The 57,671-nt window shown below is 39.6% G+C and carries 53 protein-coding genes and 3 pseudogenes (2 of these 56 cut by a window edge); 18 read left to right on the forward strand and 38 right to left on the reverse strand.

From position 1 onward, the window contains the following. Positions 1-28, forward strand: the 3' end of a protein-coding gene (locus tag V1500_RS15355; RefSeq protein WP_409300533.1) for a hypothetical protein. The gene continues 554 nt to the left of window position 1, outside the view; the window shows 28 of its 582 coding nt (coding positions 555-582); its start codon lies beyond the left edge, outside the window; it ends in the stop codon at positions 26-28. Positions 29-713: 685 nt separating this feature from the next. Here the strand turns inward: V1500_RS15355 and V1500_RS15360 are convergent. The 4 genes and pseudogenes from V1500_RS15360 to V1500_RS15375 all read right to left on the reverse strand — a co-directional run bounded on the left by V1500_RS15360 (position 714) and on the right by V1500_RS15375 (position 4,268). Next, positions 714-1,919, reverse strand: a pseudogene (locus V1500_RS15360) (IS110 family transposase). Positions 1,920-2,404: 485 nt separating this feature from the next. Further along, on the reverse strand, positions 2,405-3,409 hold the full coding sequence (locus V1500_RS15365; RefSeq protein ID WP_409300535.1) for a DUF3231 family protein: 1,005 nt from the start codon (positions 3,407-3,409) through the stop codon (positions 2,405-2,407). A 299-nt stretch (positions 3,410-3,708) separates the two neighbouring features. After that, positions 3,709-4,159: pseudogene (locus tag V1500_RS15370) on the reverse strand (hypothetical protein). Next, positions 4,137-4,268 (reverse strand): DUF3231 family protein, encoded by a 132-nt coding sequence (locus V1500_RS15375; RefSeq protein ID WP_409300537.1) that lies wholly within the window; start codon positions 4,266-4,268, stop codon positions 4,137-4,139. Before V1500_RS15375 ends, V1500_RS15370 begins: the two are co-directional and overlap by 23 nt. 569 nt (positions 4,269-4,837) lie before the next feature. On the opposite strand from V1500_RS15375, the gene V1500_RS15380 reads away from it, so the two are divergent. The 4 genes from V1500_RS15380 (at position 4,838) to V1500_RS15395 (ending at position 7,333) form a co-directional block, all read left to right on the forward strand. Beyond that, complete coding sequence (locus V1500_RS15380; RefSeq protein WP_409300539.1) at positions 4,838-5,620, forward strand: hypothetical protein; 783 nt, start codon at positions 4,838-4,840, stop codon at positions 5,618-5,620. Continuing rightward, positions 5,621-6,091: a hypothetical protein gene (locus tag V1500_RS15385; protein WP_409300540.1), complete on the forward strand. Its 471-nt coding sequence runs from the start codon at positions 5,621-5,623 to the stop codon at positions 6,089-6,091. Positions 6,092-6,130: 39 nt separating this feature from the next. Further along, the gene (locus V1500_RS15390) at positions 6,131-6,694 is read left to right on the forward strand and encodes a CBO0543 family protein (RefSeq protein ID WP_409300541.1); all 564 of its coding nucleotides are present in this window, start codon (positions 6,131-6,133) and stop codon (positions 6,692-6,694) included. Between the two features lie 156 nt (positions 6,695-6,850). Further along, positions 6,851-7,333: a CBO0543 family protein gene (locus V1500_RS15395; protein WP_409300543.1), complete on the forward strand. Its 483-nt coding sequence runs from the start codon at positions 6,851-6,853 to the stop codon at positions 7,331-7,333. Positions 7,334-7,733: 400 nt separating this feature from the next. Here V1500_RS15395 and V1500_RS15400 read toward each other — a convergent pair whose 3' ends face one another. The 13 genes and pseudogenes from V1500_RS15400 to V1500_RS15460 all read right to left on the reverse strand — a co-directional run bounded on the left by V1500_RS15400 (position 7,734) and on the right by V1500_RS15460 (position 19,124). Next, complete coding sequence (locus V1500_RS15400; RefSeq protein ID WP_409300544.1) at positions 7,734-7,871, reverse strand: DnaA N-terminal domain-containing protein; 138 nt, start codon at positions 7,869-7,871, stop codon at positions 7,734-7,736. A 131-nt stretch (positions 7,872-8,002) separates the two neighbouring features. Further along, complete coding sequence (locus V1500_RS15405) at positions 8,003-8,257, reverse strand: hypothetical protein (RefSeq protein ID WP_409300546.1); 255 nt, start codon at positions 8,255-8,257, stop codon at positions 8,003-8,005. A gap of 17 nt (positions 8,258-8,274) precedes the next feature. Then, positions 8,275-9,165: an acyl-ACP desaturase gene (locus V1500_RS15410; protein ID WP_409300548.1), complete on the reverse strand. Its 891-nt coding sequence runs from the start codon at positions 9,163-9,165 to the stop codon at positions 8,275-8,277. A 598-nt stretch (positions 9,166-9,763) separates the two neighbouring features. Next, positions 9,764-10,468 (reverse strand): SAM-dependent methyltransferase, encoded by a 705-nt coding sequence (locus tag V1500_RS15415; RefSeq protein WP_409300550.1) that lies wholly within the window; start codon positions 10,466-10,468, stop codon positions 9,764-9,766. 254 nt (positions 10,469-10,722) lie between these two features. Further along, on the reverse strand, positions 10,723-11,235 hold the full coding sequence (locus tag V1500_RS15420; RefSeq protein WP_409306010.1) for a YfiT family bacillithiol transferase: 513 nt from the start codon (positions 11,233-11,235) through the stop codon (positions 10,723-10,725). Between the two features lie 156 nt (positions 11,236-11,391). Then, positions 11,392-12,408 carry a GNAT family N-acetyltransferase gene (locus V1500_RS15425; protein ID WP_409300552.1) on the reverse strand — a complete coding sequence of 339 codons (1,017 nt, stop codon included), beginning with the start codon at positions 12,406-12,408 and terminating at the stop codon, positions 11,392-11,394. A gap of 506 nt (positions 12,409-12,914) precedes the next feature. Then, a pseudogene (locus tag V1500_RS15430) lies at positions 12,915-13,049 on the reverse strand (ZIP family metal transporter); the annotation flags it as partial. A gap of 389 nt (positions 13,050-13,438) precedes the next feature. Continuing rightward, entirely contained in the window at positions 13,439-13,576 is a 138-nt protein-coding gene (locus V1500_RS15435; RefSeq protein ID WP_409300554.1) for a hypothetical protein, read from the reverse strand. A gap of 292 nt (positions 13,577-13,868) precedes the next feature. Further along, positions 13,869-14,258: a VOC family protein gene (locus V1500_RS15440; RefSeq protein WP_409300556.1), complete on the reverse strand. Its 390-nt coding sequence runs from the start codon at positions 14,256-14,258 to the stop codon at positions 13,869-13,871. 656 nt (positions 14,259-14,914) lie between these two features. Next, positions 14,915-15,310, reverse strand: a complete 396-nt coding sequence (locus V1500_RS15445) for a nuclear transport factor 2 family protein (protein WP_409300557.1) — start codon at positions 15,308-15,310, stop codon at positions 14,915-14,917. A 389-nt stretch (positions 15,311-15,699) separates the two neighbouring features. Next, positions 15,700-16,803, reverse strand: a complete 1,104-nt coding sequence (locus V1500_RS15450; protein WP_409300559.1) for a 5-methyltetrahydropteroyltriglutamate--homocysteine S-methyltransferase — start codon at positions 16,801-16,803, stop codon at positions 15,700-15,702. 160 nt (positions 16,804-16,963) lie between these two features. Then, entirely contained in the window at positions 16,964-17,881 is a 918-nt protein-coding gene (locus V1500_RS15455; RefSeq protein ID WP_409300561.1) for a LysR family transcriptional regulator, read from the reverse strand. Positions 17,882-18,830: 949 nt separating this feature from the next. Beyond that, complete coding sequence (locus tag V1500_RS15460) at positions 18,831-19,124, reverse strand: hypothetical protein (protein ID WP_409300563.1); 294 nt, start codon at positions 19,122-19,124, stop codon at positions 18,831-18,833. Positions 19,125-19,569: 445 nt separating this feature from the next. Here V1500_RS15460 and V1500_RS15465 point away from each other — a divergent pair, with 445 nt between their 5' ends. From V1500_RS15465 to V1500_RS15480, 4 genes are all read left to right on the forward strand, one after another. Next, positions 19,570-20,028 carry a hypothetical protein gene (locus V1500_RS15465; protein WP_409300565.1) on the forward strand — a complete coding sequence of 153 codons (459 nt, stop codon included), beginning with the start codon at positions 19,570-19,572 and terminating at the stop codon, positions 20,026-20,028. A 330-nt stretch (positions 20,029-20,358) separates the two neighbouring features. Then, positions 20,359-21,069 (forward strand): PdaC/SigV domain-containing protein, encoded by a 711-nt coding sequence (locus V1500_RS15470; protein ID WP_409300566.1) that lies wholly within the window; start codon positions 20,359-20,361, stop codon positions 21,067-21,069. A gap of 573 nt (positions 21,070-21,642) precedes the next feature. Further along, the gene (locus tag V1500_RS15475) at positions 21,643-21,921 is read left to right on the forward strand and encodes a hypothetical protein (RefSeq protein WP_409300568.1); all 279 of its coding nucleotides are present in this window, start codon (positions 21,643-21,645) and stop codon (positions 21,919-21,921) included. A 542-nt stretch (positions 21,922-22,463) separates the two neighbouring features. Then, positions 22,464-22,607 carry a hypothetical protein gene (locus V1500_RS15480; protein WP_409300570.1) on the forward strand — a complete coding sequence of 48 codons (144 nt, stop codon included), beginning with the start codon at positions 22,464-22,466 and terminating at the stop codon, positions 22,605-22,607. 713 nt (positions 22,608-23,320) lie between these two features. Here V1500_RS15480 and V1500_RS15485 read toward each other — a convergent pair. The 8 genes from V1500_RS15485 to hxlA (V1500_RS15520) form a co-directional block, all read right to left on the reverse strand. Continuing rightward, the gene (locus tag V1500_RS15485; protein ID WP_409300572.1) at positions 23,321-23,794 is read right to left on the reverse strand and encodes a FixH family protein; all 474 of its coding nucleotides are present in this window, start codon (positions 23,792-23,794) and stop codon (positions 23,321-23,323) included. A 168-nt stretch (positions 23,795-23,962) separates the two neighbouring features. Next, positions 23,963-24,760 carry a hypothetical protein gene (locus tag V1500_RS15490; RefSeq protein WP_409300573.1) on the reverse strand — a complete coding sequence of 266 codons (798 nt, stop codon included), beginning with the start codon at positions 24,758-24,760 and terminating at the stop codon, positions 23,963-23,965. Positions 24,761-24,994: 234 nt separating this feature from the next. Beyond that, the gene (gene rpe / locus V1500_RS15495; protein WP_409306011.1) at positions 24,995-25,660 is read right to left on the reverse strand and encodes a ribulose-phosphate 3-epimerase; all 666 of its coding nucleotides are present in this window, start codon (positions 25,658-25,660) and stop codon (positions 24,995-24,997) included. Positions 25,661-25,723: 63 nt separating this feature from the next. Then, a complete protein-coding gene (gene eat / locus V1500_RS15500; protein WP_409300575.1) occupies positions 25,724-27,139 on the reverse strand; it encodes an ethanolamine permease in 1,416 nt (471 codons plus the stop codon). Positions 27,140-27,514: 375 nt separating this feature from the next. Continuing rightward, complete coding sequence (locus V1500_RS15505) at positions 27,515-28,096, reverse strand: hypothetical protein (protein WP_409300577.1); 582 nt, start codon at positions 28,094-28,096, stop codon at positions 27,515-27,517. 89 nt (positions 28,097-28,185) lie between these two features. Then, positions 28,186-30,120, reverse strand: coding sequence for a primary-amine oxidase (locus V1500_RS15510; protein ID WP_409300579.1), 1,935 nt, complete (start codon positions 30,118-30,120; stop codon positions 28,186-28,188). A 308-nt stretch (positions 30,121-30,428) separates the two neighbouring features. Then, entirely contained in the window at positions 30,429-30,986 is a 558-nt protein-coding gene (gene hxlB, locus V1500_RS15515) for a 6-phospho-3-hexuloisomerase (protein WP_409300581.1), read from the reverse strand. Positions 30,987-30,992: 6 nt separating this feature from the next. Continuing rightward, the gene (gene hxlA / locus V1500_RS15520; protein ID WP_409300582.1) at positions 30,993-31,640 is read right to left on the reverse strand and encodes a 3-hexulose-6-phosphate synthase; all 648 of its coding nucleotides are present in this window, start codon (positions 31,638-31,640) and stop codon (positions 30,993-30,995) included. Between the two features lie 506 nt (positions 31,641-32,146). Here hxlA (V1500_RS15520) and V1500_RS15525 point away from each other — a divergent pair. From V1500_RS15525 to V1500_RS15535, 3 genes are all read left to right on the forward strand, one after another. Beyond that, positions 32,147-33,019 (forward strand): carbon-nitrogen hydrolase family protein, encoded by an 873-nt coding sequence (locus V1500_RS15525; RefSeq protein ID WP_409300584.1) that lies wholly within the window; start codon positions 32,147-32,149, stop codon positions 33,017-33,019. A gap of 12 nt (positions 33,020-33,031) precedes the next feature. Then, positions 33,032-33,694, forward strand: coding sequence for a GNAT family N-acetyltransferase (locus tag V1500_RS15530; protein WP_409300586.1), 663 nt, complete (start codon positions 33,032-33,034; stop codon positions 33,692-33,694). Positions 33,695-33,793: 99 nt separating this feature from the next. Beyond that, positions 33,794-34,471: a GNAT family N-acetyltransferase gene (locus V1500_RS15535; protein ID WP_409300588.1), complete on the forward strand. Its 678-nt coding sequence runs from the start codon at positions 33,794-33,796 to the stop codon at positions 34,469-34,471. Positions 34,472-35,237: 766 nt separating this feature from the next. Here the strand turns inward: V1500_RS15535 and V1500_RS15540 are convergent. Further along, positions 35,238-35,996 carry a phosphoglycolate phosphatase gene (locus tag V1500_RS15540; protein ID WP_409300589.1) on the reverse strand — a complete coding sequence of 253 codons (759 nt, stop codon included), beginning with the start codon at positions 35,994-35,996 and terminating at the stop codon, positions 35,238-35,240. 236 nt (positions 35,997-36,232) lie between these two features. Between V1500_RS15540 and V1500_RS15545 the strand changes: the two genes are divergently transcribed. After that, complete coding sequence (locus tag V1500_RS15545; protein WP_409300591.1) at positions 36,233-36,409, forward strand: hypothetical protein; 177 nt, start codon at positions 36,233-36,235, stop codon at positions 36,407-36,409. A gap of 598 nt (positions 36,410-37,007) precedes the next feature. On the opposite strand, the gene rpiB is transcribed toward V1500_RS15545, so the two are convergent. From rpiB to glpX, 5 genes are all read right to left on the reverse strand, one after another. After that, a complete protein-coding gene (gene rpiB / locus V1500_RS15550) occupies positions 37,008-37,466 on the reverse strand; it encodes a ribose 5-phosphate isomerase B (RefSeq protein WP_409300592.1) in 459 nt (152 codons plus the stop codon). A gap of 112 nt (positions 37,467-37,578) precedes the next feature. Continuing rightward, complete coding sequence (gene pfkA, locus V1500_RS15555) at positions 37,579-38,538, reverse strand: 6-phosphofructokinase (protein ID WP_409300594.1); 960 nt, start codon at positions 38,536-38,538, stop codon at positions 37,579-37,581. A gap of 357 nt (positions 38,539-38,895) precedes the next feature. Next, positions 38,896-40,902 (reverse strand): transketolase, encoded by a 2,007-nt coding sequence (gene tkt / locus V1500_RS15560; RefSeq protein WP_409300596.1) that lies wholly within the window; start codon positions 40,900-40,902, stop codon positions 38,896-38,898. Positions 40,903-40,929: 27 nt separating this feature from the next. Next, on the reverse strand, positions 40,930-41,814 hold the full coding sequence (fba, locus tag V1500_RS15565) for a class II fructose-1,6-bisphosphate aldolase (RefSeq protein ID WP_409300597.1): 885 nt from the start codon (positions 41,812-41,814) through the stop codon (positions 40,930-40,932). A gap of 60 nt (positions 41,815-41,874) precedes the next feature. Continuing rightward, positions 41,875-42,846 carry a class II fructose-bisphosphatase gene (glpX, locus tag V1500_RS15570; RefSeq protein ID WP_409300598.1) on the reverse strand — a complete coding sequence of 324 codons (972 nt, stop codon included), beginning with the start codon at positions 42,844-42,846 and terminating at the stop codon, positions 41,875-41,877. 161 nt (positions 42,847-43,007) lie between these two features. Between glpX and V1500_RS15575 the strand changes: the two genes are divergently transcribed. Continuing rightward, positions 43,008-43,355, forward strand: a complete 348-nt coding sequence (locus V1500_RS15575) for a winged helix-turn-helix transcriptional regulator (RefSeq protein ID WP_409300600.1) — start codon at positions 43,008-43,010, stop codon at positions 43,353-43,355. A 279-nt stretch (positions 43,356-43,634) separates the two neighbouring features. Here the strand turns inward: V1500_RS15575 and V1500_RS15580 are convergent, their stop codons facing one another. The 3 genes from V1500_RS15580 to zwf form a co-directional block, all read right to left on the reverse strand. Continuing rightward, entirely contained in the window at positions 43,635-44,666 is a 1,032-nt protein-coding gene (locus tag V1500_RS15580; protein ID WP_409300601.1) for a glyceraldehyde-3-phosphate dehydrogenase, read from the reverse strand. Between the two features lie 114 nt (positions 44,667-44,780). Then, on the reverse strand, positions 44,781-45,680 hold the full coding sequence (gnd, locus tag V1500_RS15585; RefSeq protein ID WP_409300603.1) for a phosphogluconate dehydrogenase (NAD(+)-dependent, decarboxylating): 900 nt from the start codon (positions 45,678-45,680) through the stop codon (positions 44,781-44,783). Between the two features lie 76 nt (positions 45,681-45,756). Beyond that, positions 45,757-47,286, reverse strand: a complete 1,530-nt coding sequence (gene zwf / locus V1500_RS15590) for a glucose-6-phosphate dehydrogenase (RefSeq protein ID WP_409300605.1) — start codon at positions 47,284-47,286, stop codon at positions 45,757-45,759. Between the two features lie 206 nt (positions 47,287-47,492). On the opposite strand from zwf, the gene V1500_RS15595 reads away from it, so the two are divergent. The 4 genes from V1500_RS15595 (at position 47,493) to V1500_RS15610 (ending at position 49,770) form a co-directional block, all read left to right on the forward strand. Continuing rightward, positions 47,493-47,855, forward strand: coding sequence for a winged helix-turn-helix transcriptional regulator (locus tag V1500_RS15595; RefSeq protein ID WP_409300607.1), 363 nt, complete (start codon positions 47,493-47,495; stop codon positions 47,853-47,855). A 240-nt stretch (positions 47,856-48,095) separates the two neighbouring features. Further along, complete coding sequence (hxlA, locus tag V1500_RS15600; protein WP_409300582.1) at positions 48,096-48,743, forward strand: 3-hexulose-6-phosphate synthase; 648 nt, start codon at positions 48,096-48,098, stop codon at positions 48,741-48,743. A 6-nt stretch (positions 48,744-48,749) separates the two neighbouring features. Then, positions 48,750-49,307, forward strand: a complete 558-nt coding sequence (gene hxlB, locus V1500_RS15605) for a 6-phospho-3-hexuloisomerase (RefSeq protein WP_409300581.1) — start codon at positions 48,750-48,752, stop codon at positions 49,305-49,307. A gap of 352 nt (positions 49,308-49,659) precedes the next feature. After that, positions 49,660-49,770 carry a GapA-binding peptide SR1P gene (locus V1500_RS15610; protein ID WP_409306012.1) on the forward strand — a complete coding sequence of 37 codons (111 nt, stop codon included), beginning with the start codon at positions 49,660-49,662 and terminating at the stop codon, positions 49,768-49,770. Between the two features lie 1,339 nt (positions 49,771-51,109). Here the strand turns inward: V1500_RS15610 and V1500_RS15615 are convergent. The 4 genes from V1500_RS15615 to gltB form a co-directional block, all read right to left on the reverse strand. Further along, a complete protein-coding gene (locus V1500_RS15615) occupies positions 51,110-52,279 on the reverse strand; it encodes an MFS transporter (protein WP_409300608.1) in 1,170 nt (389 codons plus the stop codon). Between the two features lie 529 nt (positions 52,280-52,808). Then, complete coding sequence (locus V1500_RS15620; protein ID WP_409300610.1) at positions 52,809-53,099, reverse strand: hypothetical protein; 291 nt, start codon at positions 53,097-53,099, stop codon at positions 52,809-52,811. Between the two features lie 239 nt (positions 53,100-53,338). After that, positions 53,339-54,820 carry a glutamate synthase small subunit gene (gltD, locus tag V1500_RS15625; protein WP_409300612.1) on the reverse strand — a complete coding sequence of 494 codons (1,482 nt, stop codon included), beginning with the start codon at positions 54,818-54,820 and terminating at the stop codon, positions 53,339-53,341. A 19-nt stretch (positions 54,821-54,839) separates the two neighbouring features. Continuing rightward, positions 54,840-57,671: the 3' portion of a glutamate synthase large subunit gene (gene gltB, locus V1500_RS15630; RefSeq protein ID WP_409300613.1), read on the reverse strand. It continues 1,719 nt past the right edge of the window; only the last 2,832 of its 4,551 coding nucleotides appear in the window; its start codon lies off the right edge, out of view; its stop codon occupies positions 54,840-54,842.

Below are 57,671 nucleotides of genomic sequence, written 5' to 3' on the forward strand. Positions count from 1 at the left end.
CCCGGACTTGGGGCCTTTGAAAAAATAAGGGATAGAAATGAAGTAGAAAAATAGGAAACAAGCGTGCAGCGTCGTGAATCGGTATCAAGAGGACGTGAAGAAACTAAAATGACAGCCCGGCAAACACAAAGTCTTCGATTTATAGAACCCATGAGTAAGAGGGGGCGTCCGTGGAGCTCCTTCTTTTTCTAGTGGCTTTAGCGTATACGGAGGCATATACACTTTTATTTGGACCTTATCAAGATTCTCCATTTCACCCCCTATAATCCTATGTACTTTGTTTGCGTTTCTTCTTGTTCCAGGCGGTGTAAAAATCATTAATAATTCTTCGATGGCGATTTCTTTTGTATAAAGGTGATTGTCATTACGTTGGTTAATGACACGAAGGACCATTAGTTTTAATTAAGTAAGGATTTCCTTATAGAGCAAAGTATCGAATGATTCCAATAAAACCTCCTTATTTTTATCATGGGATAAGGAGGTCAGATATATCTAGCTACTTATTTGCCTGTTTTTCCGATTGTCTGCATCTATTGCCTTGCAACTTCCGCTTCCTTAAAAAGGAAAAGTAATTTTATCGCTAAACCAGCTAATAGGTTGTCAATATCTTTCTCTCAAACATTAATTTTTATATGCTATACTATTGTCGGCATACCAAATAACCCTCCAGATCATATATGGAAGGTTTTTCTTTATGTGGTTAAAAAGTATTTTTAGGCTATATCCAGGAAATGTTCTTTCCTTTTTAATAAAGCATAAATCCAATGAAGAAGTTTATTGATACAAGCGACAATCGCCACTTTCGAGGGTTTTCCTTCTACTCGTTTCTTGTCGTAGAACTCTTTGAGCCTTTTATTTCTGGAACTTCTTATTCCATATAAAACATCTAGATATAGACTGTGCCTTAGCCTGCTGGAACCTCGTTTAGTTATGCGATTCGCCGTAGCTATAAACTTTCCAGATGAATGGACACTGTGGGATCTATTCCAGCGTAGGCAACTAATTTTTTAGGGTGATTAAACCTATCAATTTCACCGATTTCGGAAATAATCGTGGCAGCGATTTTTTCACCAATCCCAGGGATTGATTGGATAATCTTATATTCTTCTATTTCATTTGCCAGGGAGACCATTTGGCTCTCTAAATCAGAAAGGTGTCCTTGGTAGTGGAAATAGGATGTCTATATACATATTAAGATTGATAAGATGACTTTGATACATCACTTTTTGATAAGGATTATGAGAAGCTGAATGTATCAATTTCCTTGCTTTCTCTCTTGCCCACTGAATAGAACGAGTTGGACAATAACCTTTTATTCGTTCTGCCAGTTCCTCTTCATCAGTCTCTAGAATCTTCTCCGAAGCTGGATATTCTCTTAATATCGATAAAGACACTTTCGAAAAAAGATTTCCAAATACCTTTCTGTAATCAGGAAAAGTCTGATCTAAAATCGTATGAAATTGCAGTTTTGCTTCCACATACATCTTCGTCATAATTTCCTGTTGTCTAGATAGATTACGAAGGTTCAACAGCTGTATCCCCCTCAATTTATAAGGTTCAAAGTCCTCTTTGTAATAAAGGACACATAACTGATAGGCATCCAAAGCATCTGTTTTTACTTTTCTTAAACTGGATTTCTTTGCTTGATGAGAAATGATTGGATTCAACAGAATATAAAGTAAATCGCTCTCTTCTAAGCATTGAATAATGGGAGTATGATAATGTCCCGTTGATTCCAATATGACCACTGGCATCTGACCTATCAGTGATTTAATTTCCCCTAAGAAACTTACAAACCCATCTAATTCTTCACGATTATGCTTAATTGAAAAATTCTTTCCATAAGGCTTTCCTTTATCTAAAAAAGCCTGAATTTCACTCTCTCCTTTGGCTACATCTATACCCACAACTGGGTTCATTCTTTCTCCTCCTCTAGTCTATTCACCAGTAACCCCTAGTATCTACAAGTAGTATTATAGCTTCGCTTGTTATACGAGATCGAAGTCCCAACCAGCCTCAAACATATTTCTACAAGTAGGGGGTGAACAGTTTAGTTGACGGGATTCTCTCCCACGCACCCGTACGTTCTACCCTGGCTACTGATAGATTAAATTCAAATAAAAAAAGTTCAACCAGAAAGTTCTGGCTGAACTATATAATACGAAAGCACAAGTTAGTTTATAACACCTCATATCCATCCTATTGTTATAACACCATCATGACAAAATTCAATAACGTATTTCAGAACCGGAACATAAATCCATTGGACTGGACCCATAAACATAACAGCCTCAATGTTCTCCAGTATGCCTGAGAAGCAGTTACCTCCAGTCACACACGGTGCAGATTAGTGAAAAATGATTTGCTGTTAAAATGCCTGACCTATATGGAAGGGCATTTATAATTATATCTGTTTTGCAATTTCAGACCTATTAGGTGCAAGTGGTGGTTGTTCTAACCATCTATTTTTGACCATAATATCAAACCATTCTTTTGTAACCTTAAGATTTTGTAAAATGGTTGACTCATATGTGGTCACAAGATCTGTTCTCATGGATGAAGCAAGACCGGCCCCATGATAATTTTGTGCAGCTTGAAACAAAAACCCCATATGATACATCATTAATTTATCAGAAAATGGAGAGTCAGTTGACATTGAAACTTCCGTTTCTAAAGATTTCGGAACTGGGAGGTTATCCGCTTGCATTATCTTTGCTAAAGCTTTTATTTGTCCATCAGCAGTTTTCCCGGAGTCGGTTAAAAATTTTCTAACTTCCTTCGATTGTGCCACCTGACTGAATGCAATAGAAAGGGTTTTTGCCATAATACTTTTTCTCAGGTTTAAAGAAATACTAATGATTTCTGTCGCTGAAAGTGTTCGGCCCTTACCAAAATAGCCGTCTTTAAAATCTTGGCTTGTAATGAATTGAGGCTGTTCATATGCATAATATAACGGGTCTCTTTGGAAAAGTCCTTTTTCAAGTAATAACTCAGTAGTTTGATGATACATTTTTTTTGCATCACTAACGCATGAGTCAAAAAAATCTCGTAAGTCTTTTCTAACAGAAATGCTTAATGATGTACTATGCCCTAATAATCCATGTATAGTCATTATGTTTAAATAATTCAGGCAGAATGCATCTGTAAACAATCTCTGTTTTCCTAAAAACAGGTCGGTTTCATTAAAACCAATTGGAACTGGAAATCCTTCATTCTCCATAAAAGTCTTAATTTGTTGCTTCTGATTTTCGAATGTCTGTATAGCATCCTTAAAAACGGCTTTTATTGCTTCATCTTCAATAATTGAGAACATATATCTATTTACTACATCTGTGGCAGTCCCATTAACATACTCACCCCACAAAGAACCAATTTCAGAAGATGTAAGTTTCAATTTTTCCGTATTCATAATATCTTCACCTCCCCGAGTATTATTGCCACTTTAAGGAGATAGTATTAAATCCTTTAAAGTTGAATTAGACTTTTGGTGATTAATATAATTTAATTTCAAAAGGTAAACTTGGCAATAGATTAAGAAGATCTCTCAATGATGTCATTCCCTTTTATATTTTTAATTATTATGTAAAGATCGGGCGTTAAATATGCCTCGTATCCAAGATATATGAGGGTGGAACAAAATTCTTTTTTCTTGAACTAACACCTCTATAGAGAACTGCTTTACATTTTCAAGTTAATTTAGTTTCTTGACTATTTAACTGGCAATATTCTTTTTAGAAATAACCCTAATCCTACTCCAGGAATAACACATAACATCGGGAACCACACAATCCCCAATAACATTCCAAACATTTCAATTCTTTCAGAAAACATAATTCCTACGGTTACAAAGTAAGCGGATAATACGAAAGGAAGGTAGGAGTAAGGTGCTCTACCTCCTCCAGAATCCTTGAATGCATCCCATATTGCATATACAAGGGTAGAACATGAGCCATTGATAATTAGCTACGTGAATAGATTTTTCTATTTCACCATTAAAACTATAATAAATGACCTCATTAAAATTAGACATGACATTGATGATTACTTCTAATAGAATAAAAACAATCCCCTTAAGGTATTTGCCATTAAGTAATTGCCCAAAGCCAGGTAGAGCGACGCTCCACATTAATCTTTCTTTAGCTTCCACACAAATCCACATGTTGAAGAAAATATAGAAATACACATATATGCATACTATCAGCTTGTTTTAAACCCCATAGATATGCTATTTCAGAGGATGTTAGATGAGGGGCATGCTGTATATCCATAAATATTCACCCTTTCATCTTGTAATATTGTTATAATAACCGGAATCATAGCAAATTATTTTGTCATGTTAATATCTCTTTTTTGATTTGTACATGACGCAAAAAGGCGGCAACAGCCACCAATGGTTCATATGACGCACCCCATTAAGTAAAATTCATCCCAAGTTAAGGATTGTTAAATGATATAACTACCTCTGAACTTATGCACCTGTTATTAGTGCAAGCTTCTTCAACTAAACCGCCCCTTTAGTAGAACAGCAAAAGCTGTCTTAATGACGCTCCGTTCAAACTCAAGCACCCGTAAATCATAAAGATATCTTTGTGTTACCGAGTGAAATAAGTGTAAAAAAATCTGTTTCGCAGATCCGTTCATCATGGGTTTCTTGAAAAGGAGTGCGGTTCTTTGGTTTTGACTGCTTGGAAGAAATCACCGCTTTTTTTGCAATCACATCCTTAATTTACATAGCAAGTTTGATTTTGGGAAACATGTACCTATATAGGCCTTTTTAATTCCTCCATCCAGCGAGCTACATCAATTCTTAGGTCAAAGTTAATAACGGGGTGATCCCATGGCAGTGAGAAACACAAGTACACGACTTCCCCGAAACTATTTGGGGCTTCTTGATACGCCTGTGCTACATTTAAGAAATCCGTATCTGATCGCTTGGTGGTCAGTGGCATTCCCAGGTTTTGGACACCTACTCTTAGGAAAGTATTTTCACGGTCTTGTCTTAGTTATGTGGGAATTTTTCATCAATCAATATTCGAAAGTGAATGCAGGCATGGTTTATTCATTCATGGGAGATATAGAGGCAGCAAAAGAAGTGATTAATGTAAAACTATTGCTTCTTTATATGCCCGTATATTTCTTTGGGATCTGGGACAGTTACCGTACAGCTGTAGATTTGAATGATGAATTCAAACTGAGCGAACGGGAGAATTCTCCAATCAGGAAATATACAATAGAGTCCATTGGGATCAATTATCTGGATAAACGCAGCCCTGTCCTCGCCCTTCTATGGTCACTGGGTGTTCCTAGTTTAGGCCAGATTTATCAGCACAGGCTATTACAAGGTTTTTTTACACTAAGCTGGACCATCGTCGTGGTCTACTATTCGCATTTCATGGAAGCGTTCGTCTATTTGATACAGGGCGATATAAGAAGGTCTACCAACGTATTGGATATGCAGTGGCTGCTCTTCCTCCCTTCTTTCTATTTCTATACGGTGTATGATGCGTACATCAACACTGTTGAAATGAATAAATTGTTTGACAAAGAGCAGAGCACCTTTCTTACGAAAAACTTTCAGGATCCCGACTTCAAAATGTTAAAAGGGAAGGTGGTGGAGTAAGTGCAGATCTATGCCACATTCGAACATTCCCGAAAGCTCGAACTTGGAATTGCGAAATTACAGAGCAATGGGATTAGCGATATCTTTGCGGTGCCTCTAAAACGTATAAAAGATGGACCTAAGATCATCGATTCCATCGATCATTCAGATGGCCGTTCCTTATTGGACAAGGGATTTGTACTGGCCACCGTTTTTTCAACGATCTTGGCAAGCAAGGGTTTTGAATGGGATTTGGGTCCTATATACTGGGGATTGATTGGAGGGGCAAGTGGCATCATTCTCGGTCTCCTCATTGAACTAGTTGAGTACAGATGGCAAAACAAAGATAAACTCGTTAACGTTTTGAAAAACAACAAATACTCTGAGGTCATCCTCATTGTGACTTGCGAAAAAAATCAGGCTGAAACGGTATCAAATATACTGAAAGAACATCTGGCATTATCTTTGGCCAAAGTAGAATGTAATCCTTGAGGACTTGCAGCAGCAGACGTCACAATCATGAGGTATTTCATGGTATATAACATAGTCCCTTACGAACATGTACAACGTGCCAGGGAAATGTATGCCCGCATGTCTCAGGAGCACTGGCATCAAGATGACCTTTTTAGTCCACAGTGGTGGTTTTTATTAACCACTACCATCGCCCTTTTGTTTGTTTGGTGGAAATTGGTTGATAAAGAGCGTAACCATTTCTTGGAAATATTCAGCTATGGCTTGTTATGCAGTGTAGCCGCGTGCGTACTTGATACAGCGGGGGTGGAATTCAGCCTTTGGGCGTATCCAGACAAACTGGTTAACATGATTCCTCCCCTGATACCAGCAGATGTCATAGTCATACCGATTTCCGCCATGCTTCTATACCAATACTTCAAAACCCCCATTTCGTTTATACTTGGTTCAATAGCTCTGGCAGCCATTTTTGCTTATGTAGTAGAGCCTTTATTCGATAAGTTTGAACTTTTTGAGTTGGATCATTGGAAACATACATATTCGGTTGGAGGATTCATCGCATTCTTTTTAGGGATTCGATTACTCTTGAGGAACATTCTTCACAGTCTTTACATTCAAAAGTGAACCGAGACTATATAGTGAATTCATCCCATACCTAGCCATAGCATGATGGAGTTATGGCATGCGGCGTTGGTCAAACCATTTCTTTTGCCCACGCTTGATCTTATTACAGGGGTGTTTAAAAGGCAGAGCGAAAACTACTAATAGGGGAGATGCAGGATGAACGTCCATAATCAAGTGATAACCGCATGGTCGTTTGCCGTTATTTGCGTCGTCCTGGTTGTAGTCATCATCTTTATGCCGAAACGAATCAGTTACGGTGAGATGTATGTCACCTCCTATTTTGCGACCTTCCTCGCCGCGATGGCCGATATGTATTTGGATTTAAAGTGGGATTTGTACGGCTTTTTTTTCAAAGGAGTGGATCTTTGGTATATCCCTGTGTTTATAGTCGTCTACCCTGCCGCAAACATTCTGTACTTGAATTTTTTTCCACATGTTAGATCAAAACGGAAGCAGGCTCTATACATACTGTTCTGTTCTGGACTATGTTTATTGTTTGAATGGATGGTGAGAAAAACGATATTGTTCTATTATCATGGCTGGAAACTGCAATATTCTGCCATCGCCTATCCCATCCTTTTTTTCTTGCTTGTATTGAATCTCTGGGTAATCCGGAAGTTGCCCGCAAACCCAAAGTAAGAATTGGTTCCTAATAAGGTTTGAACGCATTTTGATATTGCCTTTTTACACATCTTTCAACTAGCATTCTTCAACTATCCTGCCCCTTTAGTGCAACAAGAAAATTGCAAAAAACTGGTCTGAAGCCTTACACTTTTACACCCGTTAGAGGCGATTAACTTATTGTTTAACCTATTAGAAATTCTTTTTTTGCCGGAAGAATCTGCTTGCTCGTTTCAGACTTTGTAAAGTCAAGATTGCCCTTTTGAAAATGGGTAATAATTTTATGCTCCGAAGAATGGGTTTGCAGGTTACCTTCTTCTTGATCTTGGCGAGGCGTCGCTTTTGCCTGCTGCTTCACTGCATTTTGGGGCCATAAGGAATTTCACGCAAAGTCCTTCCCGGTCAAATCGAACAAGACTCAGGAAATCTGAGTAGAGAACCTTTCTTGCAACAAGTCTCGGGCGAACTCATTTGGAGCCGTGACCGTAAATATAACTCTTTGAAGCCTATGAACTTTAGTATTTTTTAACCAGGTTTCGAAGCTCGGCTTGCTCATTTTTTTTCCATGATATCTAAAGTGCGTTTCCACAAGGAATGGCTGACGGAAGAAATAGAATAATACGTCAAAAAGGCAGCATTCGGAATTATCTACAGATAATCGTCGTGCTGCCTTTTCTTACGTCTTTATTATTTATCCAAGTCGAGAATGGCCTCGATTTCTTCCTGGATTTCTTTTTTCACCAGCATGGAGCGTTTTTTTCTCAATTCAAGGTCCATATCTTGGTCAATGAATTGATTGGTATGCGTGTCAAAACAATCGAAACAAACATTGTAAAAATCTTGTTTCCCTGCCTGCACAAATTCAAATTCCCACGCTTCCAGCTCCAGGTAACTGACCCTGTCCTTTGTTCCCTTCCCGCATAATACACATGTCGTTTCCATTGATCCATCCATTCCTTTTATTTTTTTGCCAGCTGGCGTTCCTTGATTCTTTTCAGACGCCCGTGATATTTCAAGATATTCGCCTGTGATTCTTTCGCTTCTTCACTTGTAGGCTTCAAGTTGGCAATATCCCAATACGTCACAATTACATCGAGGACCTGGTCGAAATATTGCAGCGGCCCGTAATTGGCGTCAATGGCAATGGTCTTCATCCGTTCGTTGAAGTCTGGCATCACGGCACCCGGCATGGAGAAATGGAGGATGACGTCTTCGAAAAACACGATGAAATTCGGATCAAGCTCCAGGTGTGCCTTTACAGTGTCCCGGTAGAACGCATAATGGAGGGCTTCGTCCTTTGCCAGTCTCCTCAGCAATGTCGCCAGGTCCTTGTCATGAGGACTCGCGACCCTCGCCACATTGTTGTAGAATACGAGCGTGGCCAGTTCTTGCAAGGTCGTATACGCCATGGTAGCCAGCGGATTCGTGAAATCCGGGAACCAGCCGTTCTCCACGATCCGCTTACGGAGCTGGTGTAACCTGATCGGGTCGACATTCCTCGTTACAAGCAAGTATGTTTCAAGCAGATTGGAGTGTTGGTCTTCCTCCGCTGTCCACGTGCGTACGAAGTCATTGATCACTTCCATGGAATTTTTGAACGTATAATCCAGATGCGACGTATACCAAGGCAGGTTCACTTCTGTCAGCAATGCCGTCTCAATCGCTACAATGACTCCTTCCGGAAGGGTGACCTGGCTTTTATCCCAGGGAACCCGCTTAAATGACATGGCCTTGTCCCACGGAATGAATTCGTGATAGCTCCAGTCAATATTGGCAGAGCGTTCCTTATGTAATCGATATAATTCCTTAATACGTGGCTCTAAGCGTATATCCAAATCTGAATTCAGCATAGTATGTTCTCCTTAGGGTTATGTACTGTTGCACATTAGATTCTCTTTACAAGTATAATGGATGGCATAACAGAAATACAGAAAACTCATATATGTTCACTGAATTTTCATGAAAGATCGATAATTTTTGAATCTGGCTAAAACGCTGTCTTGACAAACTCAAATCCCTTGCAAACTAGATGGGATTTTTTTGCAACATTAGATACAAAAAGCACCCTTACTTATGTCTAAAGATACGAGGGTGCGATTCCTCAAAGGCACACCTTTTTTTGAGTCCTATGGAGGTGGTTCATCTACTCTGAATTCGTCTGTATCCACTAGTAATGATGGACTTTTTTATCTTTGGCAGAGGACAGGGGAAGAAAGGTGGTCTTAATTATGGGATAAAAAAATACGTTATCCCTTCGGTTAGTTTTCTCTTAATCCCTTTCCGTACCTATCTGCAAAGTGCTAATTCGCTTCTTCCACTAATCTGCCCCCGTTTGTTAAATGAGAGGAATTCAATAAAAAAGGCCGTAAATCCTTCTTGGATCAACGATCTCTTTAGTTCACCAAGGAAAAAACAAGGGGCAACGCCTCCACGTTGTCCCTCTCTTTATTACCCTTTTTTTATTTTTAACATCGAGTTAGCATTTGTTTGAAATTCATAAGGTACTTTAACTTCTTCGACTGTACAACCATTAACAGCAATATCACTTATTATTTTATCTAAATGCTCATATCGCTTTCCTTCTAAATCAACTAAAGGAAAGATACGAATTTCTTCTTTTGTAACCCTTAATAACTCATTTATCGTTTCTATGTGGAATTGATAATCTAATCTATCGGAATACGTGAATAGAAAATGTGCAGAAAGAAGAAGATCAAATTCTGCAGTCTTAAATGGCAAAGAAGGCAAAGTAACAGGAATGTATCGTTCACTTGAGTTCTTCATATCATTGGCACACTCTTGTAAGGCACTTAAACGATGTTTTCTAAGACCTTCTATATCATTAAAATAATCCCATTCAAAATTGTTTTTCGCATTTTCCATACGCTCCATCGTGTGTTCAATATCTTGAAGACCTTTATTTTTTAGATCTTCACCGGAATGAAAGTATGCAATATCACAAGCTGTTATACCTAAACCTAATTTGTTACCGACAGCAGTAAACGAACAAGCTCCTGCTGGGCAATCGAGTATTTTTTTTCCCTCTAATTCTTCTTTTGAAAGTAAGAACATATCCAAATATTCTTCATAGGTTCTCCCAATAAAAATAATACGTTCTAAATCTAACTTTGTACTCTGCTCACCTTTACTCATCTATGCTCACCTCTTCTATATTGGTAACATTTTTTTGATTACCTTATTCAAGTAACCTGCCCCTCTAGTTGAACAATAAAATCAACAATACCATTTAACCGAGCGAATAGATAAATAAAATAGATTAGATTACACACTAAGCAACGCCAACAGGAGCGTTTCTTAGTGTGTTTGCACTATTTTATTGCACATTTTGTTTTTAGGTCGTAATGTCTAGGTTCGCCTTATCCGCTTTTTCAATAAAAGAATTTACCTTACCATCCCTTACGGTTACACAAAGATGTAATATGCGCAAGATGATGCCGGCCATGCCAAGCGTATATTCCTATATTTTTATCTACTGAAACTTCACCTGAATCCGGATGTACGAATGTCTTTTTCATCTCAACGGGAGCCAGGCTTCGCAACAGGTTAGTCCAGCGTTTATGCAATGCTTCTAGCAGTGATAGTGAAATATCAATTGGGAGTTCATAATCAGGAAGCTCCGCCCACCTCTCTTCGTAATATGGCTTAATTACAGGTTTTTCTTCCGTAAGAGCCAATTTAAAGCGAACATAGGCATTCATATGACTATCTGCAAGATGATGTACTACTTGTCGGACAGTCCACCCTCCCTCACGATAGGGTGTATCTAGCTGTTCATGATGTAAGTCTTTTACAGCATCACGTACTAATCTTGGTAAGTCTTCGATTTCATTTATCCAATCATTTGTAACACTGTCAGTAATCTCACCATGAATTTGAAATTGACCTATTGGATATTTCATTTCCACCCTGGGTTCCTCCTATTTCTCTTTAAATTCTTAAGTAATATTGCAAACCAGCCTGCACAGGTGAAGTAATAAGAAAGTCCGCCTAAAGACGACTCTACTCACAACATTCGCTCTCTTAGGTTCCTTAAAATACGCAGAAACGTGTTATGGTCACATTTTTAATTGTTTGACGATTCGGTAGTGACCTTGTCCGGGAATATAACCGAAACTTCTATTAATATATTGCATAGGAGCGTTACTTTCTTCCGAATCAGTAGTCATGGTATGTGCCCCTTCATTTATTGCTGCCTCGATCGAGATTGATTTTAATGCCTTCGCGATTCCATGGCCTCGATATTCTTTATCTACGCCTGTATAGTTCGTATAAAGCACACCGGCATCTTCAGTGCTGAATAATTGTGTAACCCCGACGAAACGCTCACCGTCGACAGCGATGAAAACCCAGTCATTTCGTGAAGAGTTTTCTGGGAAAAAATCTTTTCGCCATTGTGCAAAAGGAGGAAGACTATCATACTGACCAGGATTATCTTCTGATGTTTCTACACACAATTCATATAATTTACGTTCTGACTCCTCTCCTGGCATGTCAGCTAAAGTAATAAACTTTATACCTAACTTTGATGCCTGGGCTGCCGTATCCACATATTCTGCAGGGTCAAATAGATTGAGATCTAATACTAAATCAAATATGTGGGCATCCAACAAAAAGCCACGCTTTTGAGCAAAAGGAAGTGAGGCATCAATCCAATCCATTAGGATAGATGATAATACAGACGCTTGATGCTCGTTAGCCCAATTTTCAATATGAAATAAAATCATTTCCCCTACTCCTTTCCCGCGAAAATGAGGGTGAACACAGAAGATACTTGCGAGCTGGCCAGGATTCACCCAGGGAGCACGATAAGAGGCACCATAACCAATTATTTGCCCTTCTTCATTCTCAGCTATGATTCGTGTTCTCCCAAAACCGACCAAGAGACCATCTTCATTTCTTTTCAGATTAGATGTGGCAGGCATTTGCTTATCTTCTGCTTCAAGCGATTGAGCTGTTGCGGAACCAGGCTCAATCATGTTAAAGAGATCAGCAATATGCTCATAATCTTCGGGTATTTTAATATCTCGAAGTCTTGCTTTCCAACAAGTTTTATAAGATTTACTCAAGGACATATGTATACTTACCTCCAATTCACGTACGAATAAAGGATCTGCTAAATACAAAACACTTATATTTTTCAACTATTTACCACAAAAATCCTTCTTTTCATAATAGGCTAGCAAATAGAAAAATCAAAAATAGCAAGTTATGAAATAGTATTTACATTGATGGTTTCCAATGCAAAAGATGAGCAGCTAATTGGAACTAAGCTGACTATTAAGATAATATTCTTCCGGGAAGCTAACCTAAACCTTTGGTTGTGTATAGAAAAAGGCTGCCAAAAAGCCGTCCCGTATCCTTAGAGATGGTAAATGTAAATTGTGAACATTACTTGTTATGGTAATAACCGATATTTTCTTAGTCCCAAGTCATTTTTGTTCTAAAATTTTTAATTTGCTTTGATATATATCCAAATGACATATTTTTATTTCAATGTAAATTCGTTTATTCAAATGAACGAAGTCGTTTAAAAAAAGCGACCATTATTTCAATGGTCGCTAAATTAAATATATAACCCTTAATGCCACATCCAGAATCCAACTATCAAACTAATGGTGGCTAAATCCTTATGACCATTTTCTTGTGAGTCAGTGATGATTTCTTCTGCTGCCACAAACATCATGGCTCCAGCTGCAAAACTTAAGGCATAAGGCTAACGTGCCGTTGGGATGCTGAAGGCATATAACCTTATTAACACTCAATAAAAATAGATCGTAAAAAAAATCCAAAGGCCGTCAAACACCATGCTTCAATATGACCATCCGACATTTCAATCGTCGGTGACAGCAAGGCCCAATAACTGGCTGCAATCATGACACCGCCGGCAAAGGTCAACCTACTGTCCAACATTCGCAAATTGGCTATTTGAAAGAAATCAGGACCATAAGACACCTGCGAAGCTTATTCTGGTAGCAACAGAGCTGTTTCCGAACAGTTTTTCGTGCCTCGTCAGTCCTAAACTTCCCCGTTAAAGAAAAACCCTTCCTGGATAAAAACCCATAATACTTCCTTTAGTAAAACAATATCAGGGAATAGTTTTGGTTATTTCTTCAGCTTGGACATCTTCTTAGTGATTTCAGTGATTTCTTTCTCGACCTCATATAGATTCTTCTGTATCCGATCCCTGCGAGCTGTAAGTACACTAAGCTGTTGCTTAAGTTCTTCTTTCATTGCAGTCATTAGATTCTCTCCTCCATTGTCGTTTATCTCAGGTCCCATACTTCTCGGAACCAATACCATCGTATTCTCTCTCGAAGGGGGTGTTATTATAAAAAATACAGTCTTCCTTTTTCCGGGAAATTCTTTTTATGTTGGACATTTTTTCATTACCCAATACTTACAAGGACCCAGTTCGCTTGATTAAAACAACCTAGTGGTTAAATACATAACATTTCGCTTATATTAAGCTCCTCAGTATGTTTTTTATATATAAGAAAAGCCGCCAGTAATGGCAGCCTATATTTTCACTTACTTAAAGATCTCCTTGATCAACATTCAATTCAATCAAGTTACCATCTGGGTCGGCACAGAAAATTTGAGCGAATCCGCTTTTTCCGTATGGTTTTTCAAGGATTTCCACTTCATTTTCCTTTAACCATTCAAGAGTGTCATAGTAGCTCTCGACTCTAAGAGCAAAGTGGCCTTCCCTGCTGGATAACCTTTTATCCTTGCGAATCGTCTGTGAAGAGGGATCCACTAGCAAATGAAGTTGGCGTCCCTCTATTTCATACCAGGCACCAGGAAAATCAAAATCGGGACGCTGTATTTCTTTTAAGCATAGAATTTCACCATAAAATTCCTTCGCTCTTTCCAAATCTGTAACATTAAGACTTACATGATGGAGGCATTTATATTTAATCAAAAACCAACACTTCTTTCATTCTTGATAATTTCTACTTTATCTTATCACTTCTTCCATCTATCAGTAATACATTCAAAGTCTCCTCATAAAACTTTTTCCTAGGGTCAAACTTAATCCCTGATATTTTTTTCTTCATAAAATAAAGATTATCAAATAAGTGGCTTCGGTCGTCCGCCTAGTGAAACGGCTTCTCTTTTATTTCTTTTAATAACTCAACGATCTTCTGGTTTGATCTATTTAGTTTCTTTAATTCTTTTCCTATTGATAAAAAAGAAAAAATGATGAACAGAATAAATAGCATTATAACCAATCCAATAATGATCTCCATATAACACTCTCCATTTACCTTAAACATTAGTATCTGAATGTAATAAGAAAAAGCTGCCGATTGGCAACTCTTGTTATTTCATCTTATTTTTCTGTCATTAACTATTCAGAAAGTTATTCTCCTCTTGTGATTTGATCATAATAATCTTGGAAATTTGAATTATTATTCCGTATGAAAAAGTGCCTTTTTGTTTAAACATGCGTACAGTTTCAATAATAAGAAAGACGTGTTCCAGCAAGAAGAATGCTGCCCGTTAAACTTCCATAAATCGGTGTCTCGATTTAAAAAAACCCTGCGTTGTTTGTGTCATCCATTTAATTATTGTTCATTAAAACATGCCATTCTGATTGGGAGAATCCTCTTGAATGGGTTGACCTAAATCCCATAACTCAATAATCTGTTCATCTTGGAATCGGAAGATATGGACAACAGCCGCTCCAAGATCCTCAGGATTTTGTTTCACATAAGAGTGTACGGCCACTATATCGTTCTCTTCAATAGCCAGTTTCACCTCAAATATCTTAAGGGGATTCTTGGCTGCATTCTCTTCCATTGCGAGCATGAGCGAATCCGCATCGCCAGGGAAAAAGGGATTGTGATGGCTAAATCCCTCACCTATGTATTTTACATATGCTTCACGAACTTTCCCCGATGCTACGAGTTGTAAAAATGATACTGCTTTCTCTTTTAAAGAGAAAGCGTTGATTTGTTGTTCAGTATTCATCTCCATGTCCTTTCATTATGAAGTATTTTAAAATCTGGCTGTATTAAGCTTGGTTGTTAATTCCCGCTATAGGCCTTCGCCTTTCTCGGGCGGTACAGGGAGCCTCCTCGCCGCTAAAGGCGCCTCCCCTATCCCGTACTCCCGGATGAGTCTTCGTACCTTGTCGCTCCAATCAACTGGTTTTCAAACAATCAATATAAACCATTAGCATCTACTAAAAATTTAAGAGAATTTTAAAATATATGTGAATCTAAGTCAATGGTTATTTATAATCTACGCTCAGTTCTCCTTTACGGCCATTAATAGGCGTTATTTGCCCTCCATTAAGTAAGCGGATTGTTTGATTGAAAAAAGCGAACAAGCCCTTAAAAGGTGTTCGCTTAAACAATTTATCCCCAAATCTCTTTAGAAATATCTACAATATATTTTAGCTTCGCCCATTGCTCTTCCTCGGTTAAAATATTTCCATGATGAGTAGAAGCAAATCCGCACTGAGGACTGATACATAATTGTTCCAATGGTACATATTTGGTCGCTTCTTCTACGCGTGCTTTGATATTTTCCTTATCTTCCAATTTTCCATGTTTCGATGTGAATACACCCAGCACTACTTGCGGGCCGCCATTTGGTATGTATTCCAATGGTTCGAAATCACCAGAACGGTCATCATCATATTCGAGGAAAAATCCGTTTACTTTTTCCTTTGCAAATAAAGTTGGAGCAATTTTGGCGTAACTGCCTTCAAACGCCCATTTAGACCTGTAGTTACCGCGGCATAGATGAGTGGTGATGATTAGATCTTCCGGTTTATCTTCTAATACGCCGTTAACAACACGCAATGCCAAATCAATTAATTCTTCACGGGAATAACCACTATCATTAAATGGAATTTCAGGCGCATTGAGGCCGGCAATATATACGTCATCAAGCTGTAGATAACGGCAGCCTGCTTCATAAAAAGCTTTTATTGCTTCACGGTATGTTTTAATAATATCATTTGTATATTCCTCAATGTCCGGATAGATTTCTTTGTTGCGGATGCCAGCGTTAAATAGTTGATTTGGACTTGGGATCGTTTGCTTAGCAACGGCACGGTCCCCAACAATTTCTTTAAATTCAATAAACTCTTTTATATGCGGGTGATCCGGGTTAAACGAGATTTTCCCGATAACACGCACATCATATCTTTCTGTTTCCTCTCCTTTAAATGCAAATCCATGATCCGGAATGTACCCTTCCACACCATTTAAATGCTCGAGAAAATCTGTGTGCCAAAACCTTCGGCGAAATTCTCCATCTGTGACAGCTTGAAGTCCGACTTCGATTTGCTTGTCAACAATCTTTTTAATTTCATCTGTTTCAATTACATGCAGTTCTTTTGCTGTAATACTGCCATTCTGGAAATTGCTTCTGGCCTGATGAATTCTATCCGGCCGCAATAAACTGCCTACATGATCCGCTTTAAATGGAGCTTGAATGAGTGTCTTTGTCATAACTGATACCTTCCTTCTTTATAATTAATAAATCTCTCATTTAACTTAATTGAGGGTGTTTAAGAAACTGGAACTCTATTCATTTGATGTAAGGTTAGTGTAGCATAACAAAATTATTATAGCGTAACACAAAAAAGCTATTCCTTGTTATAGCTTTAAACTATACCTGCTGTAATTCTTCTTCAATTGTTTCTTTTAAATATTGTATATAAATATTGGCCAAAGTACTGTTTGTTATGTTTTTATGGGTGATATATCCAACATTAATTCGTTCTTCCACCTTTAAAGGAACGGCAATAATGTCTTTACCATTCAATTTTTGACTAATTACACCTGTTGAGATTGTATAGCCATTTAATCCAATAAGTAAGTTAAATAAAGTCGCCCGATCAGTGACCCGAATATTTTTCGGCCTGGAAAGAGTGCTAAGAATCTCCTCCGAAAAATAGAAGGAATTATAATCTCCTTGCTCGTAAGAAAGATATGGATAAGGATACAAATCAGACAATGTCACATATTCCTTTTCCGCCAATGGATTAGTTGAGCTGATAAAGATATGGGGCTTTGCTTCAAACAAGTGATGAAACTTTAAATTGCCTTCCCTCAGAAACTTATGGATCACTTTTTCATTAAAATCATTAACATATAAAATCCCAATTTCACTGCGCAGGTTTTTTACATCATCAATGATTTCAAATGTTTTCGTTTCTCGTAAAGTGAACTCGTATTCCTCTCGTTCATACTCCTGCAAAAGCCTGACAAAGGCACTTACCGCAAATGCATAGTGCTGGGCAGATACCGAGAAATTTTGCTGCGGCAATCGTGTTTTGTTATAACGATTTTCAAGTAGTTCTGCCTGTTCAACTACCTGCCTTGCGTAACCTAGAAACTCCGATCCTTCAGGAGTAATCATTATTCCCTTATTGGTTCGCGCAAAGATCGTAATCCCTATTTCCTCCTCCAGCTCTTTTAGCGCATTTGAAAGGCTTGGCTGGCTAATAAACAACCTCTGGGCCGCTTTATTAATCGACCGGCTTCTTGCTACTTCAATCACATATTTTAGTTGTTGTAAAGTCATCTTAAATCCCATTTCCTTATATAATTTACTATTCTGAATTATACACGTCTTATATTAGTTCGTCCTTATGAACAGAAAAAAATAATCAACGAATTGAATATACCTTTTTATCCTGTTTAGCCCCTTATTGGTTTAGCACTGGAGAGTAAGCTGAGAGATAGGCGATAAAAGCCTGATTATACAAAAAGAATGAAATGCGGAAGCTGCGTCCGAATCGATCATTGGCTCGGCAATATTAGCTTTATTAATACCGAGACGATACATTATTTGTCGCAAGGCCCTTCACTGTTATTGTTTATCAACAAAAACTTTAATCAGCGGTAAACTCACTACGGAACCATGGTTGGGGTATAAAGCGCGAATTATTACTAAAAGCCTTAAGCAATAAGAACTCACAACAGAAAACTAGCACGATGTAGGGATAAAACTAAGTGAATAATAGGTTGAAAACGTTTCGTGCAAATCTAACACTAATGGCCAAACATGAGCATGTCTTTTTTTGTGCTGACTGAAGAACGGCTGCACTACTTATGATCCCCAGCAACTTTCTCTACTTTTTGACTGATAATTTTTGAAGTGGTTCCACTGTTAAAAAATGTTCATTGCAAGAGAAGGCTTTAATGAAATAACCATTATAGTAAACTAAAAATTGTGCAGCCTTTCCACTTATGTTACCAAATGATCGCCCTTCCTGTTTTTACTCACAAGAAACCAATTGTATAACGCCGTGAAAAGGAACAAAAATCCATACGAAATGTTTTAATACTGCTTTCTTTCCCCATTCGGTTATGTATACAGTGATCGTCTGATGGGACCACAAGTGTGTTTTAACAGATTCGTCTGTAAATCCATTCTTCTATCCAAAAGCACGTTCTCTGACCTGAAAGTATATGTCCGACCGTAAAATAGACCTTCCCCACAAAGCCTGGCAATCTACCATTCTAAGAATTCATTGGCTGTTTATTGCATTATGTGCTAGTTGCATATCTTCCCGCTGAACATAGATGTCGTATTGAGTCATGTCTTTCTGGAAGAAATCATTCTGCTGCCGATTTAAAGTTATTGGGGTCTTGGTCCGGTATTGTACCCCTTCCCTGCTAAGTGCCGCGGAAATCTTAAAATAGGCGTCATACCCGAACACTGTGTACACCCTTCTCCATTTGCGATTCATTGTTACCTTCCATGCGATCAGGATTGAAATAGCTGTTGCTATTAAACATCCTATGATTATACGATTCCCCATTTTGTCCCCCCTGCTAAATCGTATTGACGGCTCCCTCTATCCATTATATCCCATGTATCACCACATGAACCAATCAAGCAGTAACGCTTTGAATCCGGCTCGATTACAATGTTGCGAACAATCCTTATTTTTGAAGGGGTATTCTCAGTTGGCGCAGTTTGAAGCGCTTGTGAAAAACTGCTGCGGACACAACCTCAAGAAGCTATGTATGTACATTAACGCACGGAAAACATTATATTCACAAAAACAAATTCAGCTGGTAAAATCATTTTATAAATGTTCTTTTTTAAGAACAAAGGAAGGAGGCTGATACTTGATACGTGGCCCATAACCTTGCGAATCTAACAGTTACATGAACCCTCCTCCACAAAAGAGATAAACAGAAAAGAAAAGGGGAATACCCAATGGGATAAAAAGTTTATCCGTCTTGTTTATCAGGTTCACTTTGCTGTTAGTGATCATAGTTTCCCCCTTTGGCAACTCAGCACATGCAGCAAGTGTGGCAAACGGAAGCCAGACGCTTACCCTATCATACGGAACCCATGGTATTACAAATGAGTTTAATGCCGGTGATCTACGCTTGGGCGATGCCGGAATGAGATTGACCACCTATGTTACACTGAGCGCAAAAGGTGCCACCATCACGAAGCTGCTGCAAGAGAATTATGAGAAATACCCATATTCTGTGGATAATAAAGGAACCAGCATCGTCACAAAAACTTCACCAAACAATTCAACCCTTGCTCATTCAGTAGGAAAATTTTATGTCGCATGGAAACCGCTCACCAGTATCCCGATTGGTACCGATAAAACATGGGAGTTACACACCTATATCAGAGTCACAGATATTAATGAAACGAAAAAAACGGTCACGATCACAGTAGGAAAAACAGGGGAGTATTAACTCTCCAAACTGACAAGCCGCATTTGGAATCTTGTTTGATTCTGAGCGGTTTGTTTTGTTTATAATACGATTGGTAACTAATCTCTCCTGCCCCCGCCATCCCCTTAGACTTTGAATAACTATGTCACCACCCAATCCTTTGAACTTTTCTTCTAATTCATACACATGCCCTAAGAAAAATACTGTAACTTCCTTTTCTTTATTGCGTCTACATATGTAGAGGCTTGAAATGGAGTAAAACTAAGACAAATAACAAGAAGATAAAGTTTCAGCATAAAGAATATCTTTACAAATAGGGTTCAGAAATCCATAGGCCGGAGAGGGTTTCAAATGAAAAAATTATCATCTTTTTTTAGAATGATGTCATTAATTCTATTACTGTTTGTTTTTGGTTCTTCTGCTTTCGCACCAAGCATAGACACTGAGGCTGCAATATCCCAAAAAACCGCATTTACGAGCCATTCGTACAAAGGCAACTATTTAATAAGATATCCGCAAGTACACGGGATTAATAAAAATGCGGCCAGTAAGATTAACTCCACATTTAAAAAAACTGCAGAAAAATCATACAAATCGTATGTTGCTATTAAAAATGCGGAGAAAGCTGTGCCCAAAAAAGAACTTTGCGAAAAAACCGTTAGATGCAAATACTCTTTCAATTCTCAGTATCAAGTGAAATATAATGCAAACGGAAAATTAAGTATTTATTACTCAGAATACACTTATACAGGGATTGGTAAAACCCATGTGACTATGTACAATTTTGACCTTACAACAGGTAAACAATATAAAATCAACGATATCCTTAAAACATCTGGCAATTATGAAAAAGTACAAAACTATGCATTTAAATACCTTAGCACACATGAACCGTATTCCAATTCTGTATCTCAAATAAGCGATGTTACGATTAACACAAACACTCAATTCATTTTTACGGATGAGGGAATTTATCTATATTTTATAGATTATCAAGGATTTGTAGTTCAATACGATGATGGGAATCCATTCATTAAAATTCCTAAGACCTTATATCAATAAGTTAAATGTTTTGGCGCAAGAGACCTTCTTGCGCCTGCTGGATTAAATTAAATTTTTTTAGGTTATATGTATTGCGTTCTCTAACTAAAATTGGTCGTTTGATAGCTTATGAATAAGTTCATTCGTACCGTTCCATGTTTTTTCCAAGACTTCTCATTCACCTATAGATTATATTTTCATTGATTACAGGAATACTGCCCCACATTAACAACAAAAAAAATGCGGTAATAAAGGCTCTGGGCCTTAAACTCTGCCAAGTATTTAAAAAAAGTCTTGATTTACTTAAGTTTTTTAAGCTGCAAAACCGATAAAACTATAATGGGCATATCAACATGCATTACTATCTTTTCATCCCGCAAAAAAATTTGCTGATTTATTGCATGGTTAATCGGCAATCTCGCTATTTCGATGCTGAATTTACTCGCAAACCCTCAATAAAAGAAGGAATCACATATATAAGTAAACAAACTGACGGTAAAAATACGTTCTGTAAGGAAGGGATACGCATACGCAGTGTAGAAAAAACATGTTCATAGGGGCAACCCAAACTTTTCGGAAAGGTAGTGACAAGTTATGTTTGTTTCAAACATTCTTCCATTGAACAGGACACAGCCATTCACCGTTGTAAGCCAAACGCGAAAAGTTAGGATACCGGAGCTAGAAAGATTCCAAGAGCTCACCGGAGAGGCACAGTTGCGAATGTCCGGAGATCAAAAAAAGAGTGACATGACAAGTCAAACCGTGATTGAAAAGGGACAGGGCGGTCCAATCCGAATCAGCTCTGAGGACAAAAAAGGAAGACATGGGGTTTATTCTCCGTCTAGCTTAGAGTTTATTGGTCCAGGTGATTGATTATAAAATCCAACAACAGAAAGGAGGGATAAAACAAAACGGCCTACAAAAACTGAATATCCAGGACTTCCACCTGTGTATGCACGAACGCCCGTGCCACCCGTACACAGGACGCCAACTCGGAAGGAACAAATGGGATAGAAGTTTTTACTGCTATGCGAAATCGCACAAATATCACCCCTTAAGTTGATACTACATTCTTTCTCACAGGATGCAAGAATACAAAAATCTAACTAAACGCGCGTTCATTAGGTATTGATATTCCTGAACAAAAACCCTTTTTGGTCGAGGAGGAATGCCGCCATTTTTCACCCCATTTGCGGGTCACAACCAAATAACCCATATAGTAGGGCTTCGTTTATGAAGCCTTTTTTTTGTCGTGAACGGTCAGCCGCGAGACACAAAAAGAAAGCCTGGATAAAAGTGTTTTTGGCCCATAACACATAGGATGATCGAGCGGTTATTAACTTTCTAGATTAACATAAGAAGTTACCATGCTTCTTTTTAAACGAGAAAACTGTTTAAGAAAGGAGAAATTCGTTATGCATATAAACTGGAAATTAGAACAAAACAAGGATATCCATATAACCTGGGCGCAAGAACATGTTGAGGAAAAAATGACTATCTTATTGCTTTTAAGGAAAGGAAAATATTTGGTAAGCTTGGCTTTGCTCCTCGCATTGTAACCGGTCGTGTTGTTTTCCGCGTCAGTATTGAAGGCAAAGATATCTATGACATAAATGAGGGCACCGGTATATTGGCCTTAGGCGTATCGACGGTGTCTTTCTTTTATTATACCTACAACTATAATCCATTTCGAATCACATCAAGATGCTTAGAAAGTATACGACCGTTTAGCTGAACCGCTCTCGCGCTTAAGCAACTCAATGGCTTTACCGTCATTGTGCATAATGTGAACGCAAACGTCATTACTGTGTGTAAAATATAATTTTACGGAGCATGCACTTAAATATGAGTCAAATTTCTTTTTGAAAGAACAAATAAGTAATGAACAAGAACCAGTATCTTCTAGCCCCTTGGAAAGTTCTATTGTGGGGCTTGTTTGACAAGTGACTGGCAGTGCCAGGCAAATATGCGAACAGCTCATTGAACCAAAAATGCTATCTACAGAACGGTATTCTTTTCTAATAGATCAAACGACTATCATAAAGAATGTCAGGTTCTACATCATTTAGTTATTGAGCAGAAACTGGGGTTTGTTGAAGTTATAGACAAGATAGATCCAATTTACCGACTGAAACGACTGTGAAGAAAATAATGATGTCTGATAGTGCTGACGTTCTTTTTTGTGTAAAGCTATATTAGGAAAACTGCAAAAAAAAAGGACTGAAGTGAGTCCGAATATGCTTTGGAGAGTTATTGATGTTCGGTATCTATGCTATTTTACTTCTAGTGCGCTTTCGGTATGGTCATGAATTTCATCACCTTTTTCAACATGGATACGAATTTTATATGACCCAGAGGCTGAGAATGTTTTATGCACAGTGTATACTCCTTCTTTTTCCTCAGTAGCATTAATGTATTCGTGTTTTTCCTCATTTTTTTTCCATATTTCAAGTCTTACTGTAGCATTTTTCAAAGCTTGATGTTCATTTTGTACATGGGCTGACAACATGGTTTCTTCATTTACTTTTGCCAATTTATGAACGTGAAAATCTATGGTAAGATTGCTACCACGGTGATGTTCGTCGTTCTTATGTCCTGAATGACCTTTACTTTCTTCATGGAAATGTTCATTACTTTCTTCTTGTTGATTTGACCCTGCAGTTGCAATTTTTTGTGTTTCTATAACATTTGAACAACCTGCAAGAACAAACATTAAACTTAATAAAAAAATAAATAGTTTTTTCATGTTGTTCCTCTTTCCTATGAGTTGTTAAGAATAATTTTGATAAACAGCTATAAACAATTTCCCCATCGTAAACCATGGCATTCGGTCTATTTTGGATACAATAACACATCGACTCTTTGTATTTCCTGTCTAGAATTGCACTTCAGCTTATAAAGCTCTCTTTCCTATTTAGTCTACTTTTTTGTAACCCAGGTACGCATCCAGTCGTTTAGAATAGCTTGTTGAAACATCCAGTAGTATATTACAACGTTTACATCTAATGTCTTCAGTGTTCTTTTTTTCGTTAAAGCAATAGCATTTGACACAAAATATCTTCTCAATTTTCTGTCCGTATCCCTTGTATTGGATGACATCATTTTCAAATCCAGCTTTGTAAGCACAATTTTTAATTTTATCGATTATTGGCCAAGAACCATAAATAAATAGTGCCGTTCCAATTGTCTGCCTTTCAAAAATTTCATCAATAACAGGTGTCTTAATAGAGTTCAGGTAGTAGATATTGCTATCTATTAGCCTCTCAATAAATATAATTATGTCCTCCTGTACAGTGTTGGTCAGTAGACATAGTTCTGAATTGATATTATTAAACGCCAACAACTGTAAAATAGCGGCAGTTTCTATCAGGGATGTATCATCCATTATGAGCAACATTTTTCTTACCTTGTGATTAAGAGTAAATATTGAGTTATCGGACACCTCTAGTTCGAATTCGCTATTCGTAAGTTGCATAATGTCCAATTGTTTGTGCTTAGAGGCTGATGTATCAATAAAGAGCAGGTATGTTTGTTCTTCTTTTGAAATTTCAACTAGATATGCGAGTACATTATAAGAACCTTCTGTAAGTTGGATTTTTTCTGCTAACGCAATTGGTTGTGAATTATAACCTTTTATCAGTTTGACTGTTATAATATAACCTTGATCAAAGACCTTTTCTTTCTCTATAAACTTACATCTTATAGTATGCATTGTACTCTCGCTCCTTATGTTTTTTGATACTACTTAAGGTTCGTTTATTTAAACTAAAAAATTGTGTATAGAATGAAGCCAATTTCTGAATTACGTGAAACCGTTTGCGGATTTATTATGGGTAATCAAAAAATATCAATAATTATATATATTTGTACTGACCACCTGTTGGAATTTATAATTGCAGTGATTTTTATGTGTACTATCCAACAGGTAGCTATAAATCAAACTTATTTAGTATACATAATTTGTTTGTTCATTTCTTATTGCTGCAATCGCTTTGCTTCTATCTTGTTGATTGTAGATTGCCGAACCAGCCACAAGAACATTAGCTCCTGCGGCGATGCAAAGTTTAGCGGTTTCCGAATTAACACCCCCATCTACTTCAATATCAATCTTTAATTTTCTTTTTCTTGCAAGGAAAGCAACCTGTTTTATTTTTCGCAGAACCGACGGTATGAACGTCTGTCCCCCAAACCCTGGATTAACAGACATGAGTAACACTAGATCTACATCTTCAATTACATATTCAAGAACTGATACAGGAGTATGCGGATTTAACACCACCCCAGCTTTTACACCCAGAGACTTGATATGTTGTAGAGTTCTATGCAAATGAGTACAAGCTTCGACATGCACAGAAAGTATATCGGCTCCGGCCCTAGCAAAGTCTGCAATATATAGATCCGGATTATCTATCATTAAATGTACGTCTAATGTTAACTGTGTGATCGGTCTGATTGCATCTACAATCAAAGGTCCAATGGTTATGTTTGGAACAAAATGACCATCCATCACATCAATATGGATATAATCCGCCCCGCCTTGTTCAACATCTTTTATTTCTTCTCCCAGCTGAGAAAAATCGGCTGAGAGAATGGAAGGCGCAATCTTAATCATCATAAAACCTTCTTTCTGTCATGGGATTCAAACACGTATGATAGGCCATTAGAGAACGGTTGATTACGATGTAGCCACTTCTTTCTTCTTCGATTCAGGTACTTCCTCGTAGGATGCTATACCCTTTGAATCTGATAGTGATTCTGTAACAAATTGTTCTTCCGGTGCCTCACTATTGATATTATGTCTAGCCCATGCAAAATAATAAACTACAGCTAGTGCAAATATTGCTACACTTATGAAGAAAAACGTGATATCACTAAATACGGCCGAAAATAAAGCAAGTACAGATATTATGATACAAATGATTGGTCCGACTGGATAAAAAGGTGCTTTATACGGGCGTGCAAGATTTGGTTCTTTCTTTCGCAGCATGATGAGTGAAAGATTCATCATAACGTAGGAAACCAGTGCACCGAAGGTGGATATTAAAATTAACTTGTTTGGATCAAACATTAGAACAAATATAAACCCTAAAGCCCCTGGCACAACGATCGCCATATAAGGAGTTCGGCGAGTATTGTGTAAACGAGATAAAAATTTTGGTAAGTACCCCGCCCTAGACAACGAGAACACTTGCCTTGAATAGGCTAATACTGATCCTGCTAAGCTGGAAATTAAGCCAAATAACCCGACTATCGCTATCGCGTCAATTACCCACAAGTTCTTGCTTACACCAACCGAGAGTGCGTACGATAAAGGATTCGATTCTTTCGAAGCCCCCTCGGCACCTCCAAGACCTACAGTCACTGTTACTACTAGGAATGCAAGAACAATCAGCGTAATAATGGCACTCATTATACCTCGTGGCATATCCTTTACGGGATTTTTACATTCTTCAGATAACATTGGCAACATTTCCATACATATATAGAGCCACATTGCATAAGGCAGCGCTGCCCAAACACCAGAAAAGCCTCCTGGAATAAGTTCTCCTGAAAATAACTTTTCGGAGCTGATATGCGGTACCCCGTAAAATGCGAATATGATCAAAAAGAGCACGGATACTGTTACAAGAATCATCTCTATTGTTGCGAACTCCTTTACTCCAAGTATATGGATAATAAAGAAGAACACATATAAGAAGGCGGCTGCAGCAATCGGATTGATTTCTGGAATAAGGAAATTTACATAATAACCAGCACCAGATGTAAAAACAGCTGTTCCGACCGCAAATTCCAATATTACCCCCACACCCGTAAGGTATCCTCCCAAAGGTCCCATTGCCCTTCGTGCAAAGGCATATGCTCCCCCTGCATGGGGCATGATTGTTGATAACTCTGCGAGCGAAAGGCACAAAGTGGTGTACATAATCCCTATTATTGCTGTGGCTATAACCATACCAACGAACCCTGACTCAGCTAATCCGAAATTCCAACCAAAATATGAACCAGATATGACAATGCCGACTCCTAAACCCCATAAATGTATTGGAGTCAATACCTTTTTTAATTCTAAGTTTTTATTATCAGTACTCATTTAAACACCCCTCCGATAGTTAGTAATCCTTGGACCAGCACCCATGACTACATAGCAATACAAACCGAAACAAAACATTAGGACAACCTACTAACTGTTGCTAAAATTTCACCAAAGATCCGACCTAATTCGTGTTACAAGCCAACTTATATGTTTGCGGTTTAACAATTGATACATGTTAACTTCCAAAGAGGTGTGTATTTGTTAAGAAGATGTTGATCTTGAAAATTAGCACAACGAATATATTCAGAATATTCAGATAATTATGTTTGTATCTCATCTACCCAATCAAGTATTTTTAAAAATATACGATTTTATCGTCTTCTACAGTCATTGTATCTACGATATTTATCGACTCAATCTAGCCGGCTAAAATCATTCATGGTGATGTTGATGGTCCTGAAGTCCGTCTTTTTTACTTACCATTGTTTCTGAACCAAGTTGTGTGAAAGCAAGCAGGATCACAACAGAAATTATTGATGTAATTATCCAAGGATAGATACGGGGAAGAAGCGAGATATTGTTTCCAGCGTTCTTTAATTCAGCGTTAATCAAAATAATGATACACAACGTACTCATGATAAAAAGAATATCCATGAAAACTAGCATCAGTGTAAAATTATCTTGTGGCAACATTTCCCCCAGCATCGCTCCCATCATACCTCCCATAACGCCTGCTCCAATACCTTCTACAAGTACAAGGAGATTAATAGATTTTCCTACCAATAGACCGACTATGAGACTGAAGATAATGCATAGTATTGTAGAAAGAGACAAATTTCCTTTAAATTGGATTCCTGCGATTAAGCCGATCGTTAAACTACTAGCCATCCCCAATAGCATTGCAACGGTCATTCCGGTCATATTTTTTAATTTATCTTTATGAATATGGACCTTAACTACACAAACAATAGTATGAACTATTACCATTAAAGTACTTACCAACAGGAGTAACATGAGTTTACCTCCAAACACTATTGATTCTTGGTCTGTTCTAAGAAAAGGTGAAAAAGAAATTGCGATAATTCCTTTTTCACCTTAATTTTTTACTTATGGCAGCAACTGGTTCCTTTCGATGAACGTGGTAAATCCAAAGCTGGGTTTCCATCAAAGAATCCATGAGGTTTTAATTCGAATCCTATATAGTGGGTAGGCATGACTGGCCAATCTTCAGGGCGTACGACATGATGGACTCCCATGTTATACCAAACTACAATATCTTCATTTTCAATTGAACGATTTTCTTTTACCCAATGATCTAGAGAATCTCCACCCTTACTTTGGTTTGGATATGTTCCAGCAGCAAACATTTGATCCCGATCATATTTGGTGACATGCAAATGGTTTTTGATAAACCCTGCACGTTTCATTACACTAGATTCATCGTGTATAAATGGCACAAGATTGTGACCTGGAACTAATTCATAAGCCACTGGGTCGCCTACATAGTTTTTGGAGTTAGGATTTGTAATCTTCCAAATCCTACCCGTTTCCATATTGATTGTTCTTTGTGCTTCTAGTTCAGTTTTTAAAGGTGTCCCTTCCGCATAGAAACCAATTAATTTCTTATTAGCTCCTCCGGGTTTAGATGCGACAGTATTATATTCTACCAAAGTATTCTTTTGGCCATCGATTTGTGGATCAATACGGTAATTGAAAATATGTTGATGAATTGGTGCACTTAGCTGTGGAGCAATCTCCGTACCATACTTCGGTTTTTCGCCTTTTGGAATGGCACCAACGTTCAATATACCAGTTAACTTAGCTTCATGTTCAATTCTACCATCCGTATAGAAATACCAGAAGAAACCATAGTCATAGTTTGCTACTGTCGTAAAGAAAGAGATTACCAAGCGACGTGAACGACGTACTTCAACATCCTCTGTTCTCCAATCTGTGTGCTTCCATGCAATACCGTAATCCTCTTCATGCAGACAGACTGCATTAGGAATTTTATGGATTCCACCATCACTAGTTGCCATTGTAGCGTCAAAGTAGTGGATATGACCTAAACAGTCACAACCCAATACTAAAGAGTTGGCTAACCGCCCGATGCCATATTCACCAGCATCGAATGCACATTGCCAGTCATGGGCGGGATCTGTATCTCCGTATGGGACCACCATTTCGGATAAAGCTGCGCGATACAACACTGGTCGTTTTTTACCTTTATCTTGATAGCTTACAGTGTGGAGAACCAGCCCTTCTCTAGGTGTATACCCGATCCGGATATCCCACTTTTGCCACTTTATATTGTGTCCGTTAATTTCAAAACTCGGCCCCTCTGGCTGTGTAATTTCAATTGGCTTTAAATCGGTTCTTACCTGGATATTTTCATTTTGTTCAGGTTTATAAAGTGCATGTAATGGAGGAAGTTCTCTTACACCGGAGTCTTCTATCCTAACGATTTCCATCGTACTTAAGTCAACTACAGGCAATAAACCTGTAAGAGGGTAAGCATAGGCGTTGTCACCCTGAAACTTTCTTATGAAACATAAGGCCTTAGCAAGTCTTCTACCCTCATCCTCCTCGATGCCGTGATATCCCACAGACCAGGGATCAACCATCACCAGGCTTGGATCTTCAACACCGCGTTTACGAAGAGCTGCAATGAAGTCAGGATGTTTCTTGACGGTTTCCTCTAGTTCGCCATATTCTTCAAGAAGAAATGACGGCTGCACACCTGGGATATGTTTCCACGAAACTACCTCTTCGTTTGATATAGAGACTACCGCTTCATAGGTTTTACTATCTTTGGTATCCAACACAACGATGAAGGCTTCACGTGTTATAGGAGTTCCCTCTTCGAAATTTAATACGATTTCTTTATCGGGTTCATATAATACCACTTGCTCAAATCTTGCTGAATCAGTAAGATTCTTTTTCTCCCTGATTATCCCAACTGCTTTTTCAATTTCCTCAGCTGTTAGTGGCTCTAGTGGATGTAATACTTTTTGTAATACCTTTTCTGGTGTTCCCATTATATATTGCCTCCCTCTAAATTGTGTGAATTCGACTTGCATTCTAATGCCAGCAAATTGAATAATAAAGTTGTCTTAATCTACATGACCAAGAATATAATTACGTACAGGTGATAGTTGGATTTATCTATTTCGTTATGATCTTAAGGTGAGGTATTAGTAAAAACTAGCATTGTCATTAAGGGCGTTGCTAGCCAATGAGGAGTAGCTGCCTCGTTTAATAAAGCAGGCCATGAATTATTCTAATATCTTTACGATGTTTAAGAATGATAGTTTAGTGGTAAACCAACGGTAATGCGATTTATCTCTTATTCTAAATTGGCATGGCGTCCATACATGACGCCGGATTCCAATCCGCGTTGTTCCATCAGGCGCAGGATGATGGCATCGTAGAATAACAACAGGCTCTGCTCGAATAAGGAGCCCATCGGCTGTATAGTATTGTAATCGCTGTCAGTGCCGGCCTTTGGCTTGGCGGGCAGTTTGATTGCAAGATCGCTCAATTTCCCGATGGTCGAATCGGGTGAGATTGTGACAACCGCAATGGAAGCGCTTAAACTTTTTGCCTTTTCGGCCATGGACGCAAGGCTCTTGGTCTCGCCGGAACCAGAGCCAATAATCAGCAGGTCATCCTGGTCGATGCTTGGGGTCACCGTCTCGCCCACCACATAGGCGTCAAGGCCCATATGCATCAGCCGCATGACGAACGACTTGGCCATGAATCCGGACCTGCCCGCACCTGCCACGAAAACCTTTTTGGACTCGAGGATGCGGTTGACGAGCCTCTCGGCTTCGTCTTCAGCAACAAGGTCAATGGTCCGGTTCAACTCTTTTACGATTTCAGATGCGTATTCGACTGTCTTCATGAGTGATTACCGTTGATTCACAAGACCGTTTTTGACCAATTTCTGCATTTCGGCAGCAACGGCCTGCTTGTTTTCCTGTCCGGTAATCCCGCCACCTACGATGACAAGGTCCGGCTGTGCCTCGATCACTTCCGGCAGCGTATTGAGCTTGATCCCGCCTGCCACGGCAGTCTTTGCATTCTTTACGACGCGCTTGATTGTCTGAAGCTGTTGGAAGGAGTTTTCCCCTACAGCCTGCAGGTCGTATCCTGTGTGAACACAGATGTAATCCACTCCCAATGCATCGATTTCCTTGGCACGCTGTTCGATGTCCTTGACATTGATCATGTCGACAAGGATTTTTGTGCCCTGCTTCCTTGCCTCTTCCACTGCCCCCTTGATGGTGGCATCATCCGTGGCCCCTAAAACAGTGATAATGTCCGCACCTGCTTCGGATGCCTTCATGACCTCGTACGCTCCTGCATCCATGATCTTCAGGTCAGCGAGTACCGTGAGGGACGGGAATGCTTCCTTGATTTCCTTTACAGCGCGAAGGCCCTCATTGATGACAACCGGCGTGCCGATTTCCACCACATCGATATATGCCTCGACTTCCTTCACCACTTCCTTTGCTTGTGGGATGTTTACAAGGTCTAACGCCAATTGAAGTTCCATAATTCCTTCAGCTCCTTCTCTAGTAAATGGATTATTTGATACATGCTTATTATATGTCGCAATTTTCAGAAAAAAAAGTATGCACTTTAATATCATATAGTGTCTAGAAATATACTATTTACCATTTTTCTGGTACAGTGTAAAATTTGAAAATTGATATTGTCCTATTCAAAGCTTGCAGATGTTATATTTAGTGTTTATAAAATTATGTTTTCAAATACTTTCAGGAAATTTATTAAATACTGAAAGATTGAAATTGTATGTTGCCGTCGTATCAGTACCATTTATGAACATCGTTTAACGACTATGATAATTTTTTGAAGAAAAAACACGCACATTTATATCATATAGTGTCTTTAAATACACTATTTACCTTTACTTCTGGTAGAGTATAAAATTTCTACAAGATGATATTGTCTTTTTTAAAACTGCATATGTAATTTTGTTATAAAAGCCAAATCTTTATAAATGCAATGAAACTCTTTTCAACTGAAGGAGGGATATGATTGAAATTACGTGTTTCTGCCATACAGTACCATTTGAAAACTATTAATTCTTTTAAAGATTTTGCTAATCAATGTGAGCATTATTTAAGGTCCGCCCAAGAATTCAACGCTGAGTTCGTCCTCTTTCCAGAATTTTTCACCACACAGCTATTATCGATTGGTAGTAATCAGGGAACAAAATTAACTATTAATGAATTGCCAGGTTTCACTGAGCAGTACAGGGCTCTCTTTTCGTTTTTTGCTAAAGAAACTAGAATGCATATCATTGCTGGTACCCATGTAATCAATAAGGATGGTCGTTTGTTAAATGTTGCTCACCTTTTTTATCCAGATGGCAGAATTGGAGAACAAGCGAAACTACATATCACACCGACAGAAAAAACTGAATGGAACATTACATCTGGAGACGATCTTACCGTTTTTGACACAGAAAAAGGCAAAATTGCAATCTTAACATGTTATGATATAGAATTTCCAGAAATTGTCCGTATGGCTAAAGCCAAAGGAGCTGATGTTATTTTTTGTCCCTCATGTACTGATGACCGACATGGATATTATCGCGTCCGATATTCCTGTCATGCTCGCGCAATAGAAAATCAAGTGTACGTAGTAGTTACGGGAACTGTCGGATCCCTACCAACAGTTGATTTTATGCGTGCAAACTTCACTCAAGCAGCTGTTATCTCTCCGAACGATGTACCCTTTCCTCCAAAAGGGATTATGGTTGAAGGTGAATTAAATGACGATATGATCGTTGTTGCTGATCTTGATTTAGCCTTGTTATATAACATTCGGAGCAGTGGATCTGTCACAACTTGGAGAGATCGACGGACTGATTTATACATTGATTGGGAAGAAGCTCAAAAAATTTAGGGGTGAGTGGTAGTGTATCGGAGCGAATTATTTATCTTTGAAGAGGATAAACCGTATCCTGCCGTGATACGTAACTACAATGAAGATGATTTTGATGAGCTAATTGCGATACAAGCAGAATGTTTTCCACCACCGTTTCCAACCGAATTATTGTGGAACAAAGAGCAATTGCATAACCATGTTACGTTTTTTCCTGAAGGTACCTTATGCATTGAGATAGATGGTAAGCTCGTTGGTTCATTGACTGGGCTGTGTGTCGAAATGGACATATTCTCCACAGCACACACATGGCACGAAATCACAGATGGCGGGTATGTCCGAAATCATAATCCACAGGGAAACACGCTCTATATCGTAGACATTAGTGTGAGGCCCAGGTATCGAAAATTTGGATTAGGTAAATTAATGATGCAGTCCATATATCATATAGTCATTGAACAGAGGCTGAAACGTGTACTTGGCGGAGGACGAATGCCAGGATACCATAAACATGCTGTAGAGTTAAGCCCACAACAATATTTAGACAAGGTGCTTTCAGGTGATTTACAAGATCCCGTGATTAGCTTTTTGTTGAAGTGTGGACGAAAGCCTGTCCAAATAGTAGATAACTACATTGAAGACGAAGAATCACACCACTATGCTGTACTCATGGAATGGAAGAATCCTTTTTTGTAGGCGAAAGACAAAAAAGAACTGTGCTAGGTATTAGTGTAATCAGGCATGGAAACTTTTTTCCGTCTAATAATCTAAAAAATTTAGAGAGGAGATTTTACGATGGAATATTTGCGCATCACAACGATAGATGATCCTTTGTTTCGCCAACTGCATAACTTAATGAAAACTGTATTCCCACAAGAAGAAGTGCTAAAATTTGACCTGTGGAAGGAACCATTAGAGGATCCTGCAATTAGAGTTTTTGTTGCCCTCCATGAAAATGAAGTAGTAGGAGCCACTGAATATCGATTTTATCCAAATTTGAACATTGCGATGACCGACTTTACGATCGTTGGCGTAGCTGGTTTGGGTATTGGCCGCTTTTTGTCCCAAAATAGGCAACGTGATTTAGATAATCTCGCCTATCAAAATGGTAAAGAACTTTTTGGCATGTTCGCAGAAATTTATAATCCATATGTACTTGACCATAATATTAATCATTTTGGTGGAGTTCAAACAATGAACCCCTATGTGCGGAGGGAAGTGCTTTCCCACCTAGGATACAAAAGGTTAGATTTCCCTTATATTCACCCGTCCTGGCAGAATGACGGTGAAGCAGTAGAAGGGCTCGATTTATGCTTTATGCCTAAACAAGATAAGATAAACGAAATTCCATCAGCACTTATTGTTGAATTCCTATCCACGTATTATCAGGTCCTTTCGGAAAAACCTAATAGATGGCTAGAAATGATTGAAAACCTAAAACACACAAAAATTATACAATTACTACCTTTGTAGATTACTTAATAAATAGATTTGGCATAGTAAGAATAGAAATATAGTGACCCCTGTCAAGTAGACGAACAAATTAGAGGCAGCCTGCTGTTTTAGGAAAGGTAAATGGCAGTATCTGTACCTGCTGTTCTTAATTAATATTGAGTAAACACCCTACATTCAAATGGCGAAATACACTCCCCTTGCAGGTTTTGTCCTAATTTTATTTCCTAAATTCATTTATAAGACGCTTCACATTATTGATAAAAAATTCTACTATTTTTTAAAACCCCACCCTTAATAGTCAGATTAAAGGTGGGGTTTTTTGCTATCTACTATAGGGGATTCAAATAAGATGGATTTAACCTAAAAGAAACGCTTCTGCATATAAGAGTATAACCAACTGCATAAACACTTTGAAAATCCAGTTTTTTCAATGTCATATTGTACTAGAATACACAGGGTCTGATCAGGTATTTAGAAGAGATTGTAATGACGGGAGGCCAAAGAATTTAAGAATAGGAAGAGCCCATGCAGCTATAACATATATTCTTGTCGACCTATCGTAAAGGGGAAAATAATAGCGTCTCTAAGATATTAATCGCTTCAATGGCCCACTTTTTTGAACATCATCACAAATAACCTTTGCAAAAAACTCCGTGAATTGCAAGTCTATTAGAATCCGTTTATTGTTTGTTCTTAGCCCTTTATGTCGACTTCTTCATTTTTTTAGGTCAACTACTTCTTATAGCGCATTCCACAGGAAAATGGCTCTTATTGTAACAGAACGCTATACATTGACAGTTCTAAGAATCCATTGCTGGATTGCAATTGCAACACCGTCATTTTCATTGCTCTCAGTAATCCAGTCAGCCGTATCTTTAACGTTGTCTTGTGCATTACCCATAGCCACGCCAAATCCTGCTGCCTTGATCATGGCCATGTCGTTTAAACTATCACCTATTGCCATGACATTTTCCATGTTACATCCCAGTAGGCCGCATACTTTTTCCAGCGCCCTTGCCTTATTGATTCCAGCCGCATTCACTTCGATATTGGTTGGTTTTGAATTACTTAGCTCCAGATGTGCGTTTGCAGCAAGTAGATTATTAATTTCCATACGAACCTTATTATCTTCTACAATAAATCCAAACTTCAGCCATTCGTGAGCCTCTATATCAACAGGCATTTCCCCTCTCCAGACATCATCAATACTAGTTGCCCAGAAACCGGCATTATACTCTTTGGTTAAGTCCCACATCCATTGAATCAGATTGTTAGATAAAATATGTCTTTCAATTAAGTGTCCTTTATGATCAAAAATTTCGCTACCGTTTACAGTAACAAGATATGAAGATAACTGGAGTGAGTTTGCGATTTTTCTACAAAATAAATAAGGGCGCCCAGTAGTCAGAATAACTATAATTCCTTTTTGTTCCGCTTCTTTTACCGCTTTTCTATTTAGTTCTGATATTTCTCCAACTCCATTTAATAAGGTACCGTCTAAATCCAGTGCAATCAACTTTATTTCGTCGTGGCAATAATTCAATTAATTAGTTCACTCCTTTCCTTTAGTAATATCAATGAATATACCTTACTTATGGTAACTATATGATTTTGGCCATTTCTCTGGCTTGCAGTTGTGGAATAGTTCGACTCGCTTTTCTTGGCGGATCACAACCTCTTCTCTCGGTTCCCCAAGTTGTCACAGGAGGGTATGTTGTCATATAAGTACCATTACAATACGAAACAACGATAAAAATATGCAAAAGAGGGAGAAATACTATGATGGTAGAGATAGAGGCAATCGTTCTTCTACAAGTTATTTGCAGCAAAAAACTAATAGATAAAGGTCAATACAAAAACCGCAGGTATAAAAACTATATAAATCATAGTATAGATATACCTGCTATGGCTTCGCAAAATTATTCTGGGTACAAGTATATAAATCCTCGTCAATAATGCTCCCAGACCAACCAGTATTCCCTGATGAGATCAATAGGTTTGGCAAAAATATTTTATATTAGGGAATTTTTCAGGAAAGATTTCTCTTATATAAACTATATCCAAGTGCTACTTTAATACTTTCTGTTAAATTTATGACGCAGCCTACGGAACCGTCAAACAAAATAATACTGCTTTAAATACTGTGATTTTCTTAGTTTCAGCTCAGAACTTAAATTTATTGTAGAAGTGGCTCCTACCCTCTCCCCACTTGTCCAATCTACTTGTGGGATGAGATTGAAATTGAACATTAAACTTAATATCCCTAAATTCGTTTTTTCCGCAAACGGTGCAGCTAGTTTCATCTGTATATAAAATATTACAATGCACACAATATTTTTTTTCCAAAATAGAGCACCATCCTTTTATATTTTATTGTGAGAAACATGCTATATTTACTAACGCATAAGATGTAAGCGGATTCATTTCTGCTTATATATGCACACTTATTACAGGCTTAGCTTCACTTTACTTAGGGACAGAATCCGCAAGGCTCCGGAGTCTTAGGTCCTATTTGTATCACAAAATTGTGTAAATTAACGCAGTAACAAGCTAATCAAAGACTTACCTGAACGTTTTCAGTTTCATACGATGAAATTTTATTGACTCTGATTTCGTGTCTTCCGCCATCAAAGGGGGTGGTTAACCAGACCTGGGCGATACTACGAGCTAATCCTGGACCAATTACTCGCTCCCCCATTGCGAGTATATTAGAATCGTTATGTTCTCTGGTTGCTCTGGCACTAAACATGTCATGAACAAGAGCACAGCGTACTCCTTGTACCTTATTTGCTGCAATGCTCATTCCGATACCAGTACCACAAATCAAGATGCCGCGTTCCACTTCGCCATTAGCTACCTTTTCCGCTACAGGTATGGCATAATCCGGATAATCAACAGATGTTTCACACTCGCAACCCAAATTTATGAAATCAATTTTCAGCTCTTCCATGAGCGATATGATTTCTTTACGGATGTTAATTCCTCCATGATCGGATGCAATTGCTACCTTCACCTTACTCCCTCCTTGTCCTATTAAGTGTTAATACTATTTTTTATCTAATTTGAAAAGCACTACAATGCCCCTCGTGATAAAACTATATGACATTGAACAATGTGATCTATTATTAAATGGATAAACTTCGTGCTAAATCGTAAATGGATAAATCAATGGTATGTTTATCTTTCTCCGCTTCACCGAATGCTCTATGAATGAGTTGGGCATTTTTTATTCCCACCATCACCCCATGTTCCCCTTCATCAAGTAAATCTACAGCTTTCGCCCCCATTTGGCTACTTATCATTCGGTCGTAAGCAGAAGGCGAGCCTCCACGTTGAATATGTCCAAGTATCGTGACTTTCGTATCGAATCCCGTTTTTTCCCGTATATTATTACCGATTTGCAATCCTTTACCAACCCCTTCAGCAACTACGATAATACTGTGTGTTTTCCCTCGCTGCTGTCCTTGTTTAATGCGCTCAATTATATCGTCTAAATCCTGATGAGCTTCAGGAATGATAATGGACTCTGCGCCAGCGCACATACCTGCCCAAAGGGCGATGTCACCCGCGTCTCGTCCCATTACCTCAATGATAAATGTACGTTCATGTGATGAAGCTGTATCCCTTATTTGATCGATAGCTGATACAGCAGTGTTAACAGCTGTATCAAATCCAATTGCATAATCGGTTCCTGGAATATCATTATCTATTGATCCCGGTATACCAATCGTTGCGACTCCTAATTCTGATAACTTTTTAGCCCCCCTGAACGATCCGTCTCCTCCAATCACGACTAATCCATTAACCGCCTTGTTATTCAACTGGACTAGCGCCCGTTGCTGACCTTCATTTGTTTTAAATTCTTCACTACGCGAGCTTCTTAAAATAGTACCTCCACGGTGAAGAATGTCGCCGACACTTCCAAGGTTCATTGAAATAAAATCCCCTTCAATTAAACCTTTGTAGCCGTTTTGTACACCATACACCTCAAACCCTTTGAATATGGCTCTTCGTACAACAGCGCGAATGGCTGTGTTCATTCCTGGTGCATCCCCGCCACTAGTTAATACAGCAATCTTTTTCATGCTCTGTTTCCTCCAATGCAATCTATGTCTTATATAAGCCACGATAATGAACTATAATAGTTGAAACCCCTGGACAGTGATAATGAGGGACCCTCTCCCCAAAACACATATTTACGCCCCCAGAAACCTGGAATTTGGAGGAATCGACAAACATCAACTATGAGGACGAAAATGGCCGGTTGCTTCATTTGCGAAATTGGCTTACTTCGACTTTTAATAAATCGTAAAACTACTGAATAACGTCATGTATTGTACTTATTGGAAAAAAGGGCAGCTTCACCAACTGATGAAGTCTGCCCAGAACCCAGTGCTAGCCATCGATATTCACAGTCTGATATTATTACTATTTTATGTTTGTCATTTTGATAAAAGATTTTTAAACTGCGAAATCACATTTTTTACAGTAAAACCATATTCCTCTATTAGCCTATCCCCTGGTGCAGAAGCTCCGAATTGGTCAATTGATAGCACAGCACCCTTATCTCCCACATATTTACTCCATCCGAGGGAAGCCGCCATCTCAATCCCAAGGCGTATTTGAACGTCTTTCGGAAGTACACTTTCCTTATATACATCCGACTGTTTTTCAAATCTATCCCAACTTGGCATACTAACGACGGAGACACTGATTCCTTCCTCTTTAAGTACTTGTTGCGCTTCAACTGCAAGTGATACTTCTGAACCAGAGGCAAGTAAAATACCAACAGGATGCTTCGCCTCAGAAATAACATATGCTCCTTTTTTCACACCTTCGTAAGCTCTCTCCGAATCTACTAAGGTTGGCAGATCCTGTCGTGTTAGGATCAGGGCTGCCGGCTCATCCTTACTTTCTAATGCCAGCTTCCATGCTGCCGCTGTCTCGTTACCTTCTGCTGGACGAATGGTTGAAAGGCCAGGCATGGCACGTAAAGAAGCCAACTGTTCAATAGGTTCATGTGTTGGACCATCTTCCCCTACAGCAACACTATCATGGGTAAACACGTATATTACTGGTAGTTTCATCAATGCTGAAAGTCGTATCGCAGGTCGTAAATAGTCTGAAAAAACAAAGAACGTAGCACCGAAGACTTTTACTCCTCCATGGAGAGCCATCCCATTTACCGCAGCCCCCATGGCAAACTCCCGCACACCGAACCAGATGTTACGTCCACTATAATCGGACGCAGTGTAATTAGCTTCCCCCTTTAGCAAGGTCTTGTTTGAAGATGCTAAGTCAGCGGAGCCACCAATTAGTTGAGGCACGTTCCTGGCAAGGGCGTTAAGTACTTCTCCGCTAGAAGAACGCGTGGCCAGAGTGTCATTTCCTATACGATATTGAGGGACATCAGTGTCCCATCCTTCAGGAAGATTTCCATTTATAGCTTGGGTTAATTCATTCGCAAGAGCCGGGTACTTACGTTGGTATCTGGCAAATAGTTCATTCCAGTTGTGTTCCCTCTGCTCGGCCACTTCTTTTAATTCTGCAAAATGTTTTTTAACTTCTACGGGAATATAAAAATCTTCGCTAAATGGCCAATTGTAATGCTCTTTTACTAGTTTTATTTCTTCTTTGCCAAGTGGTGCACCGTGTGACGCAGATTTACCTCCCTTATTTGGTGATCCATAGCCGATGATCGTTTTGACTTCAATCAATGTTGGTTGACCTTCGTTCGCTTTTGCTTTAATTAATGCATTTGAAATAGCAGTAACATCATTGCCGTCATCCACCCGCAGAACTTGCCATCCGTATGCTTTAAATCGATCGGCTACACTTTCACTGAAGGACATGCTAAGGTCACCATCGAGAGAAATATCATTAGAATCATATAAGACTATTAAACGCCCAAGTTTTAGATGTCCGGCAAGGGATGCTGCCTCCGCTGATACACCTTCCATTAGGTCTCCATCACCGCAAATACTGTATGTGTAGTGATCCATTACATTGAAAGTATCTCTATTGTAAGTGGCGGCTAAATGCCGTTCAGCCATTGCCATGCCGACAGCCATCGCAATACCTTGTCCCAATGGACCTGTTGTTGCATCTACCCCAGGAGTATGTCCGAATTCAGGGTGACCAGGAGTTTTGCTTCCCCACTGACGGAAGTTTTTTAAGTCGTCTAAGGAAACATCATAACCCGTTAAATGTAACAGACTGTAGAGGAGCATCGAGCCGTGCCCCGCTGATAACGTGAAGCGGTCGCGATTGAACCATTTTGGATTACTAGGATTATAATTCATAAATTTTGTCCATAACGTGTAGGCCATAGGGGCCGAACCCATAGGCATACCAGGATGCCCTGAACCTACTTTCTCGATTGCATCAATGGATAAGGTTCTTAGAGTGTTTATGGATAATAGATCCACATTTACTGTTTGTTCAATCATTAATTTTTCCCCTTCCCTTCACACCGATTATCTTGTAAGTACAGTCTCATGCAATTGTGCTTTACCTGAAGAACCAAACTCTCGCATCTTACCTTTCACTGTGTCTTTGATGGCTTCACGAGCAGGTGCAAGATATTTACGTGGATCATATACTTCATCATCATTGCTCAATACATCACGTACAGCCTTTGTTGCGGATATCTGACTTTCAGTATTAACATTTATTTTCGCAGAACCGAGAGAAATAGCTCTTTGAATATCCTTTGTTGGAATCCCTGTCCCACCGTGGAGGACAAGAGGAATGCCTGTCAGTTCCATAACTTCTTTCATACGATCAAAACCAAGATTTGGTGCGCCCTTATATGGACCGTGTACAGATCCTAATGCAGGGGCAAAGCAATCGACTCCTGTTTCGCGGACTAATTGCTCGCATTCCGCAGGAATGGCGTATGCAGATTCGGCGTCAAATATATCATCTTCTTGTCCTCCGATACGGCCAAGCTCTGCTTCTACTGAAACACCTACAGCATGGGCAATTTGGACAACACGTTTCGTTAGTTCAATATTTTCTTCAAGGGGGTGATGTGAGCCATCAATCATAACAGAAGTAAATCCGGCATGTATGGCTTGTACACATTTCTCTAGACTGGAACCATGATCCAAATGAATGGCCACCGGAACCGTCATGTTATATTCCTCCATTAAGGCCTTGACCATTTCCACAGTAAATTTAAATCCCCCCATGTACCGAGCAGCACCTTCTGACACGCCCAAAATGACCGGTGAATTTTCTTCCTGAGCCGCTTGTAGAATGGCTTGGGTGAACTCAAGATTGTTTATGTTAAATTGTCCAACTGCATACCCCCCCTCTTTTGCTTGAATTAACATTTCCTTCATGGATACTAATGGCATAACGATCGCTCTCCTTATCTAAATTTTATAGGTTTGTGATGTACTTTTACTTACAGATTATCAATGGTAAGCTTCAATAAATTGGACGGTTTTATGTTGTCCTCCAATGGTTAAAAACGAATGAGTTAATATAGAGCCATCTTCTATTCTGCGAATGCCTTTTAACAGCATTCCATCCGTAATCCCTGTAGCTACAAAAAAGCAATCCTCTGTTTTTACAATCTCCTCAAGTGTAAAGACTTTTTCAGGATTTGATATTCCCATCCGTACACAGCGCTTGTATTCATCAGTGTTTTGAGGTACAAGTTGCCCTTGGAAATCTCCACCTAAACACTTGAGTGCAGTAGCAGCTATAACTCCCTCGGGGGCTCCGCCAGTTCCTACTAATATATCAATCTCAATATGTTCGAGTGCGGTCGCGATAGCCCCGGTTACATCGCCATCGGAAAATAACTTCACCCTGGCTCCTGCTTCATATACTTGTCGCATCAGATCATCGTGTCGAGGGCGGTCTTGAATCATCACTGTTAGCTCATTTACTTTTTTGCCCAAGGCTTTTGCAACTGAAATCATATTTTCTGTTAATGAAGCTTCTATGTTGATGTGGCCTTTCGCTTTTGGTCCTACAGCTATTTTTTTCATGTACATGTCTGGAGCATGCAGCAAACCTCCCTTTTCTGCGCCTGCAATCACTGTTATGGAGTTATCCTGCCCTTTTGACATTAAAGTCGTTCCCTCTACCGGATCTACTGCAATATCTACGTGCGGGCCATATCCTGTTCCAAGTTGCTCATTAATATAGAGCATTGGGGCTTCATCAAGTTCCCCTTCTCCAATCACTATTAATCCAGCCATATCAATGAGGTTCATCCTGTCGCGCATTGCCCTCGTGCCAGCCCCATCCGCTGCTATTTTATTTCTTTTTCCTATCCACGGATACGATGCGATTGCTGCTTCTTGGGCTACAGAGAGGAAATCGAAAGCTAAAGTCTGGACACGAGTCTCCATCACTGTCACCTTTGTTTCACTCATTTGTTCACCTCCTAAATATATTTGTTCAAATTTTTCAAATATTCTGGTTATCTCCTGTACAAGTATCATTATAATGCGTATAATATGATTATGAAAGTACGCACTTTACTAGCATATAGTATCAAAAAGTATACTACTAATTCTCAGAAAGGAGGGACAACATGAGTCGCATAGATAATCGAACATTCAACTGTGAAAAAGAGCTGACGCTTGCTGTGATTGGGGGTAAATGGAAAATGCTTATTTTATGGCATTTGGGTAAAGAAGGCACAAAACGTTTTAACCAGCTAAAATCTCTAATCCCTGATATTACTCAAAGGATGCTGGTAGCCCAGTTACGGGAACTAGAGGATGATCTCATCGTACATCGGAAGGTTTATCCTGTGGTTCCACCAAAGGTGGAATATTCACTTACCGAAAATGGGAGAAGCTTGATGCCGATTCTCGAATCCATGTACGAATGGGGTAAGAATTATATGGAAACAGTTATTACGGAGAAAGCTAAATGATAGGTGAAATACTAATTTAAAATACTCCAGTCGGACAATGTAAATATTGAAGACATAAAAAAGTCCACATTAAGCAATCAGTTACCAGGCTGCTTGATGTGGTCTTTAACAATCTACCCCATTTTGATGTAGCACTATACAATGTTTTGGTAGAACCGCTTTTTAGGTAATGTGCGATTGTTATGATACAAATTTGTCCTCCCATAGTCACATTTGGACTATTATTTTTTCACACATGTATGCATTCTTCCTTATAAATTTAAAACAGGAACATTTGGGTTATCCCACCTTCATCGTTGAAACAATCCCCATTTGCATCGCGACAAGTTTCACTAGCTCTACAACCCTATTAGAGTAGCCCCATTCATTGTCATACCATGCGAGGACCTTTACCTTTGTTCCACCAATCACGAGCGTGGATAAACTGTCTATTATAGCTGAATGTGGATCCGTATTAAAATCGATGGATACTAAAGGTTCTTCTGTATATGATAAAATCCCTTGTAAAGATCCTTGTGAAGCAGAAATAAATGCGCGATTTACATCATTTATAGTAACGTCCTGTTTTAAATCAACTACCAAATCAACTAATGAGACATTTGGAATTGGAACACGTAAAGCTATTCCATGCATTTTTCCTTCTAATTCCGGCATTACAATTGAAAGGGATTTCGCGGCCCCTGTGGAAGTAGGTATGATGCTTTGGCCACATGCCCGGGCCCTACGCAAATCCTTATGTGGATTATCGATATTTCGTTGGTCATTGGTGTACGCATGCACAGTCGTCATCAAGCCGTGTTCAATCCCAAACGTATCATGTAGCACTTTAACAATAGGCGCCAGGCAATTTGTTGTACATGACGCATTAGAAATAATAAAATGCCGGTCATTATCTAAAATATGTTCATTTACTCCCATCACAATTGTGACGTCTTCCTGCTTTCCCGGGGCTGTTAGAATGACTTTTCTGGCTCCTGCTTCTAAATGAAGCACTGCTTTTTCCCTCGCGTTAAATTTTCCAGTCGCTTCCACTACGATATCGATTTCCAATTTTCCCCACGGGAGCTGCTTAGGATCACGATTATTGAGTAAAAGCACTCGATGTCCATTAACCGTGATGGAATCTGTTGAAGCAATTACTTCGCCTTCAAATCTTCCATGGGTCGTGTCATATTTTATCAAATGAGCTAACGTCTCAGCGGGATAGCTTGCGTTTATCGCTACGATGTCAAGTGTGTCATCTAGTATCGCTTTCCGAAAGACTAGCCTCCCTATCCTCCCAAAACCATTAATAGCTATTCTTGCTTTCACAGTTTTTAGCTCCTCTCCGAATGAAATGGAATTCTTATTCAGTGCGTTTAATGGCGAGGGCGCACCCCGCGCTGATTAGTGAATAGTTTATAATCATAATAAAGTCGAACCCCATCACCTTGTCACTTTCTGTACAGCATGACCACCAAATTCATTTCGAAGGGCTGCTACAACTTTTCCGGCGAAAGTATCATCATGCAACGAACGATAACGCATAAGTAAGGACATAGCGATTATAGGCGTGGCAGTTTGAAGATCTAAGGCCGTTTCAAGAGTCCATTTACCTTCTCCTGATGAATTCATGACGCCCTTAATATCTTCTAATTTAGCATCTTTGGAAAACGCGTTTTCGGTTAATTCCATTAACCATGAACGGATGACTGAACCATTATTCCATACTCGTGCAACTTTCTCAAAATCGTAATCGTATTCACTTCGTTCTAACAACTCAAAGCCTTCTCCAACGGCAGCCATCATTCCATACTCAATACCGTTGTGGACCATTTTTAGGAAATGGCCACTTCCTGCTGGACCTGCATACAAATATCCATTTTCTACAGATGAATCGCGAAAAATAGGCTCGACTTTCTTCCAAACTTCTTGATCACCACCTACCATATAACAAGCTCCATTTCGAGCACCCTCTATCCCTCCTGAGGTGCCTACATCTAAAAAATGAACACCAAATTTCTTTAAATTTTGATAACGTTTTATTGATTGTTTATAGTGCGAATTACCGGCTTCAATGACTACATCTCCACTATTTAAGAAGGGTAATAAATCAAAGACCACCATATCAACCGTGTCGTGTGGAATCATGAGCCAAATGATTCTTGGGGATTCTAAGCATTGAACCAGTTGGATAATGGATGAAGTACCGTAAGCTCCATACCGCTCCATTTCTTGTACAGCATCTTCATTGACATCATAAACTACTATTTCATGATCATGGTCAATCAAGTTCAACCCCAAATTAAAGCCCATTTTTCCTAATCCAATTAGTCCAACTTTCACCTTTAAGCCCCCTTATTAGTAAATATGAAGTTTGATTGGTCTACCTTCATTCGGTGATGTTTTGTTATTTTGCTAACTACCACCACTTAAACCCGTCTTCTAGCAATAATTGATTTGCTTCATCTGGCCCCATTGAGCCAGCAGGATAAAAACTTAAGGGCAAATTATTCTCTTGAAATGCTTCTAAGATAGGCTGAACCCATGCCCACGACAACTCAACCTCCGCCCATGGAACAAAGAAAGTACAATCGCCGCGTAAAGCATCCGCTAATAAAAGTTCATAGGCCTCTGGGATGTCTTGTTGGTTCGCCAGAAATTTTACGGTTACTGGTTCAAGCTTTCCATTATTTACGGGATTTTTGCTATTGAACTGTAATGAAATACCTTCATGAGGGCTGATTTCAATAATTAATAGATTCGGAGCAGTTTCCTCGTTTGTAGATTTATATAAATCTTGAAAACACTGTTTAAACTCAATTACAATACGAGTTGACTTTTCTCTCATTCGTTTGCCAGTACGAATATAAAACGGTACACCACTCCAAAATGAGTCATCAATCCACAACCGTGCAGCGACAAACGTATCATTTAATGAGGAAGACTCAATGCCAGGTTCTTCTCTATACCCTGGCACAGGTAACCCATGAATGATCCCTTGTTGATATTGACCCCGTACCACATTCTCAGATATACGATGTCTGGGGAGCGGTCTTAGAGATTCCATCACTTTTCTCTTCTCATTTCGGATTTCCATTGCGCTTTTCTGTTTAGGCTGATGCATGGCCGTCATCATAACCAGTTGCAGCATATGGTTTTGGATCATATCACGAATCGCGCCTGCTTTGTCATAGTAACTCGCTCGTTCTTCCACTCCTACTGTTTCACTCGCTGTAATTTGAACATTAGCAATATATTTATTGTTCCATAGTGCTTTGAACATTGGATTAGCAAATTCCAAGGCTTCTATATTCTGAACCATAGGCTTTCCAAGGTAGTGGTCAATCAGATAAATTTCATCTTCTTCAAAAGCTTCACTCAGTCTTCTATGAAGTGCACGCGCGGATTTCAAATCATGGCCGAATGGTTTTTCTATAATCAGACGCTTCCAGCCTGTTATGGATCCCAATCCACTCGCCTTTATATTTGCAGTAATTACATCAAAAAACTCTGGGGAAACTGATAAATAAAACAACCTATTTTCTGGGATATCGAGGTCCTCTTCTGTCTTCCTTATAATATCTAGTAATTTTTGATAACTTTCGGTATTCGTAACATCTAAAGAAATGTAACGAAATGAACTTGTAAACTCTTTAATCTTGAGTTCATCATCAGTGGAACGCCTCGAGTATGCTTTAATGGAATCCTCGACATTTTTCTGAAAAATTTCATCCGACCATTCCCTCCGACCTAAACCAATAATAGCAAATGATATTGGTAACTTTTGATCTAAGAATAGATTAAACAACGAAGGATATATTTTTCGTTTAGCCAGGTCTCCTGTTGCTCCAAACAATACAAATGTCAACGAATCTAACTCCAACGGTGTTACAAAAGATAAACTTTTTTGATTCAATTTAGGATTACGAGGAACGGTTATCCCGCTCATATTTTCCCCTCCTCTGTTTGAATATGTTGTAAAAACAGCTTTTTTGACAGTTGCAAGCCGTAAAATATTTCAATTTTTACTTATTGATGTCTCCAGTATAATATTTACAATTTTTGATTGTAAGTACGCACTTTTTTATTATATAGTATTAAATAGCACACTATTATTCAGACTATTCTTATAATTTTTTAGGAGGGAAATAGAAGATGGGGCATCTTTGTGAAAGAACTTTTAATTGCGAGAAGGAGTTAACCTTATCGATAATTGGTGGTAAATGGAAGATGGTAATTATGTGGCACCTAGGAAAAGAAGGAACTAAACGCTTTGGTCAGCTTAAAGCAATGATTCCTGGCATTACACAAAGGATGCTCGTAAGTCAGTTGAGGGAGCTTGAGGAGGATTTGATTGTGCATCGACAAGTTTACCCTGTTGTTCCTCCGAAGGTGGAATATTCACTGACAAAACGCGGAGAAAGCTTATTGCCCATTCTAGAGGCTATGTATGATTGGGGTAAAGACTATATGGAAACTGTACTGGAAACCCAGATTGAAACGACAAAGTCCTTATAAATAAAATAAATGTAAGGGCTTACATTTATATAAAGAATGACACACACGTGGCTTTTTTTCCCTGCTACATGTGTTTTTTTTCTTTAATTTTGCCAGTATATAATCCTTCATTGTTCCTCAAATAGTATATTTCGAAGCACTATATGATATTAAAGTGCATACTTCCTTTCTGTTAAATATCTAACTAGAATAAGAGTTGTATCACACTAATATCAAAATAGTAAGGGAGCTGAAGGAATTATGGAACTTCAATTGGCGTTAGACCTTGTAAACATCCCACAAGCAAAGGAAGTGGTGAAGGAAGTCGAGGCATATATCGATGTGGTGGAAATCGGCACGCCGGTTGTCATCAATGAGGGCCTTCGCGCTGTAAAGGAAATCAAGGAAGCATTCCCGTCCCTCACGGTACTCGCTGACCTGAAGATCATGGATGCAGGAGCGTACGAGGTCATGAAGGCATCCGAAGCAGGTGCGGACATTATCACTGTTTTAGGGGCCACGGATGATGCCACCATCAAGGGGGCAGTGGAAGAGGCAAGGAAGCAGGGCACAAAAATCCTTGTCGACATGATCAATGTCAAGGACATCGAACAGCGTGCCAAGGAAATCGATGCATTGGGAGTGGATTACATCTGTGTTCACACAGGATACGACCTGCAGGCTGTAGGGGAAAACTCCTTCCAACAGCTTCAGACAATCAAGCGCGTCGTAAAGAATGCAAAGACTGCCGTGGCAGGCGGGATCAAGCTCAATACGCTGCCGGAAGTGATCGAGGCACAGCCGGACCTTGTCATCGTAGGTGGCGGGATTACCGGACAGGAAAACAAGCAGGCCGTTGCTGCCGAAATGCAGAAATTGGTCAAAAACGGTCTTGTGAATCAACGGTAATCACTCATGAAGACAGTCGAATACGCATCTGAAATCGTAAAAGAGTTGAACCGGACCATTGACCTTGTTGCTGAAGACGAAGCCGAGAGGCTCGTCAACCGCATCCTCGAGTCCAAAAAGGTTTTCGTGGCAGGTGCGGGCAGGTCCGGATTCATGGCCAAGTCGTTCGTCATGCGGCTGATGCATATGGGCCTTGACGCCTATGTGGTGGGCGAGACGGTGACCCCAAGCATCGACCAGGATGACCTGCTGATTATTGGCTCTGGTTCCGGCGAGACCAAGAGCCTTGCGTCCATGGCCGAAAAGGCAAAAAGTTTAAGCGCTTCCATTGCGGTTGTCACAATCTCACCCGATTCGACCATCGGGAAATTGAGCGATCTTGCAATCAAACTGCCCGCCAAGCCAAAGGCCGGCACTGACAGCGATTACAATACCATACAGCCGATGGGCTCCTTATTCGAGCAGAGCCTGTTGTTATTCTACGATGCCATCATCCTGCGCCTAATGGAACAACGCGGATTGGAATCAGGCGTCATGTATGGACGCCATGCCAATTTAGAATAATATAAAAATTATTACCTCAATATTCTATGTACCAATCTTTTTAAAGCAGCCTGTAGCAAAATTCAAGAATGACCTGCTTTTGGCTGCTTTAATTACTTTTATTTCGAGGAAACCTCCGTGTTAACTGTTTTGTCATAGAGGTATAGTTCATTTAAGATTTTGTTCCTTTGCTAATTTTCATAGATAAGAGTTTTTCATGCTATCACTTATTTTTTGGACGATAAAGTCCCTAAGTACAACTTACGATTTGCAACGTTTCATAAGTAAGTTAAATTGTAATAATATAGCACTAAAAATGTAGCGGCTAATAGAGCGCCACTAACTGGAAGGAGCGAAATTCGTGGGAACTATTGTGTGTCAACATTGTAATAAAACGATTGGATACTATGAGGACGAAAAAGTCAGGGTTCTTTATTCTCGGTGCGGATGTAATGATCATAATTCCTTAGAAGCAAATGAATAACTGATTACGTACCATAATGGTAAATCTATTAAGTTTGCTCCTTATTAAATAAAAACAATGAGACAAACAACATTACGAATTAGATTAGTTCTGCTTTCAATATAGCCGGTTTGCGTACCATAACCCCTTCTGGGAGTTTTTTTTGTTTTTAAAGCATTCTGCCAAATATGTATTTATCAAAAAAAATATAAAATCATTATATATTATGCATACCTTTGCTCAATTGTCTTACCAGGTGTTACTAGCGGGTACTATGGATTACCTAATTACAATCAGTTAACATAAGGCCCAGTATACCTGCAGATTGGCATATTACCGTAGAAAACAGTAGACAGCAGCTTCAGAAAAACGGTAGTTACTAAGCTTTGTTAACGTTGAAAATATTCATACCATTATTCGTCTTGTTTAGGGCTGTTCAAATTTAATACCATCCCTCTTATCAATTTGACCTACTCTTGATCCAGCCTTCGATAAAGGGTGCAGTAATTATTAAACATAACTTACTACGCTGTGGGTCCCTTGTTTCCAAGCATGAGAACCTATAAAAGAAATATTCTTTTTATTATATATCATAAAGAATGACAATTTTAAACTAAAAATACATAATTATGACAAAATGTTAATTTAATTTGTGCTACATTTCGTCATAAATAAGAAGACGCAGCTTAAGAAGCTTGCTTTGTCTGATTTAAAAGTTTTTTTGCATGCCACTCGCATCCTGAATGTCTTAACGCCTTAAATAATCTTTCATTGACACCTTTATAACCAAAAGGACCGTTGAAGACTTATGCATACGATAAATGAGTTATCCAATCCAGTTCTTTTAAACTGGAACCAGTGAGTCTTGTTCGGCTAATAAATTCAATTGGCTATATCGTTTCATCCGTCACCCCGCCTACATGAATATTGTATGTGCTGCCTGTCAAATGCTACACTCACATTTCACCGCATACTTTCCTACCCTTTGATACCCATCGTGCTCAAGTTTGGAGTGTACGGTACAAGGTACTTCCGGATAGACCAATATACGTACCAAACCGAACAGTTCTGTTCCGATGACCGTTTTGGAGCCTCCCCACTTCTTTATATCTTCCCTTTTAATTACCTTTACCACACATTAGGAAACAGGAATTTTCACATCATGTTTTTTATTTCTGTTTACCTTTCTGACAGTCTCAGATGGAACTGTCTTTTTTCCAGTAATCGAGGAAACTCCGATTGATTTCAGATAGTTACCTCTTCCATTTTGCTATATGATCCTTGTGACAAACCTACTCAAGCATCTTTATTGTTATACACTAAAAAAGACTGCCTTTTGGCAGCCGTATCTTTGCTTGATTTATTCCATAATCTCTTTGGAGACAATTAAAAAATAAACTAAAAATGCGCCACAAATCAATGCCACAAAACTGTACCCGCCGAAAACATCATATATAGAAGAAAAATAACCAAAGCCCAAACCTGTAGTGATAACAGTTAAATTCAGTCCTAATGACAGAAACGAATCGATGGTCGCTCTCATGGAAGTATTAATCCTATGATGCAAATATCCTGTAATAATGGGTTCAATTATACCCGAGAACAGGCATATTAGGCAGATTGCAACTAAACCGGTATATCCTTTGGTCATTGATACATAAAGGAATCCCGCTGCAAAAACGGCGATTACGTAAGAAAGTACAGCCCTGCAACGAAACCGGCTTTTTATTACGTACGCAAGGATATTTCCCGGCAATCTCAAAATCATAATGAGTGCCGAATAAACACCAAAATATACTACCGGTATTTCCAGTCTGTTCAAATATAGCTGCCAGAACTCATCCATAAAACTTACCGCTGCACCTGTAATCATGCCAGCAGACACCACAATTGAAACCCCTGGATTTTTTCTAAAGAAATCCACAGAAGCCCTTATATAAACTTTTATCTCCATTGATTCATCAGATTTGGTTATGACATTTGGCTCAATAAGAGTAAAAGAAAAAAAGATGCAGACCATCATGCTGACAAATGAGATCCAATAATTCAGTTCAAATCCATACAGACCTGCGAAAAAACTCCCGCACAATGCGGCTATTACAGCTGCGATGAAATCGAAAACATTTAAACGACCTAGATATCTTTCAAACTGCTGCTCCTTGCCTATCTTCAATAATGAATCATATAGCAGAGCATTTTCTGACCCGCTGGTTGAAGAAGCAGCAATTCCCGACAGTAATATGGCAACTGTAAAATGCCAAAATTCAGTTGCGAACACCAAAATCAGAAACATGAGACATTCCAGCAAAGCCCCCAGAACGATCATTTTCTTTCGGCCCCATTTATCGGCAATGATGCCGGTTGGCACCTCCAGTAAAACCACGGTGATTGCAAAAACAATTTCTACATATACAACCATTTGGATGGTCATGCCCCTCTGCTCCCAGAACAACCTTTCAATGACATATGCTGGTATGAGGTTATAAAAAAAACGAACGGCATATAATTTCCAAATGTTTTTATCTTCCACGATAGCAGCCCCTCTCATTTTTGATTCCTGAAGATAATCAAAAACAAGGAGGTCCTCGTGACCAAACTATTTCAATACGTTAACAAGGCGGTCTTGCGTTCGTTAACATAGCAACATCTCCTTAAGTTGGTTTGTATAAATTATTCCCTCTACAATATCCGTATACCAAAGGTAATGGCTAAAAATAAGAATTCGATTAACGGGATTCAATTTTCATTTCTTCTTCTGCGTATGCCTAAAAGCACGGGTAAATACAGGATATTGTTGTCGGTGATGTCTGAGCTTTAACCTTTCAGGAAGCCCGCCAAAAAATGTTTTCATGCAATAGCCTATCCTTACATACATTCTCTAAACAAAACTATATTCCCTTCTTCTATGCCACCATCCCCGATAGCCGATAATACAAAAAAGCCACCGACCTGATATTATCCCCTTTAAGCAGACATTCAAAAAACCTTCATGGTACCATAAAGAGAGGAATGTTTATTATGGCAAAAACATCAATCTCAGACCGCTCAATAGCTATCTTCTAATCGACTTTGTAAATGGTACAACACTGAGTGTCATTCCAAAAATAATAAGCCAGAGTGTAACCCGGCTTATTTCGTGCTCCAATTAATTGCTTGTCCCTAAAATATGCGTCTTCTACGAGAAGAAAAAATGGCAGCGATAAAAACGAAGGAAAAAAACGCCTCCTGGAACGTGAACGGATAACTACTCCGCGCGGCGGATCTACAGCGTCCATTATTCCACGATGCTCTCTGCCATCCCGATCCCGCACAATGACCTCCCGGCCTATGTGTCTCATCAACTGTGGCATAAGCAATCCCCCTTTGAAAGAGTCACCGCTTGAATAATATAAAAGAACATGTGGCGGCGTATTATATCCTATTTCTTTCTATTTTAAGGTGGAACGGCCATTCTGCAGCTTATACAAAAAAATGTAGTTGATGAATTCTTTTCGTGTAGTTATTAATGACTGTTTATGAATAATTTAACGAAATAGCTCATCAAAAAAAGATGGCCGATTTAAAATCGAACCATCTTTTTTGACTTGAATTAAGGAAGAACCGTTGCACCCATCAAATAGCGGTCGACTTCCCTTGCTGCTTCACGGCCTTCATTGATTGCCCATACGATTAAGCTTTGGCCTCTTCTTGCATCACCTGCTGCGAAAACACCTTCAACATTTGTTGTGTATTCCCCGTATGCAGCTTCAATTTTATTATTGTTCGCAGTCACTCCAAATTGAGATAACAGCGGCTGTTCCGTCCCTTCAAAGCCGATAGCGATGAACACATGCTGTGCAGGCCAAACTTTCTCCGTTCCAGGAACTTCATTAAAGACAAACTGGCCGGTTTCAGATTTTACTTTTTCCATCTGTATCGTTATCAGCTCTTTTACATTCCCATCCGCATCTGCAACAATTTCCTTAGTCTGAATTAAATATTTTCGCGGGTCCTGGCCAAACTTTGCTTCTGCTTCTTCATACGCATAATCCAGCGTGTATACATCAGGCTGTGCCGGCCACATATTTTCGGCGGTGCGTGATGCAGGCAGCTGCGGATGCTTGCCGAATTGTACAACACTCCGGCAGTTTTGACGCAGTGCGGTGGCGACACAGTCAGCACCAGTATCCCCGCCTCCGATGACGATAACATCCTTCCCCTCTGTATCGATGAACTGCCCGTCCTCAAAGCCGGAGTCCAATAAACTTTTTGTAGACGTTGTCAAGTAATCCATCGCGAAATGGATCCCTTTCGCATTCCTGCCTTTTAGAACCAAATCGCGCTGCTTCTGAGCTCCTGTGCAAAGGATAACAGCATCATATTGGCTCTTAAGCTCCTCGGCTGTAATGTCCTTTCCTACTTCGGTATTCGTAATGAAGTCGATGCCTTCCTGGATCAGCAAATTAATCCTGCGCTCCACAATGTCCTTTTCTAGCTTCATATTTGGAATGCCGTACATCAGCAATCCTCCGGCACGGTCTGAGCGCTCATAAACAGTAACAGAGTGCCCTGCTTGATTCAACTGGTCTGCAGCAGCCAGGCCGGCCGGGCCTGAACCGACAATGGCAATCTTTTTGCCGGTGCGGCGCTCAGGAATCCTTGGGGTAATCCATCCGTTGGCAAATCCTTTATCGATGATGGTGCGCTCGATGCTTTTAATGGCGACTGCCGGATCAGAAATGGCGAGGGTGCATGACCCTTCGCACGGGGCCGGACACACACGTCCTGTAAATTCGGGAAAATTATTGGTTTTTAACAGGCGCTCCAAGGCCTCTTTCCATCTGCCCCGATAGACTAAATCATTCCACTCGGGAATCAGATTATGGATGGGACAGCCTGCTGTCCCACGTTCCATTTCCATTCCCATATGGCAAAAAGGAGTTCCACAATCCATGCACCTTGCTCCCTGGCGACTTAACATTTCATTAGAGAAAGGAGCTGAATATTCTTTCCAGTCGCTAATACGCTGCAGAGGATTTCTCTCTTTAGTTTTTTCGCGGCTATATTCCATAAATCCTGTTGCTTTTCCCATATCCCTTTCTCCTTTCTGATTAAATGACTGCTTCCTTATTTTCCAATGGCTTCTTTTCTGTCGCAGCGTTTGCTTGAAACGCACTTAGCACGGCTTGTTCATCATCCAGCCCAGCCTGCTTTTCCTGCTGAATGCGTTCCATCATCCGCTTATAATCATTCGGAATTACCTTCGCGAATTTCGTAACGAATTGGTTCCAGTTCTCCAGCACATATTTTGCCTTCGGACTGTCGGTATATTTCATATGGCGGGAAATCATTTCTCGCACTTGTGTAATTTCCTCTGCATTTTCCAGTGCTTCGAACCCGATCATTTCGTCATTGCATAATGATTTGAACTCTTCCAGGTCATCCGCAAGTACATATGCAATACCACCTGACATTCCGGCACCAAAGTTCTTCCCGGTATTTCCTAAGATAACGACATGTCCTCCGGTCATATATTCACAGCCATGATCACCGATTCCTTCAACAACCACATTTACACCGCTGTTTCGGACTGCGAAACGCTCACCCGCGCGTCCATTAATATAGGCTTCACCACTTGTCGCACCATACAAAGCCACATTTCCGGCGATAACATTTTCTGCTGATATCAGCTTTGAAGCGAGAGGCGATTTTACAATCAGTTTGCCGCCTGATAATCCTTTGCCCAAATAATCATTCACATCTCCTGTTACATACATGGACATGCCTTTCGGTACGAATGCCCCAAAGCTCTGGCCAGCTGATCCTGTAAACCGGAGTGTTATGGTATTGTCAGGCAAGCCGGCTTCTCCATATCGCTTTGAAATTTCACTGCCTACAATCGTGCCAACTACACGATTGACGTTAGTAATCGGGAAGTCGAGTTCAATCGGCTCGAGATTGTCTATTACAGATTGAACTGCTGGCAGAATTTCCTGCATATCAAGAGATTGGTCAATCTTATGGTTCTGCGGTTTCCGGAAAGTACGGTTTCCTTCAGGCTGGTATAACAGTGCAGTCAAATCTAAATGCTTTGCTTTCCAATGTGCTTGTGCACGCTCACTCATGCTTAATACATCTGTTCTGCCCACCATTTCTTCAACCGTTCTAAAGCCCAGCTCTGCCATTAGCTCGCGGACTTCCTGTGCGACAAAACGCATATAATTTACAACATAGTCTGCCTTGCCGGTGAATTTTTCGCGCAGTTCAGGATTTTGTGTTGCCACCCCTACCGGGCATGTATCTAAATGGCACGCGCGCATCATTATACAACCAAGCACGACAAGCGGAGCTGTTGCAAAACCGAACTCTTCTGCTCCAAGCAATGCAGCCATCACCACATCTCTTCCTGTCATCAACTTGCCGTCAGTTTCGAGGATTACACGATCTCTTAATCCATTTAGCATCAGTGTTTGATGCGCCTCGGCAAGACCAAGTTCCCAAGGAAGTCCGGTATGTTTAATGCTTGTTTTTGGCGATGCCCCTGTTCCTCCGTCATAGCCGCTTATTACAATTACATCTGCGGCTCCTTTTGCCACACCAGCGGCAATCGTACCTACGCCAGCCTTTGATACTAGTTTCACACTGATTCTTGCATCTCTATTTGCATTTTTAAGATCATGTATAAGCTGGGCCAAATCTTCAATCGAGTAGATATCATGGTGCGGTGGCGGTGATATGAGACCGACACCCGGTGTAGAGCCCCGCACCTCAGCAACCCATGGATATACCTTGTTCCCGGGTAGCTGTCCGCCTTCTCCAGGCTTAGCTCCTTGAGCCATCTTGATTTGCAGTTCATCTGCATTGACCAGGTAATGGCTCTTAACGCCAAAACGGCCGGATGCGACCTGTTTGATGCCGCTGCGGCGATTATCTCCATTTGCATCAACTTCATATCTTGACGGATTTTCCCCGCCTTCACCGGAATTGCTTTTCGCCCCGAGTCGGTTCATCGCAATCGCCAATGTTTCATGTGCCTCTTTGCTTAATGATCCGAAAGACATAGCTCCTGATTTAAAGCGTCGAACAATGGACTCAACAGGTTCCACTTCATCGATTGGTACGGATGAGCTTGGGTTAAATTCAAAAAGGTTGCGCAGGAACCCGATTCTCTCCTCATTCGCCATTAGCGAATATTGTTTATATAATTGATAATCGCCTTTCCTGCTCGCCCATTGGAGCGTGTGAATCGTTTTAGGATTGAACGCATGATGCTCCCCGGTTTTTCTCCATTGAAAATCACTGCCCGGCTCCAGGGTTTCGTCAACCGAATCAGCATATGCTTCCTTATGCCTGATTATTGCTTCCTGTGAAATGGTATCGAGATCAATCCCGTCTAATTGTGAGGCCGTTCCTGTAAAATATCGCTCAATCACTGCAGAGCCGATCCCTACCGCTTCGAAAATTTGCGCTCCGCGATAGCTTTGTACTGTCGAGATCCCCATTTTAGACATGACTTTTACAACGCCTTCGGTCACGGCTTTTACGTACATTAAGACCGCATCTTCATAAGTCGTATTCAGGCTTCCATCGGCAATTGCCTGCTTAAATACTTCGAAAGCAAGATATGGGTTTATTGCATCTGCGCCATATCCAATCAGTGCCGCAAAATGGTGAACTTCCCGTATTTCACCTGATTCAACAATGATACTTGCCTTCGTCCGGATACCCTTTCGAATCAGTTCCTGATGAATTGCACTTGCAGCCAATAATGGAGGTATAGGCGCTAATTCCTTGTTTATTCTTCGGTCTGATAAAATAAGGATGGCAGCTCCTTCTTCAACCGCCTTTTCGGCTTCAATACAAATCTCCAAAAGTCTTTTCTCCAAATCTTCAGAAAACAAAGTGTCAATGACTGTGCTCTTAAAATCCGGATACACATTGTC

Source organism: Peribacillus sedimenti (genome assembly GCF_046237635.1).
Classification (GTDB): domain Bacteria; phylum Bacillota; class Bacilli; order Bacillales; family DSM-1321; genus Peribacillus; species Peribacillus sedimenti.

Excerpts from the sequence above, each read along its gene's own strand:
- V1500_RS15365 (WP_409300535.1), bottom strand. The coding sequence starts at position 3,409 with ATGAATACGGAAAAATTGAAACTTACATCTTCTGAAATTGGTTCTTTG.
- V1500_RS15375 (WP_409300537.1), bottom strand. The coding sequence starts at position 4,268 with ATGGATATACAGCATGCCCCTCATCTAACATCCTCTGAAATAGCATAT.
- V1500_RS15380 (WP_409300539.1), top strand. The coding sequence starts at position 4,838 with ATGGCAGTGAGAAACACAAGTACACGACTTCCCCGAAACTATTTGGGG.
- V1500_RS15390 (WP_409300541.1), top strand. The coding sequence starts at position 6,131 with ATGGTATATAACATAGTCCCTTACGAACATGTACAACGTGCCAGGGAA.
- V1500_RS15395 (WP_409300543.1), top strand. The coding sequence starts at position 6,851 with ATGAACGTCCATAATCAAGTGATAACCGCATGGTCGTTTGCCGTTATT.
- V1500_RS15400 (WP_409300544.1), bottom strand. The coding sequence starts at position 7,871 with ATGAGCAAGCCGAGCTTCGAAACCTGGTTAAAAAATACTAAAGTTCAT.
- V1500_RS15405 (WP_409300546.1), bottom strand. The coding sequence starts at position 8,257 with ATGGAAACGACATGTGTATTATGCGGGAAGGGAACAAAGGACAGGGTC.
- V1500_RS15410 (WP_409300548.1), bottom strand. The coding sequence starts at position 9,165 with ATGCTGAATTCAGATTTGGATATACGCTTAGAGCCACGTATTAAGGAA.
- V1500_RS15415 (WP_409300550.1), bottom strand. The coding sequence starts at position 10,468 with ATGAGTAAAGGTGAGCAGAGTACAAAGTTAGATTTAGAACGTATTATT.
- V1500_RS15420 (WP_409306010.1), bottom strand. The coding sequence starts at position 11,235 with ATGAAATATCCAATAGGTCAATTTCAAATTCATGGTGAGATTACTGAC.
- V1500_RS15425 (WP_409300552.1), bottom strand. The coding sequence starts at position 12,408 with ATGTCCTTGAGTAAATCTTATAAAACTTGTTGGAAAGCAAGACTTCGA.
- V1500_RS15435 (WP_409300554.1), bottom strand. The coding sequence starts at position 13,576 with ATGACTGCAATGAAAGAAGAACTTAAGCAACAGCTTAGTGTACTTACA.
- V1500_RS15445 (WP_409300557.1), bottom strand. The coding sequence starts at position 15,310 with ATGAATACTGAACAACAAATCAACGCTTTCTCTTTAAAAGAGAAAGCA.
- V1500_RS15450 (WP_409300559.1), bottom strand. The coding sequence starts at position 16,803 with ATGACAAAGACACTCATTCAAGCTCCATTTAAAGCGGATCATGTAGGC.
- V1500_RS15455 (WP_409300561.1), bottom strand. The coding sequence starts at position 17,881 with ATGACTTTACAACAACTAAAATATGTGATTGAAGTAGCAAGAAGCCGG.
- V1500_RS15460 (WP_409300563.1), bottom strand. The coding sequence starts at position 19,124 with ATGGGGAATCGTATAATCATAGGATGTTTAATAGCAACAGCTATTTCA.
- V1500_RS15470 (WP_409300566.1), top strand. The coding sequence starts at position 20,359 with ATGAAAAAATTATCATCTTTTTTTAGAATGATGTCATTAATTCTATTA.
- V1500_RS15475 (WP_409300568.1), top strand. The coding sequence starts at position 21,643 with ATGTTTGTTTCAAACATTCTTCCATTGAACAGGACACAGCCATTCACC.
- V1500_RS15480 (WP_409300570.1), top strand. The coding sequence starts at position 22,464 with ATGCATATAAACTGGAAATTAGAACAAAACAAGGATATCCATATAACC.
- V1500_RS15485 (WP_409300572.1), bottom strand. The coding sequence starts at position 23,794 with ATGAAAAAACTATTTATTTTTTTATTAAGTTTAATGTTTGTTCTTGCA.
- V1500_RS15490 (WP_409300573.1), bottom strand. The coding sequence starts at position 24,760 with ATGCATACTATAAGATGTAAGTTTATAGAGAAAGAAAAGGTCTTTGAT.
- rpe (WP_409306011.1), bottom strand. The coding sequence starts at position 25,660 with ATGATTAAGATTGCGCCTTCCATTCTCTCAGCCGATTTTTCTCAGCTG.
- eat (WP_409300575.1), bottom strand. The coding sequence starts at position 27,139 with ATGAGTACTGATAATAAAAACTTAGAATTAAAAAAGGTATTGACTCCA.
- V1500_RS15505 (WP_409300577.1), bottom strand. The coding sequence starts at position 28,096 with ATGTTACTCCTGTTGGTAAGTACTTTAATGGTAATAGTTCATACTATT.
- V1500_RS15510 (WP_409300579.1), bottom strand. The coding sequence starts at position 30,120 with ATGGGAACACCAGAAAAGGTATTACAAAAAGTATTACATCCACTAGAG.
- hxlB (WP_409300581.1), bottom strand. The coding sequence starts at position 30,986 with ATGAAGACAGTCGAATACGCATCTGAAATCGTAAAAGAGTTGAACCGG.
- hxlA (WP_409300582.1), bottom strand. The coding sequence starts at position 31,640 with ATGGAACTTCAATTGGCGTTAGACCTTGTAAACATCCCACAAGCAAAG.
- V1500_RS15535 (WP_409300588.1), top strand. The coding sequence starts at position 33,794 with ATGGAATATTTGCGCATCACAACGATAGATGATCCTTTGTTTCGCCAA.
- V1500_RS15545 (WP_409300591.1), top strand. The coding sequence starts at position 36,233 with ATGATGGTAGAGATAGAGGCAATCGTTCTTCTACAAGTTATTTGCAGC.
- pfkA (WP_409300594.1), bottom strand. The coding sequence starts at position 38,538 with ATGAAAAAGATTGCTGTATTAACTAGTGGCGGGGATGCACCAGGAATG.
- tkt (WP_409300596.1), bottom strand. The coding sequence starts at position 40,902 with ATGATTGAACAAACAGTAAATGTGGATCTATTATCCATAAACACTCTA.
- fba (WP_409300597.1), bottom strand. The coding sequence starts at position 41,814 with ATGCCATTAGTATCCATGAAGGAAATGTTAATTCAAGCAAAAGAGGGG.
- glpX (WP_409300598.1), bottom strand. The coding sequence starts at position 42,846 with ATGAGTGAAACAAAGGTGACAGTGATGGAGACTCGTGTCCAGACTTTA.
- V1500_RS15575 (WP_409300600.1), top strand. The coding sequence starts at position 43,008 with ATGAGTCGCATAGATAATCGAACATTCAACTGTGAAAAAGAGCTGACG.
- zwf (WP_409300605.1), bottom strand. The coding sequence starts at position 47,286 with ATGAGCGGGATAACCGTTCCTCGTAATCCTAAATTGAATCAAAAAAGT.
- V1500_RS15595 (WP_409300607.1), top strand. The coding sequence starts at position 47,493 with ATGGGGCATCTTTGTGAAAGAACTTTTAATTGCGAGAAGGAGTTAACC.
- hxlA (WP_409300582.1), top strand. The coding sequence starts at position 48,096 with ATGGAACTTCAATTGGCGTTAGACCTTGTAAACATCCCACAAGCAAAG.
- hxlB (WP_409300581.1), top strand. The coding sequence starts at position 48,750 with ATGAAGACAGTCGAATACGCATCTGAAATCGTAAAAGAGTTGAACCGG.
- V1500_RS15620 (WP_409300610.1), bottom strand. The coding sequence starts at position 53,099 with ATGCCACAGTTGATGAGACACATAGGCCGGGAGGTCATTGTGCGGGAT.
- gltD (WP_409300612.1), bottom strand. The coding sequence starts at position 54,820 with ATGGGAAAAGCAACAGGATTTATGGAATATAGCCGCGAAAAAACTAAA.